This window comes from Prosthecobacter sp. (genome assembly GCF_044226605.1).
In the GTDB taxonomy this organism is placed as follows: domain Bacteria; phylum Verrucomicrobiota; class Verrucomicrobiia; order Verrucomicrobiales; family Verrucomicrobiaceae; genus Prosthecobacter.
Genome location: NZ_JBGAGS010000016.1, coordinates 55,277 through 112,947, shown reverse-complemented (window position 1 = coordinate 112,947; position 57,671 = coordinate 55,277). Strand labels below are relative to the sequence as shown.

Annotated in this window: 46 protein-coding genes (1 of these 46 cut by a window edge); 16 read left to right on the top strand and 30 right to left on the bottom strand. The window is 61.5% G+C overall.

What is annotated here, in order from left to right; all coding sequences use genetic code 11:
* Nucleotides 1-1,077, top strand: the 3' portion of a protein-coding gene (locus tag ACILSO_RS21890; protein WP_395739593.1) for a cysteine desulfurase family protein. Its footprint begins 39 nt before the window's first position; the window shows 1,077 of its 1,116 coding nt (coding positions 40-1,116); its start codon lies off the left edge, out of view; its stop codon occupies nt 1,075-1,077.
* A gap of 3 nt (nt 1,078-1,080) precedes the next feature.
* Here ACILSO_RS21890 and ACILSO_RS21885 read toward each other — a convergent pair whose 3' ends face one another.
* Complete coding sequence (locus tag ACILSO_RS21885) at nt 1,081-2,337, bottom strand: MFS transporter (RefSeq protein ID WP_395739592.1); 1,257 nt, start codon at nt 2,335-2,337, stop codon at nt 1,081-1,083.
* Nucleotides 2,338-2,536: 199 nt separating this feature from the next.
* On the opposite strand from ACILSO_RS21885, the gene ACILSO_RS21880 reads away from it, so the two are divergent.
* Nucleotides 2,537-4,663: a redoxin domain-containing protein gene (locus ACILSO_RS21880; RefSeq protein ID WP_395739591.1), complete on the top strand. Its 2,127-nt coding sequence runs from the start codon at nt 2,537-2,539 to the stop codon at nt 4,661-4,663.
* Nucleotide 4,664: 1 nt separating this feature from the next.
* Here the strand turns inward: ACILSO_RS21880 and ACILSO_RS21875 are convergent, their stop codons facing one another.
* The 14 genes from ACILSO_RS21875 to ACILSO_RS21810 all read right to left on the bottom strand — a co-directional run bounded on the left by ACILSO_RS21875 (nt 4,665) and on the right by ACILSO_RS21810 (nt 20,941).
* Nucleotides 4,665-5,330 (bottom strand): response regulator transcription factor, encoded by a 666-nt coding sequence (locus tag ACILSO_RS21875; protein WP_395739590.1) that lies wholly within the window; start codon nt 5,328-5,330, stop codon nt 4,665-4,667.
* Entirely contained in the window at nt 5,327-6,424 is a 1,098-nt protein-coding gene (locus ACILSO_RS21870) for an ATP-binding protein (protein WP_395739589.1), read from the bottom strand. The genes ACILSO_RS21875 and ACILSO_RS21870 overlap by 4 nt, the downstream gene beginning before the upstream one ends.
* Nucleotides 6,425-6,504: 80 nt before the next feature.
* Nucleotides 6,505-7,167: a response regulator gene (locus ACILSO_RS21865; RefSeq protein WP_395739588.1), complete on the bottom strand. Its 663-nt coding sequence runs from the start codon at nt 7,165-7,167 to the stop codon at nt 6,505-6,507.
* Nucleotides 7,164-9,812: a DUF4118 domain-containing protein gene (locus ACILSO_RS21860; protein ID WP_395739587.1), complete on the bottom strand. Its 2,649-nt coding sequence runs from the start codon at nt 9,810-9,812 to the stop codon at nt 7,164-7,166. The genes ACILSO_RS21865 and ACILSO_RS21860 overlap by 4 nt, the downstream gene beginning before the upstream one ends.
* 12 nt (nt 9,813-9,824) lie before the next feature.
* Nucleotides 9,825-10,409 carry a K(+)-transporting ATPase subunit C gene (gene kdpC, locus ACILSO_RS21855; RefSeq protein WP_395739586.1) on the bottom strand — a complete coding sequence of 195 codons (585 nt, stop codon included), beginning with the start codon at nt 10,407-10,409 and terminating at the stop codon, nt 9,825-9,827.
* 4 nt (nt 10,410-10,413) lie between these two features.
* The gene (gene kdpB, locus ACILSO_RS21850; RefSeq protein ID WP_395739585.1) at nt 10,414-12,435 is read right to left on the bottom strand and encodes a potassium-transporting ATPase subunit KdpB; all 2,022 of its coding nucleotides are present in this window, start codon (nt 12,433-12,435) and stop codon (nt 10,414-10,416) included.
* Nucleotides 12,436-12,453: 18 nt separating this feature from the next.
* Complete coding sequence (gene kdpA / locus ACILSO_RS21845) at nt 12,454-14,166, bottom strand: potassium-transporting ATPase subunit KdpA (protein WP_395739584.1); 1,713 nt, start codon at nt 14,164-14,166, stop codon at nt 12,454-12,456.
* A 15-nt stretch (nt 14,167-14,181) separates the two neighbouring features.
* Entirely contained in the window at nt 14,182-14,265 is an 84-nt protein-coding gene (kdpF, locus tag ACILSO_RS21840; protein ID WP_395739670.1) for a K(+)-transporting ATPase subunit F, read from the bottom strand.
* A 184-nt stretch (nt 14,266-14,449) separates the two neighbouring features.
* Complete coding sequence (locus ACILSO_RS21835) at nt 14,450-16,396, bottom strand: potassium transporter Kup (protein ID WP_395739583.1); 1,947 nt, start codon at nt 16,394-16,396, stop codon at nt 14,450-14,452.
* Nucleotides 16,397-16,498: 102 nt separating this feature from the next.
* The gene (locus ACILSO_RS21830; protein ID WP_395739582.1) at nt 16,499-16,828 is read right to left on the bottom strand and encodes a pyrimidine/purine nucleoside phosphorylase; all 330 of its coding nucleotides are present in this window, start codon (nt 16,826-16,828) and stop codon (nt 16,499-16,501) included.
* A gap of 47 nt (nt 16,829-16,875) precedes the next feature.
* Nucleotides 16,876-17,874, bottom strand: coding sequence for a prenyltransferase/squalene oxidase repeat-containing protein (locus tag ACILSO_RS21825; protein WP_395739581.1), 999 nt, complete (start codon nt 17,872-17,874; stop codon nt 16,876-16,878).
* Between the two features lie 49 nt (nt 17,875-17,923).
* Nucleotides 17,924-19,399: a hypothetical protein gene (locus tag ACILSO_RS21820; protein WP_395739580.1), complete on the bottom strand. Its 1,476-nt coding sequence runs from the start codon at nt 19,397-19,399 to the stop codon at nt 17,924-17,926.
* A 19-nt stretch (nt 19,400-19,418) separates the two neighbouring features.
* Complete coding sequence (locus tag ACILSO_RS21815; RefSeq protein WP_395739579.1) at nt 19,419-20,081, bottom strand: hypothetical protein; 663 nt, start codon at nt 20,079-20,081, stop codon at nt 19,419-19,421.
* Nucleotides 20,078-20,941 carry a hypothetical protein gene (locus ACILSO_RS21810; protein ID WP_395739578.1) on the bottom strand — a complete coding sequence of 288 codons (864 nt, stop codon included), beginning with the start codon at nt 20,939-20,941 and terminating at the stop codon, nt 20,078-20,080. The genes ACILSO_RS21815 and ACILSO_RS21810 overlap by 4 nt, the downstream gene beginning before the upstream one ends.
* Before the next feature lie 134 nt (nt 20,942-21,075).
* Between ACILSO_RS21810 and ACILSO_RS21805 the strand changes: the two genes are divergently transcribed.
* From ACILSO_RS21805 to ACILSO_RS21790, 4 genes are all read left to right on the top strand, one after another.
* On the top strand, nt 21,076-21,594 hold the full coding sequence (locus tag ACILSO_RS21805) for a hypothetical protein (RefSeq protein ID WP_395739577.1): 519 nt from the start codon (nt 21,076-21,078) through the stop codon (nt 21,592-21,594).
* Between the two features lie 43 nt (nt 21,595-21,637).
* On the top strand, nt 21,638-23,167 hold the full coding sequence (locus tag ACILSO_RS21800) for a hypothetical protein (RefSeq protein ID WP_395739576.1): 1,530 nt from the start codon (nt 21,638-21,640) through the stop codon (nt 23,165-23,167).
* A gap of 20 nt (nt 23,168-23,187) precedes the next feature.
* The gene (locus ACILSO_RS21795; RefSeq protein ID WP_395739575.1) at nt 23,188-23,961 is read left to right on the top strand and encodes a hypothetical protein; all 774 of its coding nucleotides are present in this window, start codon (nt 23,188-23,190) and stop codon (nt 23,959-23,961) included.
* A gap of 260 nt (nt 23,962-24,221) precedes the next feature.
* Nucleotides 24,222-24,812 carry a hypothetical protein gene (locus tag ACILSO_RS21790; protein ID WP_395739574.1) on the top strand — a complete coding sequence of 197 codons (591 nt, stop codon included), beginning with the start codon at nt 24,222-24,224 and terminating at the stop codon, nt 24,810-24,812.
* Nucleotides 24,813-25,383: 571 nt separating this feature from the next.
* On the opposite strand, the gene ACILSO_RS21785 is transcribed toward ACILSO_RS21790, so the two are convergent.
* On the bottom strand, nt 25,384-26,067 hold the full coding sequence (locus tag ACILSO_RS21785) for a hypothetical protein (RefSeq protein ID WP_395739573.1): 684 nt from the start codon (nt 26,065-26,067) through the stop codon (nt 25,384-25,386).
* A gap of 464 nt (nt 26,068-26,531) precedes the next feature.
* Complete coding sequence (locus ACILSO_RS21780; protein WP_395739572.1) at nt 26,532-27,260, bottom strand: uracil-DNA glycosylase family protein; 729 nt, start codon at nt 27,258-27,260, stop codon at nt 26,532-26,534.
* A 586-nt stretch (nt 27,261-27,846) separates the two neighbouring features.
* Here ACILSO_RS21780 and ACILSO_RS21775 point away from each other — a divergent pair.
* From ACILSO_RS21775 to ACILSO_RS21760, 4 genes are all read left to right on the top strand, one after another.
* The gene (locus ACILSO_RS21775; protein WP_395739571.1) at nt 27,847-28,818 is read left to right on the top strand and encodes a S1C family serine protease; all 972 of its coding nucleotides are present in this window, start codon (nt 27,847-27,849) and stop codon (nt 28,816-28,818) included.
* Between the two features lie 79 nt (nt 28,819-28,897).
* The gene (locus tag ACILSO_RS21770) at nt 28,898-30,760 is read left to right on the top strand and encodes a hypothetical protein (protein WP_395739570.1); all 1,863 of its coding nucleotides are present in this window, start codon (nt 28,898-28,900) and stop codon (nt 30,758-30,760) included.
* 46 nt (nt 30,761-30,806) lie between these two features.
* Complete coding sequence (locus ACILSO_RS21765; RefSeq protein ID WP_395739569.1) at nt 30,807-33,065, top strand: FG-GAP repeat domain-containing protein; 2,259 nt, start codon at nt 30,807-30,809, stop codon at nt 33,063-33,065.
* A gap of 824 nt (nt 33,066-33,889) precedes the next feature.
* Nucleotides 33,890-35,170 (top strand): dihydroorotase, encoded by a 1,281-nt coding sequence (locus ACILSO_RS21760; protein ID WP_395739568.1) that lies wholly within the window; start codon nt 33,890-33,892, stop codon nt 35,168-35,170.
* Between the two features lie 754 nt (nt 35,171-35,924).
* Here ACILSO_RS21760 and ACILSO_RS21755 read toward each other — a convergent pair.
* Together ACILSO_RS21755 and ACILSO_RS21750 are read right to left on the bottom strand one after the other, a co-directional pair.
* Nucleotides 35,925-36,587 carry a response regulator gene (locus ACILSO_RS21755; protein ID WP_395739567.1) on the bottom strand — a complete coding sequence of 221 codons (663 nt, stop codon included), beginning with the start codon at nt 36,585-36,587 and terminating at the stop codon, nt 35,925-35,927.
* Nucleotides 36,588-36,591: 4 nt separating this feature from the next.
* Nucleotides 36,592-37,890, bottom strand: a complete 1,299-nt coding sequence (locus ACILSO_RS21750; protein ID WP_395739566.1) for a sensor histidine kinase — start codon at nt 37,888-37,890, stop codon at nt 36,592-36,594.
* 183 nt (nt 37,891-38,073) lie between these two features.
* Between ACILSO_RS21750 and ACILSO_RS21745 the strand changes: the two genes are divergently transcribed.
* Nucleotides 38,074-38,958, top strand: coding sequence for a polyprenyl synthetase family protein (locus tag ACILSO_RS21745; RefSeq protein WP_395739565.1), 885 nt, complete (start codon nt 38,074-38,076; stop codon nt 38,956-38,958).
* Nucleotides 38,959-39,173: 215 nt separating this feature from the next.
* On the opposite strand, the gene ACILSO_RS21740 is transcribed toward ACILSO_RS21745, so the two are convergent.
* Both ACILSO_RS21740 and ACILSO_RS21735 read right to left on the bottom strand, forming a co-directional pair.
* Nucleotides 39,174-40,367 carry a hypothetical protein gene (locus tag ACILSO_RS21740; protein ID WP_395739564.1) on the bottom strand — a complete coding sequence of 398 codons (1,194 nt, stop codon included), beginning with the start codon at nt 40,365-40,367 and terminating at the stop codon, nt 39,174-39,176.
* Between the two features lie 68 nt (nt 40,368-40,435).
* Nucleotides 40,436-41,059: an outer membrane lipoprotein carrier protein LolA gene (locus ACILSO_RS21735; RefSeq protein ID WP_395739563.1), complete on the bottom strand. Its 624-nt coding sequence runs from the start codon at nt 41,057-41,059 to the stop codon at nt 40,436-40,438.
* Between the two features lie 128 nt (nt 41,060-41,187).
* Between ACILSO_RS21735 and fabF the strand changes: the two genes are divergently transcribed.
* Nucleotides 41,188-42,432 (top strand): beta-ketoacyl-ACP synthase II, encoded by a 1,245-nt coding sequence (gene fabF, locus ACILSO_RS21730; protein ID WP_395739562.1) that lies wholly within the window; start codon nt 41,188-41,190, stop codon nt 42,430-42,432.
* 339 nt (nt 42,433-42,771) lie between these two features.
* Here fabF and ACILSO_RS21725 read toward each other — a convergent pair whose 3' ends face one another.
* Entirely contained in the window at nt 42,772-43,968 is a 1,197-nt protein-coding gene (locus ACILSO_RS21725) for an alpha/beta hydrolase (protein ID WP_395739561.1), read from the bottom strand.
* 51 nt (nt 43,969-44,019) lie between these two features.
* Here ACILSO_RS21725 and ACILSO_RS21720 point away from each other — a divergent pair, with 51 nt between their 5' ends.
* From ACILSO_RS21720 to ACILSO_RS21705, 4 genes are all read left to right on the top strand, one after another.
* Nucleotides 44,020-44,946, top strand: coding sequence for a sugar phosphate isomerase/epimerase family protein (locus ACILSO_RS21720; protein ID WP_395739560.1), 927 nt, complete (start codon nt 44,020-44,022; stop codon nt 44,944-44,946).
* Between the two features lie 247 nt (nt 44,947-45,193).
* The gene (locus ACILSO_RS21715) at nt 45,194-47,143 is read left to right on the top strand and encodes an alpha-1,4-glucan--maltose-1-phosphate maltosyltransferase (protein WP_395739559.1); all 1,950 of its coding nucleotides are present in this window, start codon (nt 45,194-45,196) and stop codon (nt 47,141-47,143) included.
* Nucleotides 47,144-47,149: 6 nt separating this feature from the next.
* Complete coding sequence (locus tag ACILSO_RS21710) at nt 47,150-47,938, top strand: phosphodiester glycosidase family protein (protein WP_395739558.1); 789 nt, start codon at nt 47,150-47,152, stop codon at nt 47,936-47,938.
* A 244-nt stretch (nt 47,939-48,182) separates the two neighbouring features.
* Nucleotides 48,183-49,445, top strand: coding sequence for a hypothetical protein (locus tag ACILSO_RS21705; RefSeq protein WP_395739557.1), 1,263 nt, complete (start codon nt 48,183-48,185; stop codon nt 49,443-49,445).
* 452 nt (nt 49,446-49,897) lie between these two features.
* Here ACILSO_RS21705 and ACILSO_RS21700 read toward each other — a convergent pair whose 3' ends face one another.
* The 8 genes from ACILSO_RS21700 to ACILSO_RS21665 all read right to left on the bottom strand — a co-directional run bounded on the left by ACILSO_RS21700 (nt 49,898) and on the right by ACILSO_RS21665 (nt 57,651).
* The gene (locus tag ACILSO_RS21700; protein WP_395739556.1) at nt 49,898-51,016 is read right to left on the bottom strand and encodes a hypothetical protein; all 1,119 of its coding nucleotides are present in this window, start codon (nt 51,014-51,016) and stop codon (nt 49,898-49,900) included.
* Nucleotides 51,017-51,441: 425 nt separating this feature from the next.
* Nucleotides 51,442-52,041 (bottom strand): hypothetical protein, encoded by a 600-nt coding sequence (locus ACILSO_RS21695; RefSeq protein WP_395739555.1) that lies wholly within the window; start codon nt 52,039-52,041, stop codon nt 51,442-51,444.
* A 6-nt stretch (nt 52,042-52,047) separates the two neighbouring features.
* Nucleotides 52,048-53,691 (bottom strand): murein biosynthesis integral membrane protein MurJ, encoded by a 1,644-nt coding sequence (murJ, locus tag ACILSO_RS21690; protein ID WP_395739554.1) that lies wholly within the window; start codon nt 53,689-53,691, stop codon nt 52,048-52,050.
* Nucleotides 53,692-54,008: 317 nt separating this feature from the next.
* A complete protein-coding gene (locus ACILSO_RS21685; protein ID WP_395739553.1) occupies nt 54,009-55,049 on the bottom strand; it encodes an L-threonylcarbamoyladenylate synthase in 1,041 nt (346 codons plus the stop codon).
* Between the two features lie 202 nt (nt 55,050-55,251).
* Nucleotides 55,252-56,049, bottom strand: a complete 798-nt coding sequence (gene folE2 / locus ACILSO_RS21680) for a GTP cyclohydrolase FolE2 (RefSeq protein ID WP_395739552.1) — start codon at nt 56,047-56,049, stop codon at nt 55,252-55,254.
* An 81-nt stretch (nt 56,050-56,130) separates the two neighbouring features.
* Complete coding sequence (gene rpsR / locus ACILSO_RS21675; protein ID WP_395739551.1) at nt 56,131-56,370, bottom strand: 30S ribosomal protein S18; 240 nt, start codon at nt 56,368-56,370, stop codon at nt 56,131-56,133.
* Nucleotides 56,371-56,389: 19 nt separating this feature from the next.
* On the bottom strand, nt 56,390-56,563 hold the full coding sequence (gene rpmG, locus ACILSO_RS21670) for a 50S ribosomal protein L33 (protein WP_395739550.1): 174 nt from the start codon (nt 56,561-56,563) through the stop codon (nt 56,390-56,392).
* Nucleotides 56,564-56,586: 23 nt separating this feature from the next.
* Entirely contained in the window at nt 56,587-57,651 is a 1,065-nt protein-coding gene (locus ACILSO_RS21665) for a TraR/DksA family transcriptional regulator (RefSeq protein ID WP_395739549.1), read from the bottom strand.
* Nucleotides 57,652-57,671: the final 20 nt, after the last annotated feature.

Sequence of the window (57,671 nt, the reverse complement as noted above, 5' to 3'; positions counted from 1 at the left end):
CATCCCACCGCGCGCGAGGCATGGCTGCGGGCGAGCGAGAAGCACTGGCACAATCCTTCCAGCCTTTACCGCGATGCAGGCATCGCAAGCCAGCAGCTGGAGTCCGCTCGCGAACGCCTGGGCTCATTGATCGGCGCAGAGGCAGAGCGCATCGTGTTCACCTCGGGAGCCACGGAGTCAAACAATGCCCTGTTTGCCACGCTGCCGCGTGAGGCCGTTGTTTTGATCTCCGCCATTGAGCATCCCAGTGTTCGCGAAGCGGCCCGCAGTCGCAGCGTGGTGGAAATCCCCGTGAATGCGGACGGGGTGGTGGAACCCGACACCGTGAAAACCTTGATCGCCGCCGAGAATCCCGCACTCGTTTCCGTGATGGCCGCGAACAATGAAAGCGGCGCCTTGCAGCCCTGGCGCGAAATCGCCGCCATCTGCCGCGAGCAGGGCGTGCTGTTTCACACCGATGCCGCCCAGTGGCTCGGCAAGCTCGACTCCTCACATCTTGGCGAGTGCGACTTCATCACTGGCAGTGCGCATAAATTCGGCGGCACCAAAGGCTGCGGCTTCCTCGTGCTTCCCAAAGAAGATTCCCGCCTCGGCTTCATCCGCGGCGGACCGCAGGAAAACGGACGCCGTGCAGGCACGGAGAATTATCCGGCCATCGAAGCGATGGTAACTGCATTGGAAACCATGACATCCCATCTGGACAAAGTGCAGAGCCAGCTTCGCGATGATTTCGTCTCAACCATGCGCGCGCACTTTGCCCCGCTGCGTGTCATCAGCGAATCCGCACCCCGCCTCTGGAACACGGTGCTAATGGTCATGCCCGCGCATGACAATCTGAAATGGCTCACCCGCCTGTCACGCCGTGGTTTCAGCATCTCCACCGGTTCGGCCTGCAGTTCAGGCAAAGAAGGTTCCTCCGTGGTGGTCACTGCACTGGGCGCGAGTCCCGAGGAACTGAAACGCGTCGTGCGCATCAGCAGCGGCTGGGAGACCACCGCCGAAGACTGGCAGGCACTGGCGGCTGCGTTTGTAGAAGTATTTGATGACTTGAATCGTGGAGGCCGAGGCACGGTGTAAGCATCACGTTCCCGGCTTGGGCCGGATCAAAAGCACGATTACCAGCGAGAACACACAAATCATCGCAAAGACACCGAAGATGACATTCAGCGGCACATGCCTGTCGCTCATCTTGCCAAAGCCCCAGTCGGCCAGACCGCCGCACATCATGCTGACGAAGTTCATGAGACCATATCCCGTGGCCCGCAGATGCGGCCTCACGATCTGGCTCAGGATCGGCATGTTGTTGCAGTCAAAGAAGCCCCAGCCCACGCCAAAGACAATCAGCGCCGCGATGGCCAGCCCAAAGGAGTTCAGAGCAGGCGCATTCCCCACGCCAAACATGGCGGGCACAATGAGCATCATGCCAATGGCGCTCACGTAGATGCGGCCGCGCTCGCTGCGGCGCATCCAGCGGTCTGCCAGCCAGCCGCCGAGAATCGCGGAGAGCAGCGCCGCCCCCTGCCAGTAGAGCGCCGCGGACACGCCGGCCTTGCCCTGGCTGATGTTGAAGGACTTTTGCAGAATCGCCGGCATCCAGTCGCGCACCACCCAGGCGGCGAGGGCGGGCAGCGTGAAGTAAAGCACCAGCAGGATAAAGTTGCGGTTACCGATCAGCTCTCCGAAGGAGCCGCCACCATCACCAGAGCTTGCCGTCTCCGGCTCGCCCGACTGCCGCGGCACATCGCGCAGCAGGAACAGCAGCGGAATGGCATAAAGCACGCCGGCCAGTCCGGTGAAGTCGAACATGAAGCGCCAGCCCAAGTCCGGCGCGTCTGCCACAAAGCCCGCGAAGCCGCCCGTGATCACGCCACAGTAAATGCCCATCTGATGCACACCCACGGCGCGCGAACGCGTCCCGCCCGTGTGATAATCTGCGATCAAGGCCAGCGCAGCCGGTATATAAAACGCCTCACTCACGCCCATCATCGTGCGCGCCCAGTACAGTTCATTAAAACTGCTCACATGTCCGGTCAGCCAGGTGATGAGAGACCACACAAACAGGCTGCCGCAGATCGTCAGCTTGCGGCTGAAGCGGTCTGCGATGTATCCGCCGATCGGACTGCAGATGGCGTACACCCATTTGAAGGAGGCGAGCATGTGCCCCCAGTTTTCCTCCGTGCCGATGTCCTTGATGTCCCCCATCACGGACACTTTCATCGAGGCGATCATCTGCCGGTCCAGGTAGTTGAGCAAAGCCACGGGAAAGAGCAGCCCTACAATCAGCCAGGCACGGCGCATGAGCGTGGATGGGGGAGCGGCGTTCAGGGAGGATGACATCCGCCCATTAATCACAGCGCGGCCTGCACGAAAAGCCTGAAATCATGCTTCATCTTGACCCATGCATGACTCAAAATGCGCCATGCAAATCCGCTGCGTGTCACAGACACAATCATTCAAGGCTAATTCAAAGAACTTCCCGGTCGTTATGTGGAAGTCGCCCCCCAACCCACCAACCCCTGCTGCTATGAAGTCATTCATGCTGATCCTTTGTGCGCTGCCACTTGCCCCCGCTCTCGCGGATGAAGTCCGCATGGACTGGATGTCCGAAGGTTTTCACAACAAGACCCGCTATCATTCCCCCAGGGCGGCCACGTTCCTGAAGGAAAAACCGGCGCAGATCATCAAGATGCCGGAGGGGCTCGTGAGTCCCCAGTATGCGCTTTTGGAAACCGGGCCGGCAAGCAAGCGCAGGCTGCTGGGACTCATCCTCGACCAGCGCGCTCCAAAAGAGGCTCACCTGTGGATCGATGCGAATGGCGATGGCGACCTGACCAATGACCCTGAGGCGAAATGGGAGCCCCTCGTTCGTAGTTCAGGAGGAAAGGAAAGCATCGCCTGGCATGGAGGGGCCAAAGTGCAGGTCCAATACCCCGGCTCCACCCTGGAAATGGGTCTCTACTTTTATCGCAACGCCACCACCAAGGGGCCGGGATCGCTCTTCTATCGCCGTGACTATGGCCGTACTGGCAAGATCTCCCTCGACGGCAAAGAGCTGTCCGCGTACCTGAGCGATGACTCCACCACGGGCGAGTTCACACCGGAACGTACCAGGCTCGGCATCGACTTGAACGCGGACAAACGATTCGACATGAGATCGGAGAGCTTTCTGCTCAGCAAGCCCCTCCTGCTGGAAGGCGCGGTGTATGAAGTGAAAAATCTCGCCCCGGACGGCTCCCGCTTTGACCTGGTGAAGTCTGACAAGACCGTGGCGCAGATGCAGGAGGGAGAAAAAAAGCAGGCGGCAGCCAGAGTGGCCGAGCAGCGTCAGGCGCAGGGGTCTTTCATCGGCAGGCCGGCACTGAGCTTTGAGGCCAAAACCATCGATGGCAAGGACGTGCGCTTCCCACAGGATTACAAAGGCAAACTGGTGATGCTCGACTTCTGGGCCACCTGGTGTGGTCCCTGCCTGCATGAGCTTCCGGGAGTGATCAAAGTTCACGAGGAGTTTGCCGCGAAAGGCTTCACCGTGCTCGGCATCAGTCTGGACAATGAGGATGCCGTCTCGACCCTCCCTGGCTTTCTGAAAGACAAAGGCATGGTCTGGCCTCAGGTCTGTGATGGCGAAGGCTGGCAGGGTCGCATCGTCAGACAGTATGGCGTGCGCGGCATTCCCTCCTGCTGGCTGATCGACGGCGATACCGGCAACATCGTGGCGACTTCCGTCGATCTGCGCGGAGCGAACCTGCGTGGCACCGTGGAGAAGGCGCTGGCAAATCTGGGCAAGGAGGTCAAGCCAAGCACGACGGGTGAATCGCCGCAAGCTCCCAAAGCCTCCGCCGCAGAAGCGCCGACGAATCCCCTGGTGGCCGTGGTGGAAAAGCTGGCGGCTGATGGCAAGCTGATCTCCGCGAAGACTTTCCTCTCCCAGTTAAAACAGCCCGTGCCCGCCCCGCTGGACCTTGCGCCTCCCGCCACCACGCTGCTGCGCGGACGTGAGATCGCCAAACGCGCGGCGGAGTCTCATCTGCGCGTCGGCTGGGTGTATCAATGCTCCAAATGCGACCGCTGGCACACCAGCATCGCGGGCGGCTACGCCATCGCTCCAGATGTGGTGGTCACGGCTCAGCACGTGGTCGCGCCTCCTGCCAGAATGAAGCCAGGGGCTGGATATCCCGTGGTGGTGCGCGGAGAAAAGGAGGTGCTGAATATCAGCGGCGTGCTCTTCGCGGAGGAAAGCGCGGACACCGCCATTCTGCGCGTCGCCACAAAGGATCTAAAACCGCTGGCCCTGAGCCATGACGTGCAGGTGGGAGACACCGCCTACTGCTTCAGCGATCCCCGGGACATCGTCGGACATTTCAGCTCCGGCATGGTGAACCGCCTCCACTCTCCAGGCACCCCAAGCAAAGCCAGCAGCCCGCTGCTGCAGCGCATTGACGTCAGCGCCGACTGGGCTCCAGGCAGCAGCGGCTCCGCCATCCTGGATGAATATGGAAATGTGACCGGCCATGTGGCCCGCATCCGCCCCCTGTTTGGCGAGCCCCGTCCGGCGGCTCCTTCCGACAAACCCACTCCGACCCAGCCTCCCACGCTCATGACCTTGAACGAAGCCGTGCCAGCCTCGGTGGTGCTGTCGCTGATCGAAAAGAAGCCCGCGCAATGACTTACGCCTCTTCCAGGCGATAGCCGATGCCCGGCTCGTTCACGATGCGCGGACCGCCCTCGCCAAGTTTTTTGCGCAGGTGATTGATGTGCACGCGCAGGCCTTCGCTGGGATCGCTTGTCTGCCCCGCCCACACCTGCTTCATGATCTGGTTTTGCGTGACGATGCGCCCCGCGTGCTCGGCAAGAACCTTGAGCAGGGCAAACTCGGTGGGCGTAAGCTTGACCGGCTCATCGTCGAGCGTCGCCTCGTGGTGCAGCAGGTCCAGCTTCAAGGTGCCCGCGACAATCTCCGCGCTCTGCCGTGTGAAACGGCGGCGCTGAATGACGGCCAGCCGCGCCAGCAGCTCCGCGGTGCCAAAGGGTTTCGTCACATAGTCATCCGCACCATTTTCCAGAGCTTCCACCTTCACAGCCTCCTGGTCCCGTACGCTGAGGATGAGCACCGGCACATCGCTCCACTCGCGCAGACGTTTCAGTACTTCGATGCCGTTCATGCCGGGCAGCCCGAGATCCAGCAGCACCACATCGGGCCGGTGAAACGCGGCCTCCTGCAGCCCGAGCTGGCCTTCGGGCGCTTCGCAGACTTCATAGCCCCGAGCCTCCAGCACCATGCGCAGCAGACGGCGCATCTGCTGTTCGTCATCAATGATGAGGGCCTTGCTCATGTGGCTTCACGGGTTTTTACCGGCAGGTGAAGCACGAATTCCGCCCCGCCTTCCGGATGAGTGCGCGCTTCAATATCACCCTTCATCGCCCGCATCAATCCCCGCGCGATGGCAAGCCCGAGTCCTGTGCCGCCTGCGGGCGAATCGGGCGCGCGGTAGAATTTTTCAAACAGCTGGTCCTCCGATCCCAGCGGCAGCCCGGGGCCATGGTCACGCACCCGGAGCTCCAGCCGTCCATCGGCCAGTGCGGTGTGTATTTCAATGTCCGTGCCCGCAGGCGCATAACGCGACGCATTGTGCAGCACATTGCCAAGCACCTGCGCCACCAGCCGGCTGTCCAGCCGCAGCAGCGGCATGTCATCCGCACCGCTGATGCGCAGCTTGTGTGCGGCCAGTTCATGCTGGATCGGCGTGGTCGCGGCATGCAGCACATCACCGATCTCGCACCAGTCCGGCTGCGGCTCCAGCGCCTCGGACTCCACGCGTGTCATCTCCAAAAAATTCTCCACGATGCGCTGCAGGCGGCGGTTCGCAGTCTCGATTTCCGCCGCATACACATTCCCCTGCCCCAGCCCGTCCAGCGCGGTGCGGATGATGGCGATGGGGGTCTTCAGCTCATGCGCCACGCTGTCCAGCAGCGTGCGGTGCAGGCGCTCGGACTCCGCCAGCAGTTCGGCGCGGTGCTTCAGCTCCAGCAGGTGCTCACGCTCCTCATGCTGCTGCGCCAGCGCCGCCTCGCGCGCGCGCAGCTTGGTAATGAGGTGCCCCATGCTCAGTGCAACGACGAAAAACAGGCTGAACATCACCATGTCCTGCGGCTTGTCGATGTGCAGCGTGAACTGCGGCGGGATGAAGAAGTAGTTCCACACCAGTGCGCTGACCACCGCCATCAGCAGCACGGGCCCGCGGTTCCACCACGTGCCTGCGAGCACGATGGCCATCAGAAAAACCAGTGCAGCAAAGAGATCCCCCGTGTAGGGCAGCAGCACCCAGCAGGCGGAGGCCAGCACAAACACCAGCGTGAGTCCCACGCTGTACTGTCCCACCTCCGCCAAAGAAGCCGGCGGGGAGGCATGGTTCTTGGTGTCTGCCATGCCAGCACCTTGCGCTGCAAAAGGTCCGCCCGCCAGTAAACAGGCGCAGGGAGGGCGTTAAGAAAGTGTAAAAGCAGGGCTCAGGCCTCCTCCAGCCGGTAGCCGATCCCCGGCTCGTTCTTGATCTCCAAGGCGGATCCCTCCAGCTTTTTGCGCAGATGGTTCGCATACACCCGCAGGTAATGGCTCTGCTCCTCCGCCTGCGGCCCCCACACGGCGCGCAGCAGCTGCTTCAATGTGACGACCTTGCCCGCATGCCGCACCAGCTGCGCCAGCAGCGCATACTCCGTGGGCGTGAGCTTGAGCGGCTGGCCGTTGAGCGCTGCCTCATGATGCGCGGGATCAAGCACCAGCGGGCCGCATTGGAGGTTGGCCGCCTCAGCACTCCCCTGGCGGCGCTGAATGGCGCCCAGCCGCGCGATGAGCTCAGCCGTGCTGAAAGGTTTGGAAACGTAGTCGTCAGCTCCTGCATCAAAGGCGGCGAGTTTGACGGCCTCCTGATCGCGCACACTGAGAATGAGCACGGGCACGCTGCTCCATTCGCGCAGGCGTTTCAAAACTTCGACTCCGTCGATGTCAGGCAGGCCGAGATCCAGCAGGATGACATCGGGCTTGAGAAAGACCGCCTCCTGCAGCCCCGTCTGCCCGGCTTCCGCCTCTCGCACCGTGTAGCCTTTTGTCTCCAGCGCCATGCGCAGCAGACGGCGGATTTGGATTTCGTCATCGATGATCAGCGCAGTCATCTGGCAGGCGGGGTGAAGCTGGCCACTCGGTCGATTTCGATCGCAAATTCCGCACCTCCTGCGGGATGATTGCGTGCGGTGATGTCCCCGCCCAGTGCATGAACGAAGCCAAGGGCGATGGCCAGCCCGAGGCCGGTGCCGCCGGGTGGCGAACCGTGCACGCGATAAAACTTTTCAAACACGCGGCGCTCGGTCCCCTCGGGCAGACCGGGGCCGTGATCGCGGATCACCATGCGCAGCTTCTCGTCGCGCAAGGTGGCGCTGATGTCGATCACAGCACCCGCAGGGGTGTAAATGGCCGCATTGTGCAGGATGTTCGCCACCGCCTGGGTCAGCAGCGCGTGGTCGAGCTTCAGCAGTGGGAAATCTCCAGCCACATGCAGCCTCACCTCATGGCTGCTGAGCGGCGCACCCACGGCATGCTCGGCGGCGGAGATGACGTCGCGCACGTCGCACCAGTCGAGGCTGGGCTTCAGCACCTCGGATTCCAGCTGCGTCATCTGCAGCAGGCTGTCCACCACCCGCTGCAGCCGCTGCGTGGCCGTGGTGATTTCGTTGAGATAGGGGCTGCGCTGCCCGCTCATGCCTTCCAGCGCCGCCGTGATGACAGCGATGGGCGTTTTCAGTTCATGGGAGACGCTGTCCAGCAGCGTACGATGCAGCTTCTCCGACTGCGACAGCATTTCCGCATGGCTTACGGCCTGGATGAAGTGTTCTTTTTCCAAAACAAGCGCGATCTGCAGCGCAAAGGCCTCGATCATCTGCCGTGTGGTGAAGTCCAGTCTGGCCGCCTCTTCAAACTGCACGCCCAGCACGCCCATCGTCGCCGTGGCGGTCTGCAGCGGAAACCAGGTCGCGGCAGACTCCGGCAGCGTGTCGGTGTAGCGGCCCGCGCACTGCTTGTTCTCGTAGCTCCATGCCACCACGCCCCATTCTTTCGCCGAAGGTTGGAAGTTGCTGGCCTTGTGCGCTGTCTTTGGCAGGGAGCGGTCCTGCTCGCGCACGATCAGCGCGGTGCTGGCGCTCAGCAGTTCGTTGATCGTGCGCAGGGCCTCCGCCAGCCCCTTCTCCGGCTCCGCCGCCAGCGCCGCGCTCTGCGTCACACGCAGCAGTGCGTCCGTCTGGCGCACACGCCGCCGCTCCGCGACCTCGCGCATGCGCAGCCTCGAAGTCAGGCTGCCCATGCTCAGCGCCACGATGAAGAACATGCCAAACATGATCCAGTCCTCCAGCTTGCTGATGTGGAAGGTGAAGATGGGAGGAATAAAAATAAAATTCCAGCACAGGGCGCTCAGCGTGGCCATCGTCAGCACCGGTCCGCGGCTGAAGCGCAGCGCGGCAAGCACGATGGCAAGCAGAAACACCAGCGCGACAAACATGTAACCGGTGATGGAAACCAGGCCCCAGCACACGCTCGCAATGGCAAAGATGGTGACGACGGCCCAGCTGTATTCGCCAATGACCGACTCGGGCATGGCGTCCTGCAGCGGCGCCAGATTCCGCGCCTTGTCAGCGGCGGCCAGGGGCCGGACCACACACACATCAATGTCACCGCTGCCGGCGATGAGGCTGTCCGCCAGCGACTTGCACCACAGGCTTGTCTTCTCCGGCTTGCCGACCACGATTTGCGACACATTCCGCTCACGGGCCACCTGCAGCAGCGCTTCGGAGATGTTCTCCCCGGTCACGGAGACGACCTCCCCGCCCAGTTTCCGCGCCAGTCCTAGCGCACGCGTGAGGCGGTCCTGCTCGACGGATGACAAAACTCGCGAACCCTCCACCCACGCGACGATCCACGGGCAGTTCAGCCGGGTGGCTGCGCGGCGGGTCCAGCGGATGAGACTTTCCGCATAAGGACTCGGGCCCACGCCCACCATGAGGCGTGCATTGGTTTTCCATGGACTGCTCACGCGCTTCACGCGGCGGATGTCTTCCAGATCCCGGTCCACATGCTCCGCGGTGAAACGCAGCGCCAGCTCGCGCAGCGCAGTGAGATTTCCTTCCTTGAAGAAGTTGCTCACGGCATGTTTCGCTCGCTCGCCCAGATAGACTTTCCCATCCGCCATGCGCTCCAGCAGCTTTTCCACGCTGAGATCGATGAGCTGAATCTCATGCGCGACGTCGAGAATCGAATCCGGCACGGTCTCCGTGATCACCACACCGCTGATCTGCCGCACAATGTCCACCTGGCTCTCGATGTGCTGGACATTGAGCGTGGTGTAAACGTCGATACCGGAGTCGATCAGCTCCAGCACATCCTGGTAGCGCTTGGCATGGCGGGAGCCCGGCACGTTGGTGTGCGCCAGCTCGTCCACCAGCACCAGCTCGGGCCGCTGCTGCAAAACGGCATCGATGTCGAACTCCTCCAGCATGAAGCCGCGATGCTCGACTTTCTTGCGCGGCAAGACCCGCAGCCCCTCCAGCAGCGAGGCGGTCTCATGCCGCCCATGCGTCTCCACAATGCCCGCCAGCACCACCACGCCTTCCTTCACACGCTGCTGGGCCGCCTGCAGCATGGCGTAGGTTTTGCCCACGCCCGGGCACATGCCCAGAAAGATGAACAGCCTGCCCTGCTTTACCCGGGCCTCGTCACGCTGCATTTCCGCGAGCAGCGCATCAGGGTCAGGTCTGTAGTCGTCTTTCATGGCCTGCGGCGGTTACTTCACGGCATCCAGGCTGAGATTCAACTTCAATACATTCACGCCTGCCTCCCCAAAGATGCCAAGATCAGGCCGGGCGGTGCTCGCGGCCACGAGCTCCTTCACCTTCTCGACGCTGAGATTGCGCGCCTTTGCCACCCGCGAAGCCTGCAGCTCCGCATTTTTGACGCTGATGTGCGGGTCCAGGCCGCTGCCTGAGGCCGTGACCGCATCGGCCGGCACCTCGGCATTGGCAGCGAGACCGTTGGCGGCCCGATAGGCGGCAGCCCGCTCCTTCACGGCGTCATTCAGCTTCTGCGAGGTCGGGCCGAGATTGCTGCCTCCTGAGCTGGTGGCGTCATACCCGGCGCCAGCAGCACTGGGGCGCGGTTGGAAATACTGCGCCGCCGTAAAATTCTGCCCCAGCAGGGCGGAGCCGCGCACGACCCCGTCCTTGTCCGTGATGAGGCTGCCGGCGGCTTTGTCTTGAAACGCCACCTTCGAAAGGCCGGTGACAACGAGGGGATAGACACCGCAGGTGATCACGGCGAGCACCAGCGTGGCGGAGATGGCGGGACGAAGTTCAGAGACGAGAGCTTTCATGGGACTAAGCGAGGTGAAGGGTGGCAACGATGACATCGATGGCCTTGATGCCGATGAAGGGAACAATGACTCCGCCCAGGCCGTAAATGAGCAGGTTGCGCTGCAGCACGGCCGCGGCGCCCATGGGGCGATAGGGCACACCTTTCAGCGCCAGCGGGATGAGGGCAATGATGATCAGGGCATTGAAGACGACCGCGCTCAGGATGGCGCTCTGCGGGCTGGAAAGGCCCATGACGTTCAGCGGGCTGATCGCCGGAAACGTGGCCATGAGCATCGCTGGAATGATGGCGAAGTATTTGGCAATGTCGTTCGCGATGCTGAAGGTGGTCAGCGAGCCGCGCGTCATGAGCAGCTGCTTGCCGATCTCAACGATCTCGATGAGCTTCGTCGGATTGCTGTCCAGATCCACCATGTTGCCGGCTTCGCGCGCGGCCTGCGTGCCGGTGTTCATGGCCACTCCCACGTCCGCCTGGGCCAGCGCAGGCGCATCATTGGTGCCGTCTCCGGTCATGGCCACCAGATGCCCTGCGGCCTGCTCGGCGCGGATGCGCTTAAGCTTGTCCTCGGGCGTGGCCTGCGCCATGAAATCGTCCACGCCTGCCTCCGCCGCAATGGCGGCGGCGGTCATGGGATTGTCCCCGGTGATCATCACCGTGCGAATCCCCATTTTGCGCAGCTGCGCAAAGCGCTCCTTGATGCCGCCTTTCACCACGTCTTTGAGCTCCACCACCCCAAGAACCCTGCCGCCCTCGGAAACCACCAGCGGCGTGCGTCCGGCGCGTGACGCTGCCTCCACGATCTTCGCAACTTCCGTCGGATAGATGCCGCCCAGTCCTTCGATGTGCGTTTTGATGGAATCCGCCGCGCCTTTGCGAATGCTGCGGTGGTCCAGGTCCACGCCGCTCATGCGCGTCTGCGCCGTGAAGGGAATGAAGGTGGCATGCGGTGCGGCGAGTTCGCGTCCACGAATGTTAAATTTTTCCTTCGCCAGCACCACGATGCTGCGGCCTTCCGGCGTTTCATCCGCCAGGGAAGCAAGCTGCGCGGCATCGGCAAGCTCCTGCTCCGTGATGCCAGGCGCAGGGCGGAAATCAGACGCCATCCGGTTGCCGATGGTGATGGTGCCCGTCTTGTCCAGCAGCAGCACATCGATGTCTCCCGCAGCCTCCACCGCACGACCCGATGTGGCCATGACATTGCGGCGGATGAGGCGGTCAATGCCGCTGATGCCAATGGCGCTCAGCAGGCCGCCGATGGTGGTGGGGATCAGGCACACCAGCAGCGCGATCAGCACCGGCGTGGAAAACTCCACCGCCGAGTAGATGCCAAACGGACGCAGCGTGATGCACACGAGCAGGAAAATGAGCGTCATGGCGGAGAGCAGGATCGTGAGCGCAATCTCGTTGGGCGTTTTCTGGCGCTTTGCTCCTTCCACCATTGAGATCATGCGGTCGATGAAGGTGTTCCCTTTCTCCGAGGTGATGCGGATGACAATGCGGTCGCTGATGACCCGCGTACCACCCGTTACGGCGCTGCGGTCGCCGCCGCTTTCGCGAATGACGGGTGCGGACTCGCCGGTGATGGCGGCCTCGTCCACACTGGCAATGCCTTCGATCACTTCCCCGTCGGCGGGAATGACATCGCCTGTCTCGCAGACGACGAGGTCGCCCTTTTCCAAGGCAGGGGCTGGCACCTGAATTTCTGCGCCGTTCTTCAGCTTGCGGGCGATGGTGTCCTTGCGCGCCGCGCGCAGGCTCGCCGCCTGCGCCTTGCCGCGGCCTTCCGCCACGGCCTCGGCGTAGTTGGCAAACAGCACGGTGAACCACAGCCAGATGCACAGCTGGATGATGAAGCCATGGTCAGCCTTGCTGGTGAAGACGCTCACGGTGGTGAGCACCGCCCCCACCAGGGTGACGAACATGACGGGATTCTTCACCATCAGCCGCGGGTCCAGCTTCTGCAGCGCCCCGCCGGCTGCGGGCACAAGGATGGAAGCTTCAAAGAGAGATGTGGGTTTGTGTGACATGGACGTGGTGGTGAAAGTTTAGAAAAGTCTGCCCTGCCCGGTGAGGAAATGCTCGACGATGGGGCCGAGTGCGAGCGCAGGCAGGAAATTGAGCGCACCGATGAGAAGCACGGTGCCGATCAGCAGCACGGTAAACGTTGCGCCATTGACCGGGAATGTGCCAGCGCTCGGCGGCACGGCCTGCTTGCCCGCCAGCGATCCCGCAATGGCCATGATGGGCACGATCATGAGGAAGCGGCCGATGAGCATGGCCAGTCCGAGTGTGGTGTTATACCAGGGTGTATTGGCAGTGAGACCCGCAAAGGCGCTGCCGTTGTTGCCCGTGGCGGAGCTGTAGGCATAGAGCATCTCGCTGAAGCCGTGGGGGCCGGCATTGTTCAGGCCCGCCAAACCCCAGGCGCTCACACTGGCCCAGGCCGTGAATCCCAAAATGCTGAGCGTTAGGATCAGGAGCGTCAGCATGGCCAGCTTCACCTCCTTCGCCTGGATCTTCTTGCCCAGATACTCCGGCGTGCGACCCACCATAAGCCCGGCGATGAAAACCGCGAGAATGACAAAGACGAGCATGCCGTACAATCCGGCGCCCACACCGCCAATCACGACCTCTCCCAGCTCGATCATGAACAGCGGCACCAGACCGCCGATGGCGGTGAACGAGTCATGCATGGAGTTCACCGCACCGCAGGAGGCGGAGGTGGTGATGGTGGCGAAGAGAGCGGAATTAAAAACACCAAAGCGCACCTCTTTCCCCTCCATGTTACCATCTGCAGCAGCCACTCCGAGCTGATGATGGATCGGATTTCCCGCCGCCTCAAAATGGGCGCATGCAAGCACCCCGCCGACAAAGAGGACCATCATGGCGGCCCACACCGCCCAGCCGTGCCCTTGGTTCCTGACCATGCGGCCGAGGTAGTAGGTCAGGCCGCTGCCGATGGCAAAGATCGACAGCATCTGCACAAAGTTGGAAAGCGGCGTCGGGTTTTCGAAAGGATGCGCAGCATTCGCATTCATGAAGCCACCGCCATTGGTGCCCAGCATCTTGATGGCCACCTGCGAGGCCACCGGCCCCTGCGCGATCACCTGCTCAGCGCCTTCCAGCGTTTTCGCCTTGGTGTAGGCGTCAAAGTTTTGGATCATGCCCTGTGAGACCAGGAAGATGGCAAACACCACGCAAAGCGGCAGCAGGAGGTAATACGTGACGCGCACCAGATCGGCCCAGAAGCTTCCCAGCGTCTTCACCGAACTGCGGGAAATGCCACGCACCAGCGCGGCGGCGATGCCAATGCCCACCGCTGCCGAGGTGAAGTTGTGGAAGGTCAGCCCCACCATCTGGGAGAAGTAGGACAAGGTGGCCTCGCCGCCATAGCTCTGCCAGTTGGTGTTGGTGGTGAAGCTGACGGCCGTGTTAAAGGCCAGGTGATGACTCAGCGCAGGAAAGCCCTGCGGATTGAGCGGCAGCACGTCCTGCAGGCGCAGAATCACATAGGTGAAGACGACTCCCACAAGGCTGAAGGCCAGCATGGCAAAGGTATACTGCAGCCAGGTCTGCTCGCGCTTCGGGTCCACGCCCAGCAGCTTGTAGCTGAGTTTTTCCAGAGGCTTGAGCACTGGATCCAGCCAGGTGCGTCCGTCGGCGTCCAGCACCTGCACGAGGTAGAGGCCTAGCGGCTTGGTGATGAGGGCCAGGAGGCCGATGAAGAGGGCAAATTGCAGCCAGTCGGTGGAGTGCATGATGACAGCAGCGGGTTAGAATTTTTCCGGACGAAGCATCGCCAGCGTCAGGTAGGCGAGCAGGGCGAGGGCGATGAGCCCGACGAGAATGGTTTCCATGGTGGGCGGAGGGCTAGAGGGTTTCGCAGCCGCGTGCGTAGAGCCCGCAGAGCACAAAGAAAGCCGCGGTGATGCCGAGGTAGACGAGATCGTTCATGGCGTGATGGATGTTGTTCCATCACCAAGATGTCCGCTCCCCGCATCCTGCCCAGTTAAAGGCAGGACTTGATGCGTCAAAAAAGCGTTAAATCTCCACCTGCTGCCCCAGTTCGATCACCCGGCCCACGGGAATTTGGAAATACGTGGCAGGCTGCTGCGCCAGCTTGCTGGCAAAGGCAAAGAGGTGCTCCCGCCATCTCACCATGCCAGGTTTCGGGCTGGGAACGATGATCTCGCGCCCGAGGAAGAAAGTGGCTTTCTCCGCCGTGACTTCGAGGTCTTGGCTGGAACACTGGCGCAGAAGCTTCGGAACGTTCGGTTTCTGCATGAAGCCAAAGCGCCCCGTTACGCGCCAGAAGCCGTCGGACAGTTTTTCGACCTCCACGCGGCGGACTGGCGGCACCCAGGGCTCGTCCTCGGTGATCAGCGTCATGAAAATGACCCTCTCATGGATGGCGCGGTAATGCTTCAGGCTGTGAAGCAGGGCGATGGGCGTGCGCCCCCGGGTGCTGGACATGAAGATGGCGGTGCCAGGCACGGTGACGGGCGGACTGCGCCGCAGGCTCTCGCACAGGGTTTCCTGGCTGAGGGCGCTTTTTTCCATGGAGGCGCGCACCAGCCGGCGGCCCGTGGCCCAGGTGGTCATGAGCGTGAAGATGACTGCGCCGACGGCGAGCGGGAACCAGCCGCCATCGAAGAATTTTACCAGGTTGGCGCTGAGGAAGGCGATTTCGATCATGCCAAACAGCAGGCACAGCGGCAGGGTCTTGAGCACGGACCACTGCCACAGATGGCGCGCGGCAAAGTAGAACAGGAAGGTGGTGATGAGCATGGTCATCGTCACGGCCACGCCATAGGCCGCGGCCAGATTCGTCGAATTGCGGAAGGCCAGCACCAGCGTGAGGCAGGCCACCATGAGGAGCCAGTTCACGAGCGGAATGTAGATCTGGCCCTGGGCATGCTCGGAGGTATGACGAATGCTGAGGCGCGGCAGGTAGCCCAGCTGCACGGCGCTGAGCGTGAGGGAATAGGTGCCGGTGATCAGCGCCTGCGAGGCGATGACCGTGGCAGCCGTGGCCAGCAGCACCATCGGCAGCGTGGCCCAGCCCGGCGCCATCTGGAAGAAAGGCGCATGTGCCAGTTCCGGCTTCTGCATGAGCATGGCGCCCTGGCCGAGGTAATTCAGCGCAAGCGCCGGCAAAACGAGGATGAACCACGCACGACGGATGGGTCCGGCGCCGAAATGGCCCATGTCTGCATAGAGCGCCTCCCCACCGGTGACGGCCAGAAACACGCTGCCAAGAATGACAAAGGACTTATGGCCTCCATTGATCAAAAAGTGCCAGCCGTGCAGCGGATTAAAGGCCGCGAGGATCTCCGGGTTTTGCACCAGATGCCACGCCCCCAGCGCCGCGAGTGAAATGAACCACAGCCCGGTGATGGGGCCGAAAAAGCGGCCCATCTTTGCGGTGCCCAGGAACTGCACTGCGAAGAGCGCCACCAGAATCACCATGGTGATGCCCATGATGAGCCACTCCCGCTGCTGATCCCACAAAAGCGCGGCATCCGCATCCACAGGCGGCATGCCGAGGAGGCCGCCGTCTTTGAGGCCTTCGATGGCGCTAAGTACGGAAATGGCAGGGGTGATGATGCCATCCCCAAAGAGCAGGGACGCGCCAAACAGACCCAGCAGCACGATCACGGCGCGGCGTTTCAATGTCTCCGACATGCCATGAGATGCCAGCGCCATGAGGGAGAGCACGCCGCCCTCCCCCTTGTTGTCCGCGCGAAGCACAAAGACGAGGTATTTGATGCAGACGAGCACGATCAGCGCCCACAGCACCAGTGAGATCACACCAAGCAGGTTTTCGTGCGTGGCAGCCACATGGTGCGGGCTGTGCGGACTGAAGCATTCTTTGAGGGTGTAGATCGGGCTGGTGCCGATGTCACCAAAGACCACCCCCAGCGCCGCAATGACGAGGGTGGTGGTGGAAAGCTTGTGAAGGCCGGGCTTGTCTGTCGTGTCGCTCATGACGCCGGCATGTTCTCCGGGTTGTGCCCCGCCTCCAGTGAATGCCGCTGGAGGCGGAGTTAAGAATGTGTGAAGACGAGGGATGTCCCCGTCAAATCGGGATCAATCCAGGAAGGAACAGATGTATTCGCAGATGCCGGAGCCGACGCTGATGTCGAAGCCGCTGTTGGCGGGCACGTCAAAATACTGGCCGCCGGTGTAGTTCGTCTTGGCATCGCTGCCGTCGAGCTTCACCACGCAGTCACCGGCCACGATTTCCATGCGCTCGGCCTTGGCGGTGCCGAAGTGGAAGTCGCCAGGGTAGATCAGGCCGAGGGTTTTCTTGCTGCCATCCGGAAAAAGGATGCTGTGGCTGACGACTTTGCCGTCAAAATAGACGTTGGCTTTGGTGACGGCGGTGACTCCGGTGAATTCGGCGGGAATGGCTGACATAAGGCGCGAGGGATAGGCGCGTTTTTCGCCTGCGGCAAGCGCCGACATCACCCGGCAGGACTCCCCTTCCCCTCCTTCACAGGAAGCCCCTGAAGCAACCCCAGGGTGCTCCAGGCGGTGCCCCAGTAGGAGTAGATCATGGTGGCATCCTTGAGAGACTTCGCTTTCTCGGGCTTGCTGCGGTCTGTGCTGCTGATCTTGCTGTAGTCCACGGGCCAGCCGCCGTCCTCCTTTTGGCTGGAAATGAGCCAGCGCTGAGCACGTGCTATGGCGGCGAGAGTGGCGGGATCTGCGGAGGGCTGCAACGCAAAGAGCGCCAGGCCGGTGGCGACGGAGTCGCTGCTGGCTTCCTTGATCTGCCAGCCCCAGCCACCGTCGGCATGCTGATGACTGAGAATCTCCCCCTGTATGGCGGCGACTTCCTCCGGCTTGCCAAAACGGCGGGCGAAGAGCGCGCGATACGCGAGCGTTTCGACGGAGGTGGCCTTGCCATCCTTGGCGAGCAAGGCGGCAGCTTTCGCCTGGGATTCTTCACTGAACTCCTTGTCGTTGCCATCAGCTGCGAGAGCGAGCAGGAAGATGCGTGACGAATTGGCGGTGGTTTCGGGCGCGGCACGGCGCTGGCCGAGGAACTGGCCGGCGGCTTTCCACGAACCATCGGGCTGCTGCCCTTCCTTGATGATCTTCGTCAGCTCTGGCGCCGGTTTGTCCGGCAGGGCCAGCTTCATGAAGGCGGTCATTTCACGGCCTGCCTTGATGTCCTTTCCCTTTTCGCCGGACCATTGCAGCCATTCTTCGAACTTCTTCTCATCAATGGCAAAGCCGCGCATGCGGGCCTCGCGGTGGTTCCATAGCACCTGCGGCAGGTGGTGGCAGCCATTGCAGTTCTTTTCCTCCATCCACGTGTCGTTGCCTTTGGAGAGATAGCCCAGACTCTTCGTAATCGTGGCACGCAGTTCCGCCTCGGTCGGAGCCGGCGCATCACCGGCGCGACAAACCATGAAGGCAGTGGCAACCAGCAGCGCGGCTGTGCAGGACAGGTTCATACACTGCATAGAACGGCAAGGCGCTGAGGGTTGTTGCAAAGGCGGAAGCTCAGGGAGCCGCCGTGTATCGCAGGTCATCGAGGAATATTTTGACCATCTGGCCACCGGCCTGAGAGGTGAAGAGTCCAAAGCGGTCCAGGGTGGCGCCCTGTTTTTTCTGGCCGGGCTTGAGCGGCAGTGTGGCGGATTCGGTGCCCAATGTGACTCGAAGCTCCCCATTGCCATTGTTTGCCGCAGGATCATACACGAGAGACCAGTCGTAGAGCTTGCCGGGAGTGATGATGGGGCCTTGATCGACCTTCCCCTTGGCGCCGTCTGCAGTAGCAAGCTGTGGTATGAAGTAGTGGCCGATGCGAGTAGGGCCGCCGACGTGGATGCCGATGAAGTTTCCGGCTTCGTCAGGTGATTTGTCCTTCGTAGCGCTGCTGAACCAGCCGATGTGCATGTCTGAGTCGGGACCGGCGGTCACGAGCTTGGCTTTGCCACGTGCTTCCAAACGCTGCTCAAGATTCAGCGGACCGACGCGGTCTGCGTAGTAGCCATACTCTCCGCTGCGCCACAGGCCGCCACCGACTTCGCCGGGCTTTCCGCCAGCGTGATTGGTGGTGGGGCTGAAGCCGAAATCGTGGGCACCGACGACTTCGCGGTCTTCATAGGTCGTGCGATTTCCCACAGCGGCCCAGCCGGGGTCTTTAGTGAAGGATTCATCGCGAGTGCCGAACACCACGTCATCGAAGTACATGGTCACGGAGCCGCCGGATTTCATCATGTTCTGGATGCCGAAGCGGTCAAAGGTGGCGCCTTCTTTTTTGAAGCCGGGGGTGAGATCGACGGTGAAGGTGCTGGTGGTGGGGAAACGGGCACGCTCTTCGGCCAGGGAGGCGGCGGGCAGGGCGGGATCGATCACGGGCATGGGGTGATTATCACTGCGCAGGGTGAAGGTGAAGCGACCATCACCGGAGGGGTCGTAAGAGAGCGTCCAGTGGTAACGGGTGCCGTCGTTCTTGATCGGGGTGGTGCGGTATTTGCCGGGCAGATAAGGGGTGATGAAGGTACCGCAGGATTTGTTGGTGTTGGTGATGAGGCGAGTGGCGAGACGACCGCCTTTGCCTTCAAAGTCGAAGTCGAGCCCAAGGGAGCCGATAGGCCGCCCGCTGCCGCCGGGTTGTTGCGAATTGAAGAAGCCGAAGAACACGCCCGCACCGCCTTCTGACTTGGTGATGGCGAAGCTGCCGGAGGCGGAGAATGCGTCATCGAGCGTCTTTACGGGGATCTCAGCGGCATAGGAGGCAGGCGTGGTGGAGCGCTGGATGCGGCCACCGATTTCACCTGCAGCCTTGCCGGCGATGTTGGTGGGACTGAAGCCGAAGTCCTGGGTGACCTTGAGCACCTGCTTTGGCACAATGTGGTTGTTGTGACCTTCCCAGCCGGGATCGCGGTCGAAGGATTCGGTTTTGAGTTCGGCTGCGAACGACTGCGAGCTGAAGAGGGCCGTGCAGAGGAGGAGAAGATGGTGCGGTTTCATGGCAGGTGAGAGGAAGAGGTTACTGGAGGTCCCAGATTTTAAGGTCATCGAACAGGGCGTCCTTGCCGCTGACGGCAAAGTAGAAGTCGCTCTTCATGGGATGGGCGATGCCGGAGGATTTCAGGGAGCCGATGGGCTTGCCATCGAGGGTGACGCTCAATTCATCGCCAATGACTTCGATGGCGATCTGATACCATGTCTGCGGGTCAAGCTTCATCGGGAAGCTTTTGCTGCGTCCTGCTACGAGTTTCGCTACTTCAGCCTTTTTTGCGGGGTCTTTCTTCATCTCTTCGATGGCGTGGCTCAGGCGCTCTTTGTCATCGGCGAGGAAGATCTGGCGGGGTGAGAGGGAGACGCGGCAGAGATGGCCGCCGTGGCCTTCCTTGAAATCGCGGTCATTGAAGACGGCATTGATGCCGGTGGCGGCACCCAGTTTGAATTTGAACTCGATCCGCACGTCTTTTTTGCCGACTGGCACGAGGCCGACGGCGCTGTGCTCGGGTTTGGCCTGGCTGATGTTCAAGGCGCCATCGGCAATCGCGAGGGCAGGCCACTGCGCTTTCCATGCCTTGCCGACTTCGGGTGCGGAAAAGTCATCGCTGAAGATGAGGGTGCCCTTTTCGGCGAAAGCCATGGTCGAGATGGCCAGCAGGAGGAGGCAAAGGAAGGCGTTAGGTTTCATAAGGTGTCAGGTTCTTCCTTCAGGGCGGTGGTGGTGTGCCATTTGCGGCAGTGGGGGCAGCGTTCATAGCGGAGAGAGGGGCCCATATTCACGGCCCACAGGGTGCGGTCATAGATGGTGCCGCAGCCGGGGCAGCGGGCACGGCCGTAAAGCATGGTGCTGAGGCGGGAGCGCCCGAAGCGCAGTACAATCAAACCGGCAATCGCTGCCAAAAAGTAGAGGACCACCCAGATGCTGACGATGGCCATGGACACCTCGGCATTCTTTCCAAGCCAGCCCCAGTTTTTCATCGAAATGGGGAAGTTTGCCAGATAATGCGCGATCATGGCGAGCAGCAGGCCGAGTGCGAAGCGGGAATGGAGACGCCATGTGACGAGCGCGACGGCGGTCATGCCGGCGTGGATGCCGCAGGTCATGAGGCGCTCCTGGATGAAGCCACCGAGTTCATACCATGGGAGGGCCGCGATTTTGGGCTGACGGACTGTGACAAGATCCGCAATGGTGACCATCTCTCCAAGGGCAAAGCCGAGGCCCAGGGCGAGGGCGAAGCAGGCGACGTTTTCTCGGGTGATGGATCTGCGGACCCAGGGAAGGAGGAGGGGCCAGAGCTTGGCGGGTTCTTCGGTGAGAGGGGCGTAAGCGGTGCGGATCCAGGTGAGGAATTCTCCTTCGCCGAGGGCCTTGATGAGCCATTTGTCGGCAGGAAGGCGCACGAGGTGGAACATGACCCAGGACATGGGCAGGATGAGCACCAGACAGACGAGCACGCAGGAGCGCTGCTCGCGCGGGGTCAGCAACCACAGGGGAGTGCCTAAAATGGCAAGCCCCAGCGCCAGGGCGATGACGAGTGCGGTGCTCATGGTGGCGGTGGTGGGTGGGGCATGGCGCGGCGCGGGCAGGTTTCGTGCTGTGAACGATGGCTGGCCTGATGCTCTCTCGCCGGATCTTTGGCGGCGGGAAGATCGGCCCATGCTGTGCCGTTTAGTGGATCACCATGAAAACGAGCTGCCTTCTCATCGCCAGTTTTGCCATTGCCTGCACCGGATTTGCCCAGGATGCCAAGGAAAACCCGAAGGAGAACGTGGAGAGACTGATGAAGCAGGCGGGAGAAGCGAAGGCTGCGGGACGCATGGAGGAGGCGCACAAGCTGCATGAGGCTGCTGAACGTATCATGACGGAGCAGCGGGAGAGAGAGCCGGGGAAGAAAATGGAGAAGAAACCCGGCTTTAAGCCAGGAAGTCCGGAGCAGGAGCGGCTGATGCATGTGATGGAGGCGGTGGAGCACCTGCACGCGGCGGGACTGCATGAGCCTGCTGAGAACATCGAGAAGATAGCGCAGCACATGCGGCGGGAGATGGAGGAGCGCATGAAGCAGCAGCAGATGGCAAGGGAGGGAAAACCGCAGGGCGGGCCGAACGCTCAGGGTGAGATGGAGGAACTGCGCCGGCAGCTCCGGCAGGTGCAGGAGGAGATCGAGAAGCTGAAGATGGAACTGAAGAAACGCGCGCCTTGACCTTGGGAGGGAAATTGGGTGAACTACGGGCATCTGATTTCTGATGATCCGTTTTCACCATCGTGCTCTTGTTTGCAGCTCCTTGCTCTTAGCTGCGCTGACGTGCCATGTGAGGGCGCAGAGCATCGGGCTGCCGTGGAGCGGGCATGGGCATGATCCGCAGCATACGGGCCTCTCGCAGGTGACTTCGAAGGCAATGGAGCGCATCCTGTGGCAAACGCCGGTGGATCTGGCGCCGCAGTATGTGGGCACCACCTTGTATGCGCATTATGGATCGCCAGTAATCACGAGGCAGAATACGGTGATCGTGCCGGTGAAGACGGGGGCGAATGACGGGTTCCGCATCGAGGCGCATGATGGCGCAACGGGAGGAATGAAGTGGCAGGTGACGACGGGCTACACGCTGCCGGCGCACAACTGGGTGCCGCACTATGGGGTGGCACTGACGCCGAAGAACCGGGTGTGCTTTGCGGATGCGGGAGGGACGGTTTCGTACCGGGATAATCCGGATGCGGCGGGGGGTGCGACGGGCCAGATGGCGTTTTACGGAATGCCGACTTATGTGTCGGATTCCGCAACTTTTGATGCGAACGTGAGGATCAACACACCCATCACGACGGACCGTTATGGGAACCTGTTTTTTGGATTTGTGGTCAGCGGGACGACGACTCCGGCCCTGCAAAGCGGGATCGCCCGGATCGCGGAGGATGGGACGGGGTCATGGGTGAGTGCCAGCAGTGCGGCGGATGATGCGAGCGTCATACGGCTGCCGCACAATCTGGCGCCTGCGCTGAGCAATGATCACAAGTCGCTTTATTTCGCGGTGGTGGATGGGAATGGGTTTGGGTATCTGCTGATGCTGGACAGCCGGACGCTGGAGACGACGGGCAAGGTGAGGCTGAAGGATGTGCTGAGTCCGGTGGATGATGCGAGGCTACTGGATGATGGGACGGCGGCGCCGATGGTGGGGCCGGATGGGGATGTTTACTTTGGGGTGTTTGAGCACTCATGGGGTGTGAACCACTATCGCGGATGGCTGCGGCACTATGACAAGACGCTGACGCAGGCGAAGGCGTCGGGGGCGTTTGGGTGGGACCATACGCCTTCGGTGGTGCCGGCATCATTGGTGGCGAGCTATCAGGGGACTTCGAAGTATCTGCTGCTGTCGAAGTACAACAACTATGCGGGTGTGGGTGGTGACGGGCGCAACAAGCTGGCGGTGCTGGATCCGAATGACACGCAGACGGATGCGGTGACGGGGGCGACAGTGATGAAGGAGATCCTGACGGTGCTGGGGCCGACGCCGGATGATGAGTATCCTTCCGTGGATGGAGCGGTGCGCGAGTGGTGCGTGAACACGGTGGCGATCGATGTGGCGAAGAAGTCGGCGATTGTGCACAGCGAGGATGGCAAGGTGTATCGGTGGGATTTTAAGACGAACACGTTGATTGAGCCGCTGACGCTGACGCCGGGGATTGGGGAGGCGTATACGCCTTCGGTGATCGGGGTGGATGGGACGGTGTATGTGATTGCGAATGCAGTGCTGTTTGCGATTGGGGAGGGAGCGCCGTGAGGTGGGTGCTTTGTTTTTTGATGGTGTGGAGTCACGCGTCGTTGGCGTTTGCGGGGCTGACGATGGTGCTGAGTCCGAGTGGGCAGCCGGTGGCGGCGGGTGGGGAGGCGTTGTTCAGCGGGACGCTGACGAACACGAGCGCGACGGACAAGGTTTTCCTGAATGACATCGCGGTGACGTTCAGTGCGGATCCGCAGAGTGACACGGCGCTGTCGAGCAATGCGTTTTTTGCGAATGTGCCGGGGATTCTGCTGCCAGGGGAAGTTTATGATGGGCCGTTGTTCCGGGTGTCTTTGAGTGGTGCGTCTGCGGCGGCGAATTATACGGGGACGGTGACGCTGCGAGGTGGTGCTGACATTGTTGCAAGCGGGTCGCTGGCGAGTGCGGGGATCACGGTGCTGGCGACGCCGGTGGAACAGTGGCGGTATCGGAGCTTTGGAGATGCGGCGGGGACGGCGCTGGCTGCGGATGAGGGCGACTGGGACGGGGATGGGACGCTGAACCTGATGGAGTATGCGCTGGGGCTTGATGCGCTGACGCCGGATGCGTCAGGGCTGCCGGCACCGATGGTGGTGAGTGATCACCTCACGCTGAGTTATGTTCCGAGCGCTGCGGATGTGCAGTATGTGATCGAGTCGACGACGGATTTTTTGCAGTGGGGGACCGCGGATGTGGAAGCGGTGGCGGTGGTGAATCCGGTGCCGCCGAACCGGGTGACGTTTCGGTATAAGAACGCGGTGTCGTCGTGGGGGCGGGCGTTTATTAGGCTGAGGGTGGTGCGAGCGGGGTTGTGATATTCAGATGCGCACAACGCGGTCGGTAGAGAAGATTTTTTAACCACTAATCGCACACTCATATGACACTAATGGTCCGGAGTTATGAGGGTTAAAATTCGCTCTCCGAGCTACGAAGGACATTTTTTTGGTGGACGAAGCGAGGGAGGGTTGGTTGCGAACGGATTGCATGGCTCACATTGCGATGTCTCGGCAGGATTTTGATTCCGCTAAACAAGATTGAGTTTTCGGAAGGGCTGCTCAAAACTCTCTGACGATCTATGAGCACCAAAGAAGAATGGGCCGAAGGCCTTCGTCAGCATGTCAAAAAGCGGTTTCAAGATGATCCCATCCCGGAAAGGAAAAGCCTGACTTCGATGCAGGAGATGCAGTGCCGCATCCTCGGCGGGCACCTGCTGGGGTGGCTCGATAACTGGGGGCCGTCTCTGATTCAGGAACGGAATGTTTACGCGGGCTTGCGAGCCCCCTCCGAACCGGTGCAGGACAAGGAGCCGGTGATCCTCTTTATCATGGATGATCCGGGGCTGGTGGCCGCCCGTCAGATCATTCGCGACACAAGCGGGCGCCTGATCTACGCCAGGCCGGACCATGTGAGGGAATACACTGAGGCGTTTCCAGACGAAGATTATCTTTTCCATTGCGTGCTGGAGTCCTGGTTTGAGAAAGAGGTCGGTCATCCCGACAAGGAGCTCTGCGAGAAGTATCATCTGGACCCTCAGGTGAAGATAGGAACCCACCATGACTGCTCGATCATGGGGCCATTGTTTGCCCGCGGCGCCTTGCATTTGTGGAGCTTCACCGATGACGACTTCACCATGGTGGAGGAGGCCTATCAGACGTGGGTCTCGTGAAGAGTGCAGTTTTTATCGTTCCCTAGCTTTAGACAGGGGGCAGGTGGGACGAAGAGATTCACCACTCTTTCTGCCGTGCTTCCGGAGCGTGGAGCTTGTGCCGGGCCGGACGATTAGGCGGTGTTGAGGGAGTGGGGGAACGTTTGGGCAAAAAGATTTTGGGCAGAAAAATTTCAGGAGGAGAGGTGTGATCTGTTTGAGGGTGGAGTGTTGAGGCGGTGTGGGGTGCAAGGTCAATGTATGGCGGGGCGTGAGGTGGGCGCTGCTGGGACCCGTGGGGTGTGGCGGGGTGCTGGGTTTGCTTTCCTTTTGGTTGGTTGTCTCCTGACCCAGGGCGGCGCTCGCTGAGGCTCGTTTTGCCCTGGGCTGCGGTAGGTCGCCCCTTTGGGGCTGGTGGTGGGGAGAGTGAAGGCGCGTGGTCGTATAATAGGTCGTGGTATGGAATAGCTGCGAGCCTTTTGTTCGATTTCCCTGATGGAAGGAAGACATCATTGGTGGAGCTGGGCGCTGAGCTGTTGTTTCCCTAGGGGGGGACAGTCGGCCTGGGGCTGGGTACGCGACGCGCGCCGGGTCAACGTACGACGACTTGTTTGCGAACGGGTGTGCAACGAGGCCGTCGGGGCTTGGGATTCTTCAGCCACTTGAGAATTTTGGCGAGAAACTCCTCGGGGCTTTCCTGGCTCTCGTTTGACAGCCTGCTGCGCTCCGGCAAAGACAGTCCCCAATAGTTGGCGTAAAAGTCTGAGCACACCACGGTGAGATACTCATCCGGGAAAAGCTTTCCCGACGTTTTTGCTGCTTCGAAGATTTGGTCTGCCAAGGAAAAGCATTCCCGGATCTTGATCACATCTTCCTTTTCATTCATGTAAGCGCCACCGAAACCCAGGTGAAGGAAGAGACGCAGTGGCCCGAAGACGAGGTAGTATGTGATGACATACGAATTGAATCCATACCCCGCATGTGCCAGCACAACGTAAGGCGAAGGAGGGTCGTAGCTCTCCTTCACGTGGTTATCGATATCGTATGGCGACATTTTCACGTCGCGCGTGGAGAAGACCCATCGCTCTTTTTCCTTCAGCGCCACGGCAAGTGTTTCGGGGATCTGTGGGAATGTGAGGCCCGCCCCGAGAAGGGCGGCGCGGGCTTTTTCGAGGCCGGTCAGCGACGCGGGTTCTTTTGCCCGAGTAGATGGCGCAGGTGGAGAGTGAGTGTCCAGCGGCTGGGAGGCTGCGGAAGATGCAGGCGACTCGCTCATGGTGGTATTATGAAGCTGAACGGGGGAACGGCAAGGGGGCTTGGGGGAATTGGTGAGGGGTGGGGAAGTTATGATGGCGAATGACGGAGTGACTGGGATGAGGGAGGGATGAGGCCGGTGATTTACAGACGTCTTTTTAGTGGCTGGGAGGGTAGGCGGTGTGCCTGGGGGTGTGTTTGTCCGGGGACGTTCGAAAGCGGCGCTGAAGCGCCGCATTGATTCGCTACGCTCACCCTTCGGGCAGCCTGCGGCTGTCTACCTTCGCTGCGCTTCGGTTCCGGGGACGCTGGCGCGAGACGACGGGGCGAGGGGTTTGCGATACCGCACACGGAGTATGCGGACTACTTTGCTGAGCCTTCTTCGGGGGGCTGGAAGCGGGTGGGGGGCTGGTGGTCGGACGGTTTGGCGGAGGGTGGTGTGATGGTGGCGATGGATGTGGGCGCCAAACACGTCCAACCTACGGGTCAAGCTTCCCAGACGCCGAGTTTGAGGAGTTGTTTGGTGGCGGCGCCGGACCAGTCGCGGTTGGCGGCGGGGCTGGCGGGGCTGGGGTGGAGGATGCGGCCGGTTTTGAAGGTGCCTTGAAGGGTTTCCTTGGCGCGGTTGGCGCGCTCCTCTGCGAAGGCGCCGACGCCGATAACCCATTCGGGATCGAGGGCGGTGATGACGGAGCGGAGGTGGGCATCGCACGCGGCTTCCATGGTGGTGGTTTCGGCGGCGGGGAGTTTGTCGGGGGTGAAGTTGCGGCCGCTGGCTTCGATGAAGACGAGGGGGCAGTAGTTGGCGACGAAGTGGTCGGCAAAGAAGGCTTCAGCTTTGCCGAAACGCTGGGCGAAGAGGCCCCAGAGGCGGCGGCCGCTGACTTCTGACTGCTGACAGGCGAAGCCGACGACAGGGCGCTTGGGGTGCTCGCGCTCGGGTTTGCCGACGGGTTCGTGAATGCCCATCCAGTCGCGGACGGCGGCGATCTCGCCGAAGGGGACGCCGGTCTGGGTCATGCCGAAGGGGCCGGGATTCATGCCGACGAGGACAACCTTTTTTTTGCTGCTGCCAAAGCGGCGGAGGTAGGTCTCGTGAGGTGCCCAGGCGTAGTCGAGGGGCTGATAGACGTACTCGACGGGGGCGGCGAAACGGAGAGGGCGGAGGGATTCGCGAAGGGTCTGGGCGGCGGCGATGAGTGCGGTGGCGGGCATGGGCGCATGAGATGCGCGGAGGGGGATGCCGTCAAGGTGTGCGGAGAGAAGTCGTGGACGCGAGGGGTTACGCTGGGGAGCTTGAGTTTGCCGCAGAGGGGCGGTGAGGCAGAGGGGTCAGAGATTGTGGCAGGGGAGGAGATTCGAGAGCTGTTGGCGAGAAGGAGACTTCAGGATTCCGGCTGAAGTCGGTACTACAATACGGCGCTGGATGTGTTTCGAATTTTTGGGCGATGCGGGGATTCCGGAGCGGGCTAACGCCCGAGCCGAGTGAAGCGAGTCAACTACGTACTCACAATAGCTGCGGAGGTGTGGGAGTTGTTCAGGAGTGGCGGGGAGGTCGAAAGCTGGAGGAAGGGCAAAAATATTTGTTCAGAGGGGTGGTGTGAGCAACGGTGGGGACGGACGGGAGTTGGGAAGGGCTTGTTCTGGAGTGAAGCTGGCAGGGCTGATTTTTGCTGACTGGGTTTGGAGCTAATCTGCGAGACGGTGATTGGGGCGAATGACTTTTGAACGAGGGAACTGCGATTTTTTCATTTTCTACGGTGTTGATTTATTCAGCATTTCCCCAACGTTTGGAGCCGTGATGCGAAAAAACCTGAGCTTCGGATTCCTGGCGGCGGCTTGTCTTACGGCGTCGGCGCTTTCGGCGGAAAATGTGAAGATTGTCCTCAAGAACGGGGCGGAGCTGAGGGGCGAGGTGCTGAAGGACCGTGAGGATGCGGTGGTGCTGGACCTGGGGCACACGGTGCTGACGGTGCCGCGCACGGAGATCTCCCTGCTGGAAAAGGCGCTGGAAGCGGGGAAGAAAGCGGCGGCGGTGCAGGGGGAGGACATTTACTTTGTGGAGCCAGCACGTGAGGCGATGACGGTGGAGAAGAATGTGCAGCGGGTGGCGGAGTCTGTGGTGCAGATCCAGACGGCGTCGGGGCTGGGCTCGGGTTTCATCATCAACAAGCTGGGGTATGTGATCACGAACCAGCATGTGATCGCGGGGGAGCGTGAGATCACGGTGGTGGTGTACCGGAAGAAGCCGGACGGGCTGGAGAAGCAGCAGTTTACGAAGGTGAAGATCATCGCGATGAACGGCTTTCTGGACCTGGCGATCCTGCAGATCGATGATGCGGGGGTGGACAAGCTGCCGTTTGTACCAATGGGGGATTCGGACGGGCTGACGCAGGGGCAGGATGTGTTTGCGATCGGGAGTCCGCTGGGGCTGGAGCGCTCGGTTTCGAAGGGGATCGTGAGCATTCGCGCGCGTGAAAGCGGCGGGCGGTGGTACATTCAGAGCACGACGCAGATCAATCCGGGGAACTCGGGAGGGCCGCTTTTCAACGCCCGTGGCGAGGTGGTGGGAGTGAACAACATGAAGACGGCGGGCGTGGGTGTGGAAGGCCTGGGATTTTCGATTCCCTCCAACGTGCTGAAGCTGTTTCTGAAGAATCGCGAAGCGTTTGCGTTTGATCCGCGGAATCCGAACAGCGGGTTCCGGTATCTGCCGCCGCCGGCACCGCCGACGGAAAAAACAAAGCCGGAATCTGTAACCACAGGCGGCTGATTTTTCAGTAGGTAGCGAAGTCTCATTGATCCGGCTTCTTTTTTTATCCCACACCTTTTCACACCCCCAATCCATCTCCATGAAACGTGCCCCCCTCCTCCTTTCCCTGCTGCTGGCCAGCCTCAGCATGCTCCCCGCCTCCGCCGCCGACCGGCTGGAGCAATGGTACAACCTGATGCCGAAGAACACGGTGGGGGTGATAGCGATCAAGAACACGCCTGAACTGCTGGCGGACTGGGAGAAGAGCAGCTACGCGAAATTCATGCAGGACGACGAGGCGAAGCGGTGGATGGCGCCGATGAGGAAGGAAGGCGACGCGCCGTGGGACAAGTTTTTCAAAGACACGTACGGGAGCGGAATGTATGACACGCTGAAGGAGTACCCGGGAGCGCTGGTGAGCTATCTGGTGATCGGCGACTTCAAGGAGTTTGACAAGAATCCGCCAAGTGTCTCGCTGTGCGAGGTGGCGGGGAAGCAGAAGGAAATCGAGGCGCAGAAGCAGGCGGAAGCGGAGTCGAAGAAGAAGACGAACCCGGACCTGAAGGTGAGGACGGAGGACATCGGCGGGGTGAGCGTGCAGATCGCGGCGGATGGTGAAGGAGCGGACGCGCCGTGGAACATGGCGTGGGCGGTGGTGGGGGATGTGATGATCGAGGCGAACCGGCGCGGCCTGATGGAGTACATGATCGGCGCGGTGAAGAACAACGCGGGGGATGCGCCCGGACTGCCGCGCGAGCACCTGAGCCGGATAGGCCAGATGACGAACGGCGGCGGTGACATGCTGATGTATTTCAACGGCGTGAAGCTGCTGGAGCTGGGCGAGAAGGCGATGACGGCGGCGGAAGCCGAGAAGAAGAAGAAAGAAAAAGACGGCGGCAAGGGCGCCGGTGGCATGAACCTGGAGCTCCAGCCAAAGATGGTGATGGACCTGCTGGGAGCGGAGGAGCTGCAGGCGATCGCGCTGACGGCGGAGATGACGGACACGCAGGCGCGGGTGGATCTGACGATCCTGCACCCGGAAAAGCCGAGCGGGCTGATCTCGCTGATGCGGGGATCTGCGAACGAGGTGACGCTGCCGCAGTTCATCCCGGCAGGGATTTTGACGGCGAGTGTGTCGCGCCTGGACCTGGGCAAGGTGTATGACTCGATCTTTGCGATCCTCGGGAAGATCGGCCCGGTGGCGATGGTGGCGGCGATGAAGATGGGGGAGCTGGAAGGGCAGCTGGGATTCAAGATCCGGGGAGATCTGCTGGGGAGCCTGGCGGACGAGGTGATCCAGGTGCAGGACGGAGACGGCACGAAGGAAAGCCAGGTGATGGGCTTCAAGGTGAAGGATGCGGACAAACTGGGCGGTGCGCTGGACGGACTGAAGCGCTTTGTGGGAGCGGGGTTTGGCGCGTTTGAAGAGAGCGACTTCCTGGGATACACGATCAACACGCTGAAGATGACGCAGACGGCGAATGCGGCGACGGAAGTGGCCTATTGCAACACGGGGAAATATTTCCTGGTATCTGTAGGGCCGCAGGACACGCTGAAAAAGGTGCTGGGCCGGATGAAGAACCCGACCGGGCCGAGCGTGTGGGACAGCCCGTATGTGCAGAACCTTCTCTCCCTGGCGCCCAAGAACTACAGCGGGGTGGGTGTGACGGATGCGGGCCGGCTGATGAACACGATCGCCACGGCGGCGGCGACGCTGGAGAGCAAATCCGGCGCCGGGAAAGGCAAGCCGGCGGCAGCGGCGCCGAAGAAGAAGGGCCCGGGCAAGAAGAACGCAGGTGCGGAGGAAGCGGTGGCCGCGGCAGCGAGCAGCTGGTTTGATGCGAATGCGCGCCCGTCCAACGCGACGTTTGAGAGATACTTTGGCAGCCTGCTGAGCGCGAGTTACCTGCACCCGGACGCGATCCAGGTGCACTACCTGACGACGCCGGTGGAGGCGAAGTAGGCCGGAGATTCACCTTACCCCACCCCTGTTTTTTCAACCGCCCGCCATGCGTCTCGCCGCCCTTCTGCCGCTGCTTTTTACGAGCAGCGTACTCGCTGACCCACCCGCGCTTTATTTTGACGGCCCGGAGATCGTGAAACTGGACTGGAACGCCACGAGTCCGCGTGCGGCGGATTTCAATGGCGACGGCCTGACGGATCTCGCGGTCGTGAATTCATCGCGTGCGCGGATTGAGTTTCTGCTGCAGCGGAAGGAGGGGGTGAAGATGGGGGAACCCGAGAAGACGGCGCGCGCCGACCGGTGGAACCCGATTTTGGAGATGTCCCGGTTTGAGAAGCAGCCGCTGGTGATCGGGCATGCGGCGATGGCGCTGACAACGGGGGACTGGAACGGGGACAAGAAGGCGGACATCGCCTACATCTCGGACGAGGAAAAGCTGGTGCTGAGGATGCAGGACGAGAAGGGTGCGTGGACGGCGAAGAAGGAATTTACGCTGGACTCCACGACGGATGACACGGAGGTGCTGGTGGCGGGTGATCTGAACAAGGACGGGCGCGATGACCTGGCGCTGCTGACGAACACAAGGCTGATGGTGCTGCTGCAGAAGAAGCCGGGCGAGTGGGGGGAGCCGCAGAACCATGCGCTGGGGGAAAGCGGATGCGCGGGGCTGGGCAGCTGCGACCTGAATAACGACGGGCTGGCAGATCTTTTCTACACGGCGCCGGATGGCGATGCGCTGCTGGTGCGGCTGCAGCATGAGGGGACGACGTTTGGCGAAGAGTGGCGGCTGGAGATTCCGGCCTCCAGGCACTGGCTGCATGCGATCCGGCTGGGGGAGAAGAAGAACGGCGTGGCGTGGATCCAGAATGAAACGAACATGGTGGAGGTGGCGAAGCTGACGCAAGGGGTGGCTGAGCCGAACAGTGACAGGGCGGCAACGATCCGCTATGCGATGCCGCCGACGGACTCAAAAAGCGGAGCGGTGGCCTATGGTGACCTGACCGGAGACGGGCATGCGGATGTGGTGATGTCCGAGCCGAAGGCGGCGCGCGCATGGCTGTTTGAAGGGAGCGCGGGCGGGAGCTTCAAGGAGGGGCGGGAATTTCCGCTGCTGAGCGGTGTGGAGGCGCTGGTGATCGCGGATGTGGACGGAGACAAGAAGGCGGAGCTGGTGGTGCTGAGCCCGGGAGAGCAGGCGATCGGCGTGGCGCACTGGCGGGACAACCGGCTGGTGTATCCGGAGATTGTGTACCAGGCCAAAGAAGGCGAGACGCTGCTGACACTGACGACGGATTCGGCGATTCTTTGCGTGAGCGAGATCAAGTCTAAACCGCAGCTGGTAACGCTGAAAAAGAACGCGGGAGGCAAGGGATTCACGGCGAGCACGCAGGAGCTGACGGTGAAGACGGGGCGCATCAACGCGATCCGTGTGGTGGATGCGAACCAGGACGGGCGCGGGGATCTGGCGCTGTTTTCCAACCTCGGCCCGCTGCAACTGCTGCTGAGCACGACGGATGCGAAGACTCCGTACAAGAAGGTGGAGGGGATACCGGATTCGTTTGTGAGCAAGCTGGCGCCGGCGGCGCTGAGCACGGGAGATCTGGACGGGGATGGCAAGGATGAGATCATCATCGCGCATCAGCAGCTGGCGCGTGCCTTCAAGGTGGATGCGGAGGGCAAGGCGAACATTGTGGAGCAGTTCAATGCGCCGGATGCGGCGGCGGAACTGCACAGCGCGCTGGTGACGCGGAAGGATGGCAAGGTGACCGTGCTGCTGCTCGACGCGACGCACAGCAAGCTGCATGAACTTTCCGCAGGAGAGGACAAGGTGTACCGAACGGACCACACGCATGCGCTGCCGGCGATGACACCGGAGCAGTGCGTGCTGACAAGCAGGGAGAAGAGCACGAAGCTGCTGCTGCTGGGCAAGACGAGCTTTCAGCTGGCGCCGCTGGATGGCGTGACGCTGAAGCTTGAGACGGTGTCCACGTTTGACAGCGAGCTGAAGGACACGACGGCGTCCGACCTGGTGGCGGCCTCGTTTTCAGGAGAGGACGTGGATGACATCGCACTGCTGGACACGGCGAAGAGCCGGGTGGTGGAGATATTTCAGCCTGCGGCTGAGCAGAAGTGGGAGAGCGCGATGTATTTCCGGGTGTTTGAAACGGATCCGCATTTCCGGGGGAAGATGGGGCTGGAAAACGAGCCGCACGATTATGCGGCGTTTGATCTGAACGGGGATGGCAGGCTGGACCTGTGCCTGCTGACGCATGACCGTGCGCTGCTCTACGTGCGGAAGAAGTAGGCAGAGAAGCGGGAGATGAACTCCTGCGACCAAGGAGACCAAAGCAGCCACAGGGTCGTGGTAACTGCGGCGCCGGCCCAGAGAGAAGGAGCCGGCATGCCAGGGGCTTTTGCAGGACAAACTGAAGCGCGATCAGTGTGAGGGGCCACAGGGCCACGAGTGAACCGGAAAGGGCCTTTGGAATGGGGAAGCCGGAGAGCAGCAGCGCGGCCGTCCAAACCAGGAGGAGGATTTCCAAGAAGAACCACAAGGCGCGGCAGAAGCCCCGGATGTCCTCCCAGGTGTCGGGTGTGAGCGGCACTCTGCCGATGGTCCGCATGGCATTCAGCCGCAGATGATCCAGCCGGGGCGGAGGGAGGTCGCGGGAATAAGCTGCCTGAAAGGTCTTTTCATCCACGAGCAGGCCGGAAAAGGAGCTTTCGTCGAAAGGGACCACGATCTCCCTGGCATCATGCCAGTCGGGATTGAACTCAGTCTGGCGGGGTTTGCGAGCGGGCCTGGTGGGCGGGGCCGAAACCGGATTTTCTTCCTTGGAAGAGATCATTTCTGCGGCGGAAACCTCGCTGGAACTGAGCGCAACAGCTGCATGCTGGAAGCCAGGGAGTGACGGTGCAATTCTGCGGTTCATTCGGCGGAAACTGACTGAGAGTGGCGCGTGAACGTGAGATAAATGGGAAAGGTGCGGCGCGCATGCAGACAAAGGTCATGGTCTGGAGTCATGGCGGGGCATGACCGGCAGGCGAAACCCGGCGGGCCGGGGCAGTCCAAGCGCTGAGAAGCCAGCTTGCCTAGGCGGAGCTTCGCGGCATCATGCCCGGCAACGCATGAAACGCCTCTACCGCAACGCCCAGATCGCCAGCGAAGACAGTCCACAACTCCAGACAGCCGATGTGCTGGTCGAAGGAACTCAGATCATCGGGGTGGCGGCGGGCATCACGGGCGTGGAGAACGTGGAAATTATCGACTGCTCCGGGCGAATTCTGCTGCCGGGGCTGTTTGACATTCATGTGCACGCACGGGAGCCGGGGCAGGAGGACAAGGAGAACATCGCGACCTGCGCGGAGGCGGCGATCAATGGCGGGGTGACGGGTTTTGTGATGATGCCGAACACGACGCCGGCGATCGACAACGCAGGAGTGGTGCGGAGCGTGCTGGAGAGTGCGCGGCGCACGCGCATCGGCGCGGGGATTTACACGAGCGGGGCGATCACGAAGGGGCGCAAGGGCGAGGAGCTGGCGGGGATCGCCGGAATGAAGGCGGCGGGGTGCGTGATGCTGACGGATGACGGCTACGCGGTGGACAACCCGCAGGTGCTGCGGCGCGCGATGGAGTATGCGCGTGATTTTGACCTGCCGCTGGCGAGCCACTGCGAGGTGAAGGCGCTGAGCGGCAAGGGCTGCATGCACGAGGGCAAGATCAGCTATGCGCTGGGACTTCCCGGCATCCCGAGCATCAGCGAAGAGATCTGCATCTCACGGGACATCCGGCTGGCGGAATACACGGGGGTGCATCTGAACATTCAGCATGTGACGACGGCGGAAGGGATGGGGACGATCAAGCGCGCGAAGGATCGCGGCATCCGTGTGACGTGCGAGGTGGCGCCGCATCATCTGATGTTCAATCATGAGCACATCGGGGATTACGACACGAATTTCAAAATGAACCCGCCGCTGCGGACGCCGGAGGACAATGCGGCTCTGCTGCAGGGTCTGAAGGACGGATGGTTTGACGTGATCGCGACGGATCATGCGCCGCACACGCCGTTTGAGAAGAACCAGGATTTTGCGAGCGCGCCGTTTGGAATCACGGGGCTGGAGACGGCGCTGGTGTCCCTGCATGATTACTACATCGCGAAGGGGATTCTGGACTGGGGGCTGATCGTGAAGCGGTTCAGTGCGGAGCCGCGGCGGCTGATGAAGCTGGCACCGGTGCCGGTGAAGGAGGGAGGCGTGGCGGAGTTTGTGGTGTTCAACCCGGCGCGGAGCACGACCTTCAACCATGAGTTCATGAAGTCGAAGAGCGTGAACACGCCGTTTCTGGACAAGACGCTGCAGGGGATGGTGGAGCGGGTGGTGTATCGCGGTGAGGAGCTGGTGGCGAGGTAGGGTCGTTCCGGGCATGGAGGGGGCTGTGCGTGTGCCGCAGGAGCACGGCTGCTTTCTTGAGGCTGGGGATGGACTCATGCCGCGATTCGTTGAGAACAGGTCTGTCTTCCCTGCCGGGAAGGGGCCCGCTTATGCGCAGGCGAATGGTGCTCTGGCAATGCGACACTTTGCCTGAGCGCGGAGCCATTGCGCGGCGGAGCTGATCCCAGAGTCGCCTCGCTTAGGCTTCCTCCTTCGCTCTTTGAGATACGGAGGACAAGCTGGCGGGGCTATTTTACGGAAGGCCGCTGGCCTTCAAGGCAAGGGTGTCTGGCCATTACGCAAGCATCCATACAAGCAAGCTCGCGATGTATCGATCAGGTGGTGTCTTTGCCATTCGATGGCCCTCGTGCGGGCAGGGCAGGAGCGCCAGGGTGGCGAGCTTGAACTTGGGGACAGAGCGGCGTCGCGATCTGCCTTTCGGAGGGAAAAGGACGGCGCACCTTTTTGCATCGCCCTCGGCGCGACAGACCCTCATCTACGGACCCGACGCAGCGGTTCCCTACCAGCCTGTCAGCACCCTTGGCAGGTGCAAGGAAGGCTGGGATGCGCTGTGACGTGTCCCAAGAATCTTCGTCTCAGCACGTGTTGCCGCTCCGTCACACTTCCCCTTTCCATAAGCTTTCATGCTTGGTGGCGCCTTTCTCTGCAGGCAGGGTCTTGGCGGAGACACCGCTTGATGAGCAGACCCGTTTTCAATCGCTCATGGCATCGTTCAGCCGAGCCTGAGTTCACGTGCCTTGAGGGCGGCGCCGGTGCGGTCCGGCACTTGGAGTTTGTCCAGGATGCGGGTCATGTGGTTTTTGACGGTGCCTTCGGTGATGCTCAAGGCGGCGGCGATTTCCTTGTTGCACATGCCGCGGACGAGGTGACGCAGGATCTCGATCTCGCGCTGAGAAAGGAGGCTGGCGAGTCGACGCTCCTCGGCGGAGGGGGAACTGGAGTGAGAGAGGCGGTTGAACTCTGCCACGACCTGGGTGGCCACCGAAGGCTGAAGGTAGGTCTGTCCGGCGGCCACGATTTTGATGGCCTCCACCAGTTGAGCGGAGGGAGTGTTTTTGAGGACATAGCCGGAGGCACCCGAGCGAAGCGCCTCAAAGACGTCCTCTTCCTGATCGAAGGTGCTGAGCACCAGGACGCGTGTCTGTGGATGCGTGGCACGAATGCGGCGGGTGGCCTCGGCGCCATTCATGAGCGGCATGCGGAGGTCCATCAGCACGACCTGAGGAAGGAGCTCCGAGGTGAGGCGCAGAGCCTCCTCTCCATTGGCAGCTTCAGCGACCACCTGCACACTGCTGTCGAGAGACAGGAGGGTGTGCATGGCTTCCCGGAACAAGGACTGATCATCGACAAGAAGGGTCTTGATGGGAGTGCTCATACATTTATGCCGGGATGACCATGCGGCAGCAGCCGCCGCCGTGCTGCGCTGTTCCTGCGAAAAACTCACCGCTGAGCAATGTGGCGCGCTCGAGCAGGCCTTTCAGCCCATGGCTGGTGTCCGGGATTTGACTGAAGCCGCGGCCATTGTCCACCACGCTGAGGGCGACGTGTGTTTCTGAAGTGAAGTCGAGGTGCACGGTGATCTCCGAGGCGCAGGCATGGCGGCAGGCATTGGTGATGCCCTCCTGCGCACAGCGATACAGTGAGATCTCCACCAGGGAGGGCAGAGGGCGTGATTTGCCTGACTGCTGCAAGGTAAGCTTCAGGCCGGGACGCTCCGCGCTGGTGATCAGGGAAGTCAGAGACTCGACGAGGATGCGCTGATCCTGCGGTGGAGCCCGCATGGCAGCAACCGAACGGCGGATTTCCCTCAGTCCTTCGCGGCTGGAGCGCTGAGCTTTCTGGATCGAATCCAAAGCACGGGCGGGGTCCTGACGGAACAAAGCCTCCGCGGCTTCGAGCTGCGCCCCGACCACCGTCAGGCTGTGGCCCACCGCATCGTGAATCTCGCGTGCGAGGCGATTGCGCTCCTGCTCCACGGCGAGCACTGCAGCCTGATCGGCCTGGAGTTCGAGCCTGGCATTGGCCGAGCGCAGTTCTGCAGCGAGCCGGGCAGTGTTCATGCGCTGCCGTGAGGCCTGGGTCATGGCAAAACTGCAGCCCATGATGAAGACGCTGGTGGATATCTGGCCGAACATCCAAAACACCGCGGGATGAAGACCGCGCACGAAGTATTCACGGGCGGTGGAGATGAAGAGTGTGACGACGAGGACAAAGATCATGTGCCTACGCCGTCGCAGCAGTACTCCGGCAAAACAGGCGACTGGCATCCAAAACCATTGCTGCATGCCGATGGGATTGAACGACCGGGACAGGTGGCTGCAGGCGAAGGCAAAGAGGATCTGCAGAGAAAGGATGCCGACCACCCGCCTTCCGTCATGGGACACTCCCTTTTGCGGCCGTTCTTCCTGGTAGAGGTCTGTCAGCACTTTTTTGAGAAGAATGAAATTGCCGAAAAAGGTCAGCAACCCACAGGCGACGAGCATGGAGGCCTTGGTGACCATGCCCGCCCGAAACATCAGCCAGCCAATCCAGGCAACGGGGGTGAGACTGATCCACGCCAGAATGGCACCCCCGACCCACACCATCCATGCGGCGGAGAGATACTTGCCTTCCAAATGTGTCCTCTCCTTTTTTAAACCTTGCTGGTTGAGTGATTTAGACGCGGCGAGTGAAACCATGCAGAGCGTATGGTTTCACAGATTTGTCTTATTAGCGACTCTTCCTAACACGGCATGACTTTAGTCATATTCCGTGAGGCAATCAAGGATGAGCACCGGGATAAATGCGCAGACCGTGAGACGCGGAGCGTGCTGTGAATCGTGCTTGAAGTGGGGAGCAGTCGGGGCTTGAAAGTGAGTGTCATGTCCGACCTCAAAGAACACCTCTCCGAGCGCTGCCAGTATGTGGATGCGGCGCTGAACCGTCTGATCCCGAACGCGGAGACGCGGCCGCAAACGCTGCACCGGGCGATGAGGCACAGCATGTTTGCAGGCGGGAAGCGGCTGAGGCCGATCCTGTGCCTGGCGGCGGCTGAGGCCTGCGGAGGCAGGGCGGAGGATGCGATCTACAATGCCTGCGCGGTGGAGTGCCTGCACACGTACTCGCTGATCCATGATGACCTGCCGTGCATGGATGACGATGACATGCGCCGCGGGGTGCCGACGTGCCACAAGGTGTTTGGCGAGGCGATGGCACTGCTGGCGGGCGACGCGCTGCAGGCGCTGGCGTTTGAACTGGTGACGAAGACGCCGATGGCGGCGCGGCACCCGACCGAGGTGATGGTGCTGGAACTGGCGCGCACGGCGGGGAGCCTGCACCTGGTGGGCGGTCAGGTGGCGGATCTGGAGGGCGAGGGCAAGAAGCTGGGGCTGGAGGATCTGCGCTTCATTCATGAAGGCAAGACGGCTGCGCTGCTGACGACGAGCGTGAAGCTGGGTGGCATGAGCGCGAATGCGAGCGCAGAACAGATGAAGGGCCTGCACGAGTTTGGCATGGCGACGGGGCTGGCGTTTCAGATCATCGATGACATCCTGGATGTGACGCAGACGAGCGAGAAGCTGGGGAAGAGTGCGGGCAAGGATGTGGCGGCGGAGAAGAGCACGTACCCGGCGCTGATGGGGCTGGAGGCGTCACGCGCGGAAGCACACAGGCTGACGGAGGTGTCTCATCGGGCGCTGGATGTGTTTGGGGAGAACGGGGCGCGGCTGAGGCAGCTGGCGGATTATCTTTTGAGCAGGGATTATTGAGGGGCCGGGAAGAGGACGCGACCATGCACTGGTGAAGGGTCAGGTCAGGCGGAGGCTTGGGGTGTTGTAGGGGGAGCCGCACAGAGGATTCCCTTCGGGGGCTGCGCAGGTGCGGACCACTTTACTGGCGTCCTCGCGATGCCCTGTGAGTCTTTGCACCGTTTGGCCAGCCCTGTTTTAAAGGACTGTCGCCACACGCATCCCACGGAGGAGGGTTATTGGGCGGCGACTTTGTCCTTTTCTTTTTTCTTCGGAGGTTCCGCGCTTTCGGCGGTGGGGCTGATGACTTCGCCGCCGGAGGGGATGACGAGTTCGTCGCGAACCTGGGCAAAGGAGCGGCCTTCGCGGGAGGCGTGGATGTAGAGCTTTTGTTTGCGCTTTTTGAGGGTCTTGAGGATGAGCTTCATCTGGTCGGAGTCCACTTTGTCCATGAAATCGGCGAACCAGTAGATGGTGTCGGCTTCCATGACCTCCTTGGACATGAGGGCGGTGGAGGCGTAGGTGATGCCGTTGAACTCGACGAACCAGGTGTTGCGGCGGTTGGTCATGAGGTCAAAGATGGACTCCAGGGGCATAGGCTTGGCGGGGTCGTATCTGATGTTTTTGCGTTCTTCGGCGGAGAGCTTGAGGGAGGTCTTGCCTTCCCAGGCCTGCCAGAAGGCGCGGAATTTGTCGCTGCTGACGGGGTTGATTTCGTCATCGAGCTGTTTGGGAGGGGGCATGAGGCCGCAGCCGAAGTAAAGGACGAGGGGGCTGCCGAAGGCGACTTTGTCGAGCTCCTTGGTGACGAGGGGGAGGAACTTGGTCATGGAGCGGGAGACGTCCATGACGACGGCCATTTTGCGGGTGTCCTTGAGCTCCTTGCCGAACATCATGAGGGGCTTGAAGGTGCGGCCGGACATGGCGCCCATGCCGGTGCCGGAGCCAAAGCCGCCGCCGGAGCCGGCAATGCCGAAGCCGCCGCTGCCGAGCTTGCCGCCATCTGCCATGGAGGCGATGTCTGGGAGCTCGAGCACATCTGGCGGGGCCTCAGGCAGAGTGAGGGTGGCATTGATGCTGGTGGAGACGAGGCGCTGCTTGGGCTGGGACTTTTGCAGCTTCTGCTGCCGCTTCAGCTGCACCTTGTGGGCGAGCTCCGCCGAGGCCTCAGCCCCCTGCTGGGTGCCGCCGCCGGGGAGGAAGTCCACCTGCTTGTCAAAGGCCTGGGAGGCAAAGACGACGAAGCCTGCGAGGGCGAGGAGGCCTGCGTGGATGGCGATGCTCAGTGTGAGCGAACCGCCGCCGATGGAGCGCCAGCGGCGGATGAAGGCATTGGGCTGCTTCTCGGGCGCAGGGATAAAAACTGGCGCAATGGCAGGCTCAGACGATGATCCATCGACTGACTCGTGAGTGTCTTCTGCTGGATCCATAAAGCGATTGTTCCGGTCATAACGGGGCAACCCTTTATTTCTTGTGCTAAATTTAGCAGGCGTTTAACCTATTGAGACTGAAACAGTTGGGGGAGATCTCCCGGGATCTTCTCAGGAGGGCCAAAATGCAGCAGGAGGGTGGAACCGTCTCCCTGCACGACGCGGAAGCCGAGGAGGCGACCGCCGCCGGGTTGAATCTGCATGTCGAGCTGGCGGAGGTATTTCTTGATCAGGAGGGGGCGGGGCACCATGGCCACGGTGACGAAATCTTTCTCCTGCTGGGTGATTTTGAGAGCGAAGTTGCTGGTGAGGGAGGCGGTGTCCATCTCCCGGCCGCTGAGAAATTTCATCCACATGCGGACGCGGCTGTCGTCCGGCTTGAGGGACTGCCATGGGGAGGAGGCGCTTTCCTTGAGGCGGACGGTTTCTTTGTCGAAGATGAGAGTGGTGGTGGCGGGAGAGCCCAGCTCCAGGCGGAAGCGGCCGTCTGCCATGCGCCAGAAGCAGCCGGCGGTGCTGACGGGATCTTTGAGCGCAGGGGTGGTGCGGGTCTGCTGGAAGGGGACTTTGATGCTGCCGATGTCCTTTTGCGCGGTCATCCACTGCTGCATGACAGGAGGGATGGCGGCGGGGTCTGGTGCTGCAAGCACGGGCAGGGCAAGGCAGGAGGCGGCGAGAAGTAGTGCGGACAAACGAATCACAAGGCAAGCCAGACACCCAAATGGCCGGAGTCTCAAGCATTTCGCGGGGCATGATTTCCCTTGCCCCCCCGTGCAAACCGTGTTCTCTGACCTTTCGAACCAACCCCTAATTTACACACATGAGCGAGCGTCGCGTCGTCATCACCGGCATGGGAGTCGTTTCCCCGGTCGGCAATACCAAGGATGACTTTTGGAAGAACATCCAGGCAGGCAAGAGCGGCATCCGCCGCATCCAGTCCATGGATACGGAAAAGTACGACTGCAAGATCGCGGGTGAGGTGGTGGACTTTGATCCGACCAGCTTCTATAACAACCACAAGGACGCGCGGCGCGCGGACCGGTACTTTCAGTTTGCGATGGCGGCCTCGAAGATGGCGGCCAAGGACGCGGGCCTGAACCCTGACAGCCTGGACCCGCACCGGGTGGGCGTGATGGTGGGCAGCGGCATCGGCGGCCTGGGCACGCTGGAAACGCAGTATGAGATCCTGCTGAACAAGGGACCGAACCGCGTGTCCCCTTTCCTGATCCCGATGATGATCACGAACATCGCCAGCGGGATGATCGCGGCGGAATACGGCTTCATGGGACCGAACATGGTGATCGTGACTGCGTGCGCGACTTCCAACAACAACATCGGGGAAGCATGGCGGATGATCAAATTTGGTGATGCGGACGTGATGATCGCCGGTGGTGCGGAGGCGTCCATCCGCCCTAGCGGCCTGGCGGGATTTGCGAACATGAGGGCGCTGAGCCTGCGCAACGATGACCCGGAGCGTGCGTCACGCCCGTGGGACAAGGACCGTGATGGATTTGTGATGGGCGAAGGCGCGGGCGTGGTGGTGATCGAGGAACTCGAGCACGCCAAGAAGCGCGGCGCGACGATTTATGCCGAACTGGCGGGCTACGGCGCGACGGCAGATGCGTATCACCTGACATCTCCGCATCCGGAAGGTCTGGGCGCGGCGAAGTGCATGGAGATGGCGCTGCGCCATGCCAAGCTGAATCCGACCGATGTGCAGTACATCAACGCTCATGCGACCTCGACACCGGTGGGTGATTTGTGCGAGCTGCGTGCGATCAAGCGTGTGTTTGGCGACTATGCCAAGAACGGACTGCTGGTGTCTGGAACGAAGTCGATGACAGGTCACCTGCTGGGTGCTGCGGGTGGAGTGGAGCTGATTGCTTCGATCTATGCGATCAAGGACCAGGTGGTGCCGCCGACGATCAACGTGGAGAATCTGGATCCTGAAGTGGACGTGGACATCGTGCCGAACACGGCGCGGCCTGCGAAGGTGAACGCGGTGCTGAGCAACAGCTTCGGCTTTGGCGGGCACAATGCGGCGCTGCTGATCACGAAGTATTAAGCAGGGCTGATCGTCTCCGAGATTTGATGGACGGGTGTGGCGAGAGCCCGCCCGTCTTTCTTTTTGGGTGTGGGGGAGGCGATGGGGCGGCGCGGGGTGCTGAACTCAGACGGGGAGCATCGTGGTCCTCTCGTTTGGGAACGGTGGTCAGAGGGAGAGCGTGTGGGATCAGGATGATCCCACTCCTGCCGGAGCGGCTGCAGGGGGCTCTTCTGGTACAGACATTGAGTCGTTTTAAGGGGGCGTGGCCCTTCTATACGGATGCTTGCGCACGGCGTGCGGGAATGGTGGCGCTGGGTGCATCTCGCGGAGCGAGATGGGTACTGTACCGGAGGCGGCTCAGCGGGTGAGCGAGAGTTCGAGGTCTTTGGCGCCTTCGGGGACGTCGAGGGTCCAGTCGCCTGCGCCGGGTTTCTGTTCTTTGGTGGTGACGGTGCCGTCGGCGGTTTCGAGGCCGGGGACGTCGGCGGCGCTGTAGCTTACGGTGAGTTTGACTTTGCCGATGATGGGGCCGGATTTTTCATCGAGCTTGAATTTGCCGCCGTTGACGCGGGCGCAGGCGACGGGAGCGGAGGGATCTTCGGGTGAAAAGATGACGCTGCCCCAGCTGACGGGCTTGCCATTGATGGTGACTTTGCCGTTGATGGCGGTGCGTTTCATGGGCTTGAGGAAGCCTTGATTGCGGAGCCAGTCGCGCAGATGCATGGACCAGGTGCCGAGGACGGGATCGCCAAGGAAGAGGCCGACGCCGTGGGGGCCGGGGCGGTAGATGTGGAGCTCGGCGGGGACTTTGTTTTTGCGGCAGGCGAGGTAGAAGGCGACGGCGTTTTCGGCGGGGACGACGGTGTCTTCATCGGTCTGGAAGATGAAGGTGGGCGGGGTGTTGGCGGTGACGCGAGTCTCGGTGCTGACGTGCCTGGCGAGTTCGTCATTGTCGTTCGGGCCGAGGAGGTTTTTGCGGGAGCCTTTGTGGCCGAAGGCCTCGATCATGGAGATGACGGGATAAGTGGGCGCGGCGACGTCGGGGCGGGCGCTGACCTGATCGATGGCGTCATTGGTGGCACCTGCGGGTTTTTCATCGAACATGGTGGCGGCCATGGAGGTGAGGTGGCCGCCGGCGGAGAAGCCGATGATGCCGATACGGTTGGGGTCGATGCCGTATTCTTTGGCATTGGCGCGCACGTGGCGGATGGCGCGCTGGACATCGATGAGCTGCGTGGGGAAATGGTAGCCCTGGCTGCCGAGGCGGTAGTGCAGCACGAAGGCGGAGACGCCGAGGCCATTGAACCATTTGGCGACCTGGATGCCTTCGTGATCCGCGGCGAGGCCGCCGTAACCGCCACCGGGGCAGACGACGAAGGCGGCGCCATTGGCCTTGTCCTTGGCTGCGGGCCAGACATTGATGAAGGGCTGGTCTTTATCTTCAGTGCCTTTGGCGCCGGGTGCGCCTTCGGGCCAGAGGCGGACTTTGGTGGGCTCGGCTTGTGCCAGCGAGGTGAAAAAGAGGGCGGCAACGAAAAGAGAAAGCTTGTTCATGGGGTGGGAATCTTGTTAATCCTGTCCACTTCAACCGTTCTTTCATCTGCCATGATCTCACGCCGTCATTTTCTTTCCACCAGTCTGGGCGCGCTCAGCGTCTCCACTCTTCCTGTGCCTGCCATTGAGCCGATCAAGAGGCCGGGGAAGAGCCGCATGCAGCTGGGGGTCGCGGCGTACAGCTTCCGTGAGTATTTCCAGTGGATGCGTGACAAGGAGCAGAAGCCGAAGGAGGGCAAGGCGCAGTGGAGCATTCTGGATTTCATCGACTGGTGCGGTGATCACAATGTGCCGGGCGCGGAGGTGACGAGCTACTTTTTCCCGAAGGATGTGGATGAGGCCTTCCTGCTGGAGGTGAAGCGCCGGGCGTATCTGCGTGGTGTGCAGCTGGCAGGCACCGCAGTGGGCAACAACTTTGCGCTGCCGAAGGGGGAGAAGCTGAGCGAGCAGATCGCTTACACGAAGAAGTGGATCGACTACTCGGCGATCATGGGCGCGCCGCACATCCGCGTGTTTGCGGGACCGCAGCCGAAGGATCTGAGCGAGGAGCAGGCGGTGGCGAACTGTCTGGAGTCGTATCAGGAGTGTCTGGATTATGCGGCGAAGAAGGGTGTGTTTCTTGGCCTGGAAAATCACGGTGGGATTGTGGCTGAGCCGGAGAACCTCATTAAGATGGTGAAGGCGGCGAAAAGTCCGTGGGCGGGGATCAATCTGGACAGCGGAAACTTCCACACGGAGGATCCGTATGCGGATCTGGAGAAGATCGCGCCGTATGCGGTCAACGTGCAGCTGAAGATGGAGATCAGCCGCAAGGGCGCTGCGAAAGGCGTGAGCGAGCCGAGTGATGTGAAGCGTGTGATCAAGATCATGCGTGATGCGAATTATCAGGGGTGGTTCACGCTGGAATTTGAGACGAAGGAAGATCCGTTTGTGAGGGTGCCGGAGATTTGTGACATGCTGAGGCCGCTGCTGGCGTGAGTTTGCGGGCTTCTCAAGCTTTGCGCATGAAGTTGAGCAGAGGGTCGGTCTGAAGGACAAAAAGGACAGAAACAACCTAAAGGACAGGGTATTCGATGACAACGGGGTGTTCATCCTGGGGTTTCCGCCCTCAGGGAAGGCGCGTGCCCGCGTAACTCCGTATGATCTGCGAAGTGGAAGGTCTTTGAAAACTACCGTCAACGACTGTAAACAACCGTCAACAATCGTAACCCCCCCCTTCCCTGCCATGTCTTACGCACCTACTGTTGTCATTGAGAATTTTTATCCCTGCCTGGATGGCGGGCGGCATCCGGTGAAGCGGGTGATTGATGAGCCGCTGGATGTGTGGTGTGATATTTTCAAGGACGGACATGATGTGATGAGCGCGGTGCTGCGGTGGAGGCTGACGGGGTCGAGAAGGTGGTTTGAGGCGCCGATGAAGCTGGTGGAAAATGACCGCTGGCAGGGGCAGTGCAGCTTTTCCAAGGCAGGACGCTGGGAGTATGTGGTGGAGGCGTGGGGTGACACGTTCCGCTCGTGGAAAAAGACGTTTGCGGTGCGGGTGCAGGCGAAGGACCCGGATGTGCCGGTGGAAGCGCAGGAAGGTGCGCGACTGCTGCGCGAAGCGGGCAAACGTGCGCGTGCGGCAGGTGTGCCGGCGGCAGGGACGCAGCTGGAAGATTTCGCGGATCTGCTGACCTCGATGAAGGCCGCGGACATCATGGATGTGCTGCTGTCAGACGAGATGCAGAGCCTGATGGACCAGTATCCGGACCGCACGCAGTCGACGACTTCGGACACGCTCAAGGCGACGGCGGAGCGTGAGCGTGCGCGCTTCTCGGCATGGTATGAATTTTTTCCGCGCGGTGCTGAGGGACGGAGTGACAAGCACTCAACCTTCCGCGACTGCCTGGGTCGTCTGGACCATGCGGCGCACATGGGCTTTGATGTGATCTATTTTCCGCCGATTCATCCGATCGGTGTGACGGCGCGCAAGGGCAAGAACAATACGCTGACGGCGAAGGAGGGCGACGTGGGGAGTCCGTGGGCGATTGGCGGGCCGACGGGCGGGCATTACAACATCGAGCCGGCGCTGGGCACGGAGAAGGATTTTGTGTGGCTGGTGAAGGAGGCGAAGAAGCGGGGGCTGGAGATCGCGCTGGATTTTGCGCTGAACTGCTCGCCGGATCATCCGTATGTGAAGGATCATCCGGAGTGGTTTTACAAGCGGCCGGATGGCAGCATCCGCTATGCGGAGAATCCGCCGAAGAAGTACCAGGACATCTACCCGCTGAACTTCCACTGTGATGACTGGCGCAACCTGTGGAAGGAGCTGATCGAGGTGGTGCAGTTCTGGGTGGACCGCGGAGTGAAGATTTTCCGCGTGGACAATCCGCACACGAAGCCGGTGGCATTCTGGGAGGAGCTGATCGGCACGATCCAGCGCAAGGACCCGGACGTGCTGTTCCTAGCGGAGGCCTTTACCAAGCCGAAGATGATGCGGGTGCTGGGCAAGGTGGGATTCACGCAGAGCTACACGTACTTCACGTGGCGTGAGGACAAGCAGTCGCTGACGGAGTACGCGACCGAGCTGACACGAACTGACATGCGCTGGTATTACCGGGCGAACTTCTGGCCGAACACGCCGGACATCCTGCCGGGACATCTGCAGAATGCGAATGCGCAGATGTTCCGCATCCGCGCGGCGCTGGCGGCCACGCTCTCCTCCTGCTGGGGGATGTATTCCGGCTACGAGCTCTGTGAGAATGATCCGTACCCGGGCAAGGAAGAGTATGACAACAGCGAGAAGTACGAGCTGAAGCAGCGTGACTACAACCAGCCGGGGAACATCACGTCATTCATCCGCACGCTGAACCTGATACGCAGGGATAATCCGGCGCTGCATTTGTATGACAACCTGAGCTTCCACGGTGCGGACCACCCGCAGATGCTGTGCTACAGCAAGGTGACACCGGACTACAGCAACCGGATGCTGTGTGTGATCAGCCATGATGCGCAGCAGCCGGCAATCGGCATGGTGCATCTGGATCTTGGAGCGCTGGGACTGGATGGCAGCCGGCCGTTCAAGGTGACGGATCTGATGCACAACCAGACTTATGAGTGGAGCGGCGCGGACAACTACGTGGCGCTGCACCCGAATGGCATGTCGATGCACCTTTTCCGCGTGGAGCAGTGATGCGCCATGAAATGCCGTGAGAAGCTGCTCCTGGCCCTGCTGGCACTTTTGCTGGCAGGGCAGACGCCTTCGTGGCGGGTGGAGGCTTCGTCGAAGGCGGCGGCGCTGGGAAGCGGGGCAGTGTTTGTGATCAAGACGCTCAGCGGCCCGACGAAGGCAGAGCTGCGGGTGGTGTTCTTTGATGACAAGCACTGCGGCATGCAGGTGGCGGTGAATGGAGTGCGCGCGATGGCGAGGCCGCTGAATGAGATTGGCGCGGATGCGAAGGCGCTGGCGGTGTGCAATGGCGGCTACTTTCATGTGGATACGCTGAAGCCGGTGGGGCTGGAGATCTCCGGAGGGAAACGCGAGGATGAATTTCAGAAAGACGGCGGCTGGGTAGGTGCGCTGATGGTGCGGCAGGGCAAGGCCTCGCTGGTGCTGGAAAAGGAGTTTCAGGATGCGGCTGACATTGCGGAGTTTGTGCAGTGCAGTCCGTGGCTGATTGATCAGGGGCACATGGCGCCACTGCTGATGCAAGGGCAGGATCAGCGAAATCACCGCACGTTTCTTTTGAGTGATGGAGCGGGGCGCTGGGGGATCGGAGTTTGCCACAGGGTCGGATTGCGGGAACTGGCGCAGATTCTACTGACACCGGGGATCATCACGGAGATGAAGGTGCAGCGGGCGCTGAATCTGGACGGGGGACCTTCGAGCGGATTGTGGTGCCGAAGTGAGGATGGACGCGAGCAGTTTGAGAAGCCGGGCTGGACGGTGCGGAATGCGATCGTGGTGGTGCCGAGGGGTGGGAAGTGAGAGGAGGCGGGCGTGGTGCCAGCGTGAGCGCGAAGAGTTCAGGAGTGCGTGCGTCAAGCCCCAGTGCGAGGCCGTCTCGCAGGCAGGACGGCGGGTTCAGGACGAAGAAGATTCAATAGCTTGCGAAAGCGGTGTCGCCGAGGCAAGTGCCCTGCCCTTGCCTCTCTGCCACCGCACTCCACGACGCAGGCGCGCATAGCGAAATTCCCAGTGAGAAGTTGATGGTTTGCTGCGTTCGGAATGGATGCGAACCAGCCTTTTCTGCCTTCTTGCCCTCGGATTGATCTCAACGGCTTCTGCCCAGCAGGCGAAGTGGTACAAGGGGAACACGCATACGCATTCGCTGTGGAGCGATGGGAATGATTTCCCCGACATGATCACGGACTGGTACAAGCAGCATGGCTATGATTTCCTGGCGATCTCTGACCACAATGTGCTGCAGGCAAAGGAGGTGTGGATGAGCGTGCCGGCGATCGAGAAACGGCGGCGGGTGCTGGGCAAGACGACGGTGGATAAGTACCTGGAACGCTTTGGCAAGGAGTGGGTGACGACGCGTGAGAAGGATGGCGTGACGGAGGTGCGGCTGAAGAAGCTGGAGGAGTACCGGCCGAAGTTTGAGGAGCCGGGGAAGTTTTTGATCATCCAGGCGGAGGAGATCACGGCGGGGATTGGCAAGCTGCCGATCCATCTGAATGCGGTGAATTTGCAGGAGGAGATCGCGCCGGTGAAGGACCTGGCGACGATTCCGGAAGTCATCCGGGCGAATCTGCAGCTGGTGAACGAGCAGGCGAAGCGGCTGGGAGTGCCGATGCTCTCGCATGTGAATCATCCGAACTTCCGCTGGGCGCTTTCGGCAGAGGATCTGGCGGCCGTGGTGGAGGATCAGTTCTGGGAGATCTACAACGGGCACCCGACGATCAACTACCCGGGCGACGCCTCACGCATGGGGCATGAGAAGATCTGGGATGTGGCGAACACACTGCGCATCACCGAATACAAAGCGCCACCGCTGTATGGAGTGGGGACGGATGACTCGCACAAATACCATGGCGAGGAGAACGGACCGGGGCGTGGCTGGGTGATGGTGCGTGCGGCGAGTCTGGATCCGGCTGAGATCGTGAAGGCGATGAAGGCGGGGGATTTTTATGCTTCGTCTGGGGTGACGCTGGATGATGTGAGCTTCAAGGATGGGGAACTGCGCATTCGTATTCATGGAGAGCCGGGGGTGACGTACCGCACGGAGATCCGCGGCACGCTGCCGGGCTATGATGCGACGACGCGCCCGGCTCCGCCGGTGGCGGGGGATCTGCACCCGCCACGGCTGCTGTACTCGGATGACATCGGCAAGACGCTGGCAACGATCGAGGGCGAGGAGATTGTATGGAAGCCGAGCGGCAAGGAGCTGTATTTCCGTGCGGTGATCACGTCTTCGAAGCCGTATGAGAAGCCTTCGTTTCCAGGGCAGATGCAGATGGCGTGGACGCAGCCGATGGGGTGGAAGAAGTGAGGGTGGCGGCGGGGTGGGGTGCTCGTATGGGACCGCGACTTCAGAGGAGGCGGCATGCGGCGAAGCGCCATGCAGACGCTGCTGGCACCTCAAGGGTGTGGCGGGGTTTTGGGTTTGCTTCTCTGTCGGATGAATGAGGACCCAGGGCGGCGCTCGCTTAGGCTCGCTTTGCCCTGGGCTACGCTAGGTCGCCCCTTTGGGGCTAGTGTGATGCGGGGGCGAAAGGATGTAAGAGAGGCGATCCGAGGAGAAAGTGGAGGCTCGGATTTCTTGGAAACTGTGAAGCAGGGCGCCCGCAGTGGGAATGCCTTGAACTTCTTCCCGTAGATCGTGGTATTAAGTGGTAGCCGGGCGATGTGGACGGTCCAGTTGCGGCGCAACTGGGCTACTTTTACCGGACTACCGGGGGGCGTGGGTGTGGCGGAGGTGGTCCTTGTTCTGCAGGAACAAGGCTACTTTAGGGCGGGGAGGATGGGGCCGGTGCCGTAGGCGCGGGAGCAGGGGTAGATGGCGGAGCCGCGAGGGGCGTGGTGCTGGACGAGGAGGTCGAGAAGCAGCGGGAGAATGGCGGCGGGATCGAAGGCGGTGACGAAGTAGAAGCAGGCTTCGGGACCGACGCCGAAGCCGACGCGGTGGCCCGCGCCGGATGTAGCGAGCACGTTGTCGAGGGTGTCGCGGAAGGCTTTCATTTCGTCGCCGACACTGCCGCCGTGGAGGATGCGGATGAAGTAGTAGGCGGCTCCGGATTGTTCCAAGGGATCGTGCTCATCGAGACTGTCTCCGAGCATCTCGGAGATGATGTCGGGCAGGCCGGTGACGAACTGGCCGATGTCGTAGGGAGGCGCGGGAACCTCGGGGATTTCTGCGCGGACGATCCGCTGCGCGCCGACGCGGTTCTGCCAGCCGCGCTGAGCCACCTCCGCGTGGATGAACTCGCGCAGCTCGGTGAGCGGCATGGCGGTTTGCAGGCGGTCGTTTCTCGTGGCCAAACCGCCGACGAAGGTGGAGGCGACATCCTCGCCCAGCACGGCATCGAGCATGAGAAAGCCGATGGTGCTGGCCTGCTGGGGCATGGAGGCGAAGGCGGGGTGCCAAAGCCAGAGGCGGAATTTTTCTTCGTCTTCATCGAACTCGGGAGAGACCCAGGTCTCGGTGGCCGCGATGGAGAAGCCGCCGGTGTTGATCTTGAAGGTCTCCAGTTCCGGGACGGGCTGTTTGGCGGCGAAAAAGGACCAGCCGGGGATGGCGGGGGCTTGCTCAAGCCAGTAGTCCACGAGCTGGCGGCGATGGGGATTGCCTGCGGAGGTGAGCACGAAGCTGTGCTTGGCACCATTGGCGCCTGGCTCGAAGCACCAGTCCAGGCGCTCGGGTGTGAGGACGTCCACGGTGCGGTTCATGAGATCCACCAGAGCGGTCTGGTCCCGATGATCCATCATGGCATCGAGGGCGGTGGCGTTGGTGGCGAACCATTCCCAGAAGGTGGCGACGCGAGCGGTGTAGGGAGCGCCGGGAGGGATGGGGAGAGGTTTGCTGGCGGGCTCTGATTTTCCGAAGAGTTTTTTTAGAAACATTAATGGAGGAATATCAGGGGCGCGGGCGGGTGGCAATGCTGTAGAGCGAGGCGGGGGCCGGTGTGGGAGGCGATTGCGATTGAATTGTAAACTGAGAACTGAAAACTGGGAATTGTGAATTGCCGGAGGGAGATGGGGACATCCCCAATGGCTGCTCAAGGTTGTAGGAACAGGTCTTCATGGGCAGGTGCGGAGCGTCGTGCGAGAGCGGAGCGCAGCGGCATCGGAGTGCCGCGCTCCCAGGGGAGGCTGCCGGCGTGCGGCAGGCCTCATGGCGTACGGACGTACTCGCAGTCGGGTGGTTTGGCGGAGGATGTTGGGGAGTATTGAAACGCCTTCGACGCCAAACACACCCAACCTACGCCCGGAGCGCTGCGCTGTGCGGGAACATGGACGTTGGCTGTATTCCCAGGTTTTCAAACACGCTAGCGCATGCGCATGCCTTGCATGCGGCCTTGCATGGCTTCGAACATGGGGGCCATTTCGAGTTTGGCGGAGAGGGGGGCTTCTTTGAAGAAGAGGCCTGCGTCTTTGATGAGGCTTTTTTCAAAATCGGCGGGCGTCTGATCGAGCAGGAGCTGGATTTCAGAATCTTTGCCGGCCTTCTTTTTCATCTCGCGCTGGATGGTGCCGGCGAGGCGGCGGCGGTCTTCGGGGGGAAGTTTTTCGAGGCCTTTCATGACGGCCTTGAAGTTTTCTCCGACGGTGCGGTTTACGTAGTCGCTCTTTTCTTCGAAGGTGAGCGATTTGGAAAAGCGCTCCATGATTTCGAGGCCGTCTTCGCGCATGTCATTGCGCTGGTTGAAGTCGAGCTTTAGGTAAGCGGCGATGACCTTGTCGAGGTAGGCCTGGCGTTTGGACTCTGCGAGTTTCTCATCGGCGAGCCACGGGGCGTTCTCCATGAGGGCGAGGGTCTTTTCCGATGAGAACACATAGTCCTCGGTGGACCACATGACGATGCCAACGCCGGCCCAGACGAGGGCGAGAAAGGCGGCGATCTGGAGCCAGAAGCGTTGGAGCGGCATGGGTGCCTACCTTTTGCCAAAGCGGCGGCCTAGCAACGAAAGAAATTCGCCGGATTCCTCGACCTTGAGTTTTTTGGTGACGGTGAAATAGGCGATGGCGGCGGCGGCAATGCTGGCGGCAAGAGCGGCGCAGCGCAGCAGGAAGTTCAGGTGGGACCAGCCGGACATGATGGTGAATTTGGCCAGCAGGCAGACGGCGGACATGACGAGCACGCCGATGATGAGACGCAGCAGCGACTGAATGAGCGAGTGTGTTTCGAGGCCGGAGGCGAACTTGCGCATGCAGAGGTAGAGGGTGAGGAAATTGAGCGAGAGGCCGACGGCGGTGGCCCAGGCGAGGGCGGTGTGGTCCCAGTGGAAGACGAAGACGGTGATGGAGTTCACCGTGGCGGTGAAGACGATGACGCCAATGCTGACGACCATGGGAATGAAGCGGCGATTGATGGTGTAGAAGGCAGGCTGCAGGACTTTGATGGCGGCGTAGAAGATGAGGCCGAAGGCGTAGGCCTGGAGCGGGGCTGCGGTGTTTTGCACATCTGCGGCGGTGAATTTTCCGTGCTCGAAAATGACGGAGATGATCTCCTGCGAGAGGAGTGTGAGGCCGACGGCGCAGGGCAGCGTGAGGAAGAGCACGAGGCGCAGGCCTTTGGCGAGGGCACCGCGGAAGGCGGGCGTCATGCCCTCGGTGGCGAGGCGTGAGAGCATGGGCAGCGTGACGGTGGCGACGGCGACGCCGAAGAGGCCGAGCGGGAGCTGCTGCAAGCGCTGGGCATTGGCGAGCCAGGCGAGGGATTTTTCATGGCCTGCGGTGAAGGAGGCGAAGATGGAGTTGAGCAGGACAGCGACCTGGGTGCCGCTGGCGGCGAGCATGGAGGGCCACATGAGGTGCAGCACTTCCTTCACGGCGGGGTCTTTGCAGCCGAAGTCAAAGCGGAAGCGAAAGCCGACACGGTGGAGCGATGGGAGCTGAACGGCGAGCTGAAGGACGCCGCCGATGAGAGTGCCGATGGCGAATCCGGTGAGGCCTTTCTCGCTGACGTGACCATGGCGGAAGCCGGGATCGATGATCCAGGCGAGGACGACGCCACCGACGATGCAGCCGAGATTGAAGAAGGCGGAGGCGACGGCGGGGATGAAGAAGACTTTCTTGGAGTTCAGCATGCCCATGACCAGCGCGGTGACGGAGACGAGAGCGATGAAGGGGTACATGATCTGGGCGAGCCAGGTGCCGAGGACCTTGGCCTCCTCGCTCAGGCCGGGAGTGAGAATCCGGAAGAGGATGGGGGCGAGCGCGACGCCGGCGATGGCGACGAGGGTCATGAACCACATGGAGAGGGAGATCATCTTGCGGCCGAGCACCCAGGCGGCTTCGTCGCCCTCGGTCTTCATCTTTTTGGAGAAGGTGGTGACGAAGGCGGTGGAGAGGGCGCCTTCGGCGAAGAGATCGCGCAGCATGTTGGGCGTGCGGAAGGCGGCGGTGAAGATGCCGGTGAAGGCGGAGCCGAAGAAGCCATTGAGAAGCTGGTCGCGGACGAGGCCGAGGACGCGGCTGCAGAGGATGGCGATGGAGACGATGCCGGTGGAGCGGGCCTGGGAGTTGCCGTCGGGCTTTTTTTCGGTCACTGAGCCTGATGGAGATGTTTCATTCATGAGGGCTTAAATGAGTGATGCGCGGGTGATTCAAGACGCTGGCGTTGGTTGCAAAACTCCAGGGTAAACGGGGGAGCGGAGCGTCTTGGAGTGCGGCGGGAAGCGTAGCGCCACGCCGCTTTCGCAGGCCGAACGGCGTGATGGGCCGAAGGAGATGCGATACCCCGCGAAGGCGGTGTCGCCGATGCAGGCTTGCGCCGTGCATCTCTGCCACCGCACTCCAAGACGCTGTCGCGCTCGTTTTGCGCCAGACCTTTTGGCAGAAACCAGGATGCGGCGTGAAATCATCGAAGCTGTTGAAGAGAGGGACGGTTGCGCTACAGGCGGCGGGAGGCGCGGCGGAGCTTGTCCATCATGGCGATTCCCATGCCGTGTTCATGCAACGGTTCTGCAATGATTTCATCGACGCCGAGCTTGTCGAGGGCGCGGAGGACGTAGAAGAAGCGGACGGCGGCTTCGGGGAGCTTGCCGTTGCCGGGGCTGAGCATCATGACTTCCTCCCAGTCGCAGAGATTGAGGTAGCCGTCTTTTTCTTCGCCGCGGTAGCTCATGAGGGCGTAGCGCTTGCCTTCTTCGGGGATGAAGTCTTCGGGGCGCTCGAGGAGGCGGAGGGGTGTTTTCGGCGCGTAGTGAGAGGCGAGCTGGCCGGGGGCGGCGGTGGCTTCATCGACGACGGTGCGGGAGACGTGGCGCACTTTGCCGTAGGCTTTCAAATCTTCGGGCGTGATGGGGCCGGGGCGGACGATGTCGATGAACATCTTGGGGCTGCCGGGCTCGATCTTGATGATGGTGGACTCGAGGCCGAACATGCAGGCGCCGGCATCGACGATGAGGTGGATGCGGCCGTCCAACTCGGCCAGCACGGCGCTGGCGGAGGTGGGGCTGATGGAGCCGAAGCGGTTGGCGCTGGGAGCGGCGAGGGGCTTGTCCAGCGCGCTGATGACGCGGCGGAAAAAGGGATTGGAGCTGACGCGCACGGCGACGGTGGGCAGACCGGCGGTGACGAGATCGGGGACGCAGGGCTTCTTTGGCAGAAGGATGGTGAGGGGGCCGGGCCAGAAGCGCTCGACAAGTTTCTTCAGTGTGGGGGCGATCTCCGGTGGGACGTCTGCGACACGATCGATCTGCTCTTTGCTGGCGAGGTGGACGATGAGGGGATCAAAGGTGGGGCGCTCCTTGGCCTCGAAGATTTTGGCCACGGCGGCGGCATCGAGCGCATTGGCGGCGAGGCCATAGACGGTTTCCGTGGGCAGGGCGACGACTTCGCCCTCGCGCAGCAGGCGCACGGCTTCCTCGACCGCCTGGTGCATGAGCGGGGGCTGGTCGGTGGGAAGGACGGCGGTGACGTAGGAGGACATGGGGATGGCGGGAGCGAAGAGGGACTGAAAACTGGGAACTGAGAACTGAAAATTTTAAATTGTTCCAGAGGCGAGGGGTGATGCGGTGAGTTGTGGCGAAACGCGAGCGGTTTAGGCTCAGGTTAATTTTCAGTTTTCAATTTTCAGTTCTCAGTTTGCAATTTCTTGGCGCATGAAAACTCGTTGAACGGACGAAGACATCTCACGCCTTCGCCGAAGGAGCCGGCCCGCTTTCAATCATCGCCCAGGCGTTGTGATTGTGGATGGACTCGTAGTTTTCTGCCTCGACGCGGAACCAGGTGATGCGGGGATGGGCCTTGGCCTTGACGGCAATGTTGCGCACGAGGTCTTCGACGAAAACGGGATTGTCGTAGGCGGCTTCGGTGACGTGCTTTTCGTCGGGGCGCTTGAGCAGGCTATACAATTCGCTGCTGGCGCTGGACTCGACGAGTTCAAGGAGGTCTTCGATCCAGACGGGGTCGCTGAAGCGAACGGCGAGGGTGACGGTGCCGCGCTGATTGTGCGCACCGCGGGCGCTGATGGCCTTGGAGCAGGGGCAGAGGGTGGTGACGGGGACTTCGACGGTGAGGACGAAGTCGGTGGTGGCCTTGTCGGTGTTTACTTCAAAGATGACGCCGTAGTCCAGCAGGCCTTCGGCGCCGGAGACGGGGGCTTTTTTGGCGCGGAAATAGGGGAACTTCATCTCCACGTGGGCTTTGTCGGCGTGGAGCTTTTTCATGAGCTCGCGCGGCATGGCGACGATGTTGGAGACGGTGAGCTCCTTGCCGTGGGCATGAAGCACCTCCACAAAGCGGCTCATGTGGGTGCCTTTGAAGTGATGCGGGAGATCAACAGCGAGTGAGACGGTGGCGACGGTGTGCTGAACGGCGGAGTCGCGGTCGCGGATGCTCAACGGGAAGCGCAGGCTGCGCACGCCGACGCGGTCGATGGGCAGGCGGCGTTCATCGCGTTCGTTCTGAGTGTCGGTAAGGGCGGACATGGCTGGAAATGAAACTTCCCACTGCCGCAAGATGCAACAGTGGGAAGCGGATCAAAAGAAACCCATCAGGGGCGGAGCAAATCAGGCCATGAGGTTCACAGCGCGGGAGCGCTTGATCTCACGGACGACTTTGCGATGCAGCCAGGCAGGAAGACCGGTGATGCGGCGGGGGATGAGCTTGCCGGATTCCGTGGTGAAACGGGCGAGCAGCTCGGGGTTGGTGTAGAGGATCTTCTCCACCGGGATGTCCACACGGCGGCGCGGCATCTTGCGATTGGCGCGGCGGAAGTTGGACATGCGTTCTTTGGTCTTCGGTTGCATGGCAGTCTGGGGTAAAAAATTAGCGGGTTTCGCGGTGAAGGGTGCGCTTCTTCATGAAGGGATTGAACTTCACCTTCTCAAGACGACCGGGGGTGCGGACGCTCTTCTTATTCCGCGTAGTCACGTAGCGGGAGGGGGGCATACCGGCGGCTTTCGCTTCGGTGCATTCAAGGGTGATGATTTCTCGCGGCATAAATTTGGGGCGCGGAGGCTAGGTTATTCCTTGGAGAAGTCAAGCGATTCGCCAGAGTTGTTGCTGGAAGAGCTCGGAGCGGTGTCATCTTCGTCCTTGTCGTCGTCGGCGGCGTCGTCTGCATTGTCGAGGCCAAAGAGGGAGTGGACTGGGCGGCTCCAGCGGCCGCTCATCTGGCTGCGCTCGATCTTTTCCTGGTAGGCGACGGAGAAGCGGGCGAAGGGCATGGCCTCGAGGCGCTCTTCCGGAATCTGGGTGCCGGTGCCTTCGCAGACGCCGTAGGTGCCGGTCTCGATGCGCTTGAGGGCCTCATTGATCTCATAGAGGGCGTCCTGCTCCTTGCCGAGGAGGCTGAGGGCGAAGTCGCGGTCATAAGCGTCGCTGCCAGCGTCTGCCTGATGCATGCCGAAAGCGGAGGAGTCGCCATTTTCATTGCGGATGGTCTCGCTGGCGACGCCTTCGATGGAATTGAGGTAGGCATCGCGAAGCTCGACGAGGCGCTGCTTCTGCTTCTTGAGGAAGGGGGTCATCTTGACCGGGCCTTTGGCGATCTCGATGGTGATGCCTTCTTCCTCACGATTGAGGCGGGAGCGAGGGGTGCCGGCGGTGGAGCCGGAAATGCGGCCTTTGGGAGCCAGGGGCACGGGAGCGGTCTTGGAAGAGGGCTTGGCGGGCTTTGCAGGGGCGGGGGCCGGAGCCGGGGCTGGAGCAGGAGCGGCCGCTTTTGCAGGGGCGGGGGCTGGTGCTGGTGCTGGAGCGGCCTTGGCGGCGGGTTTCTCCGCCTTGGCAGGAGCGGCGGACTTTTTAGCGGGAGCTGAAGCGGGTGCTGCCTTGGCGGCGGCTTTTTTTGCGGGGGCGGGCTGCTTGGCGGGGGCTTTTTTCGGAGCGGGTTTCTTCACAGGCTTGGGGGAGGGTTTCTTAGGAGCGGGCTTTGAGGGCGCCGCTTTTTTTGGGAGGGGTTTCTTGGCCGTTTTGACGGCTTTGGCGGGAGCTGGCTTTGACTTCGACTTCACCGCTTTGACCGGAAGTTTTTTCGCGGGCTTGGAGGCGGACTTCTTAACTGCGGGTTTCTTGGATTTCGCAGGCATGACTTTGGCGGTGTTGGTTT

Bases quoted from the DNA above. Each gene is read 5' to 3' on its own strand.
- ACILSO_RS21885 (WP_395739592.1), bottom strand. From the start codon at position 2,337: ATGTCATCCTCCCTGAACGCCGCTCCCCCATCCACGCTCATGCGCCGT.
- ACILSO_RS21880 (WP_395739591.1), top strand. From the start codon at position 2,537: ATGCTGATCCTTTGTGCGCTGCCACTTGCCCCCGCTCTCGCGGATGAA.
- ACILSO_RS21875 (WP_395739590.1), bottom strand. From the start codon at position 5,330: ATGAGCAAGGCCCTCATCATTGATGACGAACAGCAGATGCGCCGTCTG.
- ACILSO_RS21870 (WP_395739589.1), bottom strand. From the start codon at position 6,424: ATGGCAGACACCAAGAACCATGCCTCCCCGCCGGCTTCTTTGGCGGAG.
- ACILSO_RS21865 (WP_395739588.1), bottom strand. From the start codon at position 7,167: ATGACTGCGCTGATCATCGATGACGAAATCCAAATCCGCCGTCTGCTG.
- ACILSO_RS21860 (WP_395739587.1), bottom strand. From the start codon at position 9,812: ATGAAAGACGACTACAGACCTGACCCTGATGCGCTGCTCGCGGAAATG.
- kdpC (WP_395739586.1), bottom strand. From the start codon at position 10,409: ATGAAAGCTCTCGTCTCTGAACTTCGTCCCGCCATCTCCGCCACGCTG.
- kdpB (WP_395739585.1), bottom strand. From the start codon at position 12,435: ATGTCACACAAACCCACATCTCTCTTTGAAGCTTCCATCCTTGTGCCC.
- kdpA (WP_395739584.1), bottom strand. From the start codon at position 14,166: ATGCACTCCACCGACTGGCTGCAATTTGCCCTCTTCATCGGCCTCCTG.
- kdpF (WP_395739670.1), bottom strand. From the start codon at position 14,265: ATGGAAACCATTCTCGTCGGGCTCATCGCCCTCGCCCTGCTCGCCTAC.
- ACILSO_RS21835 (WP_395739583.1), bottom strand. From the start codon at position 16,396: ATGAGCGACACGACAGACAAGCCCGGCCTTCACAAGCTTTCCACCACC.
- ACILSO_RS21830 (WP_395739582.1), bottom strand. From the start codon at position 16,828: ATGTCAGCCATTCCCGCCGAATTCACCGGAGTCACCGCCGTCACCAAA.
- ACILSO_RS21825 (WP_395739581.1), bottom strand. From the start codon at position 17,874: ATGAACCTGTCCTGCACAGCCGCGCTGCTGGTTGCCACTGCCTTCATG.
- ACILSO_RS21820 (WP_395739580.1), bottom strand. From the start codon at position 19,399: ATGAAACCGCACCATCTTCTCCTCCTCTGCACGGCCCTCTTCAGCTCG.
- ACILSO_RS21815 (WP_395739579.1), bottom strand. From the start codon at position 20,081: ATGAAACCTAACGCCTTCCTTTGCCTCCTCCTGCTGGCCATCTCGACC.
- ACILSO_RS21810 (WP_395739578.1), bottom strand. From the start codon at position 20,941: ATGAGCACCGCACTCGTCATCGCCCTGGCGCTGGGGCTTGCCATTTTA.
- ACILSO_RS21805 (WP_395739577.1), top strand. From the start codon at position 21,076: ATGAAAACGAGCTGCCTTCTCATCGCCAGTTTTGCCATTGCCTGCACC.
- ACILSO_RS21800 (WP_395739576.1), top strand. From the start codon at position 21,638: ATGATCCGTTTTCACCATCGTGCTCTTGTTTGCAGCTCCTTGCTCTTA.
- ACILSO_RS21795 (WP_395739575.1), top strand. From the start codon at position 23,188: ATGGTGTGGAGTCACGCGTCGTTGGCGTTTGCGGGGCTGACGATGGTG.
- ACILSO_RS21790 (WP_395739574.1), top strand. From the start codon at position 24,222: ATGAGCACCAAAGAAGAATGGGCCGAAGGCCTTCGTCAGCATGTCAAA.
- ACILSO_RS21785 (WP_395739573.1), bottom strand. From the start codon at position 26,067: ATGAGCGAGTCGCCTGCATCTTCCGCAGCCTCCCAGCCGCTGGACACT.
- ACILSO_RS21780 (WP_395739572.1), bottom strand. From the start codon at position 27,260: ATGCCCGCCACCGCACTCATCGCCGCCGCCCAGACCCTTCGCGAATCC.
- ACILSO_RS21775 (WP_395739571.1), top strand. From the start codon at position 27,847: ATGCGAAAAAACCTGAGCTTCGGATTCCTGGCGGCGGCTTGTCTTACG.
- ACILSO_RS21770 (WP_395739570.1), top strand. From the start codon at position 28,898: ATGAAACGTGCCCCCCTCCTCCTTTCCCTGCTGCTGGCCAGCCTCAGC.
- ACILSO_RS21765 (WP_395739569.1), top strand. From the start codon at position 30,807: ATGCGTCTCGCCGCCCTTCTGCCGCTGCTTTTTACGAGCAGCGTACTC.
- ACILSO_RS21760 (WP_395739568.1), top strand. From the start codon at position 33,890: ATGAAACGCCTCTACCGCAACGCCCAGATCGCCAGCGAAGACAGTCCA.
- ACILSO_RS21755 (WP_395739567.1), bottom strand. From the start codon at position 36,587: ATGAGCACTCCCATCAAGACCCTTCTTGTCGATGATCAGTCCTTGTTC.
- ACILSO_RS21750 (WP_395739566.1), bottom strand. From the start codon at position 37,890: ATGGTTTCACTCGCCGCGTCTAAATCACTCAACCAGCAAGGTTTAAAA.
- ACILSO_RS21745 (WP_395739565.1), top strand. From the start codon at position 38,074: ATGTCCGACCTCAAAGAACACCTCTCCGAGCGCTGCCAGTATGTGGAT.
- ACILSO_RS21740 (WP_395739564.1), bottom strand. From the start codon at position 40,367: ATGGATCCAGCAGAAGACACTCACGAGTCAGTCGATGGATCATCGTCT.
- fabF (WP_395739562.1), top strand. From the start codon at position 41,188: ATGAGCGAGCGTCGCGTCGTCATCACCGGCATGGGAGTCGTTTCCCCG.
- ACILSO_RS21725 (WP_395739561.1), bottom strand. From the start codon at position 43,968: ATGAACAAGCTTTCTCTTTTCGTTGCCGCCCTCTTTTTCACCTCGCTG.
- ACILSO_RS21720 (WP_395739560.1), top strand. From the start codon at position 44,020: ATGATCTCACGCCGTCATTTTCTTTCCACCAGTCTGGGCGCGCTCAGC.
- ACILSO_RS21715 (WP_395739559.1), top strand. From the start codon at position 45,194: ATGTCTTACGCACCTACTGTTGTCATTGAGAATTTTTATCCCTGCCTG.
- ACILSO_RS21710 (WP_395739558.1), top strand. From the start codon at position 47,150: ATGAAATGCCGTGAGAAGCTGCTCCTGGCCCTGCTGGCACTTTTGCTG.
- ACILSO_RS21705 (WP_395739557.1), top strand. From the start codon at position 48,183: ATGCGAACCAGCCTTTTCTGCCTTCTTGCCCTCGGATTGATCTCAACG.
- ACILSO_RS21700 (WP_395739556.1), bottom strand. From the start codon at position 51,016: ATGTTTCTAAAAAAACTCTTCGGAAAATCAGAGCCCGCCAGCAAACCT.
- ACILSO_RS21695 (WP_395739555.1), bottom strand. From the start codon at position 52,041: ATGCCGCTCCAACGCTTCTGGCTCCAGATCGCCGCCTTTCTCGCCCTC.
- murJ (WP_395739554.1), bottom strand. From the start codon at position 53,691: ATGAATGAAACATCTCCATCAGGCTCAGTGACCGAAAAAAAGCCCGAC.
- ACILSO_RS21685 (WP_395739553.1), bottom strand. From the start codon at position 55,049: ATGTCCTCCTACGTCACCGCCGTCCTTCCCACCGACCAGCCCCCGCTC.
- folE2 (WP_395739552.1), bottom strand. From the start codon at position 56,049: ATGTCCGCCCTTACCGACACTCAGAACGAACGCGATGAACGCCGCCTG.
- rpsR (WP_395739551.1), bottom strand. From the start codon at position 56,370: ATGCAACCGAAGACCAAAGAACGCATGTCCAACTTCCGCCGCGCCAAT.
- rpmG (WP_395739550.1), bottom strand. From the start codon at position 56,563: ATGCCGCGAGAAATCATCACCCTTGAATGCACCGAAGCGAAAGCCGCC.
- ACILSO_RS21665 (WP_395739549.1), bottom strand. From the start codon at position 57,651: ATGCCTGCGAAATCCAAGAAACCCGCAGTTAAGAAGTCCGCCTCCAAG.